This is a genomic window from Enterococcus sp. DIV2385 (assembly GCF_051711925.1).
GTDB lineage: Bacteria > Bacillota > Bacilli > Lactobacillales > Enterococcaceae > Enterococcus > Enterococcus faecalis.
In genome coordinates, this window is the sequence record NZ_JBIONV010000001.1 from 2430344 (window position 1) to 2488014 (window position 57671).

General features: G+C 38.0%; 50 protein-coding genes and 1 pseudogene (2 of these 51 running past the window's edge). 7 read left to right on the forward strand and 44 right to left on the reverse strand.

Annotation, left to right across the window (positions count from 1 at the left end; all coding sequences use genetic code 11):
* From rbsD to rbsR, 3 genes are all read right to left on the reverse strand, one after another.
* Positions 1–62, reverse strand: partial view of a D-ribose pyranase gene (rbsD, locus tag IGM04_RS11805; RefSeq protein ID WP_002410040.1) — the 5' portion only. Its footprint begins 334 nt before the window's first position; 62 of the gene's 396 nt are visible here — the first part of the coding sequence; the start codon lies at positions 60–62; its stop codon lies off the left edge, out of view.
* 15 nt (positions 63–77) lie between these two features.
* On the reverse strand, positions 78–995 hold the full coding sequence (rbsK, locus tag IGM04_RS11810; RefSeq protein ID WP_002381157.1) for a ribokinase: 918 nt from the start codon (positions 993–995) through the stop codon (positions 78–80).
* 91 nt (positions 996–1086) lie between these two features.
* Positions 1087–2082 carry a ribose utilization transcriptional repressor RbsR gene (gene rbsR, locus IGM04_RS11815; RefSeq protein ID WP_002370032.1) on the reverse strand — a complete coding sequence of 332 codons (996 nt, stop codon included), beginning with the start codon at positions 2080–2082 and terminating at the stop codon, positions 1087–1089.
* 211 nt (positions 2083–2293) lie between these two features.
* Here rbsR and IGM04_RS11820 point away from each other — a divergent pair, with 211 nt between their 5' ends.
* On the forward strand, positions 2294–3268 hold the full coding sequence (locus IGM04_RS11820) for an alpha/beta hydrolase (protein ID WP_002410038.1): 975 nt from the start codon (positions 2294–2296) through the stop codon (positions 3266–3268).
* Positions 3269–3330: 62 nt separating this feature from the next.
* Here IGM04_RS11820 and IGM04_RS11825 read toward each other — a convergent pair whose 3' ends face one another.
* From IGM04_RS11825 to IGM04_RS11950, 26 genes are all read right to left on the reverse strand, one after another.
* The gene (locus tag IGM04_RS11825; RefSeq protein ID WP_002355097.1) at positions 3331–4698 is read right to left on the reverse strand and encodes a PTS ascorbate transporter subunit IIC; all 1368 of its coding nucleotides are present in this window, start codon (positions 4696–4698) and stop codon (positions 3331–3333) included.
* A 14-nt stretch (positions 4699–4712) separates the two neighbouring features.
* On the reverse strand, positions 4713–5012 hold the full coding sequence (locus IGM04_RS11830) for a PTS sugar transporter subunit IIB (RefSeq protein ID WP_002355095.1): 300 nt from the start codon (positions 5010–5012) through the stop codon (positions 4713–4715).
* Between the two features lies 1 nt (position 5013).
* Positions 5014–7023: a BglG family transcription antiterminator gene (locus IGM04_RS11835; RefSeq protein WP_086318189.1), complete on the reverse strand. Its 2010-nt coding sequence runs from the start codon at positions 7021–7023 to the stop codon at positions 5014–5016.
* A 165-nt stretch (positions 7024–7188) separates the two neighbouring features.
* A complete protein-coding gene (locus IGM04_RS11840) occupies positions 7189–7413 on the reverse strand; it encodes a hypothetical protein (RefSeq protein WP_002355093.1) in 225 nt (74 codons plus the stop codon).
* Between the two features lie 46 nt (positions 7414–7459).
* Entirely contained in the window at positions 7460–7861 is a 402-nt protein-coding gene (locus tag IGM04_RS11845) for an LPXTG cell wall anchor domain-containing protein (protein WP_174123248.1), read from the reverse strand.
* Positions 7842–8975, reverse strand: a complete 1134-nt coding sequence (locus tag IGM04_RS11850) for a DUF916 and DUF3324 domain-containing protein (RefSeq protein WP_086318187.1) — start codon at positions 8973–8975, stop codon at positions 7842–7844. The genes IGM04_RS11845 and IGM04_RS11850 overlap by 20 nt, the downstream gene beginning before the upstream one ends.
* Before the next feature lie 87 nt (positions 8976–9062).
* On the reverse strand, positions 9063–9752 hold the full coding sequence (locus IGM04_RS11855) for a WxL domain-containing protein (protein WP_086318186.1): 690 nt from the start codon (positions 9750–9752) through the stop codon (positions 9063–9065).
* Between the two features lie 425 nt (positions 9753–10177).
* Positions 10178–11149, reverse strand: a complete 972-nt coding sequence (locus IGM04_RS11860; RefSeq protein ID WP_002359145.1) for a dimethylarginine dimethylaminohydrolase family protein — start codon at positions 11147–11149, stop codon at positions 10178–10180.
* A 111-nt stretch (positions 11150–11260) separates the two neighbouring features.
* Positions 11261–12706: an alkaline phosphatase gene (locus tag IGM04_RS11865; protein WP_002381148.1), complete on the reverse strand. Its 1446-nt coding sequence runs from the start codon at positions 12704–12706 to the stop codon at positions 11261–11263.
* 87 nt (positions 12707–12793) lie between these two features.
* Complete coding sequence (locus tag IGM04_RS11870) at positions 12794–14707, reverse strand: endonuclease MutS2 (RefSeq protein ID WP_002361095.1); 1914 nt, start codon at positions 14705–14707, stop codon at positions 12794–12796.
* Positions 14708–15053: 346 nt separating this feature from the next.
* Complete coding sequence (gene dagF, locus IGM04_RS11875; protein ID WP_002378063.1) at positions 15054–15797, reverse strand: 2-dehydro-3-deoxy-phosphogluconate aldolase; 744 nt, start codon at positions 15795–15797, stop codon at positions 15054–15056.
* Between the two features lie 3 nt (positions 15798–15800).
* Positions 15801–16904, reverse strand: a complete 1104-nt coding sequence (locus IGM04_RS11880) for a DgaE family pyridoxal phosphate-dependent ammonia lyase (protein ID WP_086318184.1) — start codon at positions 16902–16904, stop codon at positions 15801–15803.
* Positions 16905–16915: 11 nt separating this feature from the next.
* Positions 16916–17767 carry a PTS system mannose/fructose/sorbose family transporter subunit IID gene (locus tag IGM04_RS11885; RefSeq protein ID WP_002359140.1) on the reverse strand — a complete coding sequence of 284 codons (852 nt, stop codon included), beginning with the start codon at positions 17765–17767 and terminating at the stop codon, positions 16916–16918.
* Positions 17767–18516 carry a PTS mannose/fructose/sorbose/N-acetylgalactosamine transporter subunit IIC gene (locus IGM04_RS11890; RefSeq protein ID WP_002355079.1) on the reverse strand — a complete coding sequence of 250 codons (750 nt, stop codon included), beginning with the start codon at positions 18514–18516 and terminating at the stop codon, positions 17767–17769. The genes IGM04_RS11885 and IGM04_RS11890 overlap by 1 nt, the downstream gene beginning before the upstream one ends.
* A 23-nt stretch (positions 18517–18539) precedes the next feature.
* A complete protein-coding gene (locus tag IGM04_RS11895; protein ID WP_002355078.1) occupies positions 18540–19034 on the reverse strand; it encodes a PTS system mannose/fructose/N-acetylgalactosamine-transporter subunit IIB in 495 nt (164 codons plus the stop codon).
* A gap of 19 nt (positions 19035–19053) precedes the next feature.
* Positions 19054–19455 carry a PTS sugar transporter subunit IIA gene (locus IGM04_RS11900; protein WP_002365282.1) on the reverse strand — a complete coding sequence of 134 codons (402 nt, stop codon included), beginning with the start codon at positions 19453–19455 and terminating at the stop codon, positions 19054–19056.
* Positions 19456–19526: 71 nt separating this feature from the next.
* Positions 19527–22340, reverse strand: coding sequence for a sigma 54-interacting transcriptional regulator (locus tag IGM04_RS11905; protein ID WP_086318183.1), 2814 nt, complete (start codon positions 22338–22340; stop codon positions 19527–19529).
* A gap of 121 nt (positions 22341–22461) precedes the next feature.
* On the reverse strand, positions 22462–22989 hold the full coding sequence (locus tag IGM04_RS11910) for a histidine phosphatase family protein (protein WP_002359138.1): 528 nt from the start codon (positions 22987–22989) through the stop codon (positions 22462–22464).
* Positions 22990–23054: 65 nt separating this feature from the next.
* Positions 23055–24503, reverse strand: a complete 1449-nt coding sequence (locus IGM04_RS11915; RefSeq protein WP_086318182.1) for an amidase — start codon at positions 24501–24503, stop codon at positions 23055–23057.
* A gap of 96 nt (positions 24504–24599) precedes the next feature.
* Positions 24600–25265 carry a helix-turn-helix domain-containing protein gene (locus IGM04_RS11920; RefSeq protein ID WP_002359135.1) on the reverse strand — a complete coding sequence of 222 codons (666 nt, stop codon included), beginning with the start codon at positions 25263–25265 and terminating at the stop codon, positions 24600–24602.
* Between the two features lie 380 nt (positions 25266–25645).
* Positions 25646–26854 carry an ABC transporter permease gene (locus IGM04_RS11925; RefSeq protein WP_086318181.1) on the reverse strand — a complete coding sequence of 403 codons (1209 nt, stop codon included), beginning with the start codon at positions 26852–26854 and terminating at the stop codon, positions 25646–25648.
* Complete coding sequence (locus tag IGM04_RS11930) at positions 26851–27525, reverse strand: ABC transporter ATP-binding protein (protein ID WP_002367351.1); 675 nt, start codon at positions 27523–27525, stop codon at positions 26851–26853. Before IGM04_RS11930 ends, IGM04_RS11925 begins: the two co-directional genes overlap by 4 nt.
* Complete coding sequence (locus tag IGM04_RS11935; RefSeq protein ID WP_002359132.1) at positions 27518–28684, reverse strand: efflux RND transporter periplasmic adaptor subunit; 1167 nt, start codon at positions 28682–28684, stop codon at positions 27518–27520. The genes IGM04_RS11930 and IGM04_RS11935 overlap by 8 nt, the downstream gene beginning before the upstream one ends.
* Before the next feature lie 171 nt (positions 28685–28855).
* Positions 28856–29155 (reverse strand): rhodanese-like domain-containing protein, encoded by a 300-nt coding sequence (locus IGM04_RS11940; RefSeq protein ID WP_002355066.1) that lies wholly within the window; start codon positions 29153–29155, stop codon positions 28856–28858.
* On the reverse strand, positions 29148–30797 hold the full coding sequence (locus IGM04_RS11945) for an FAD-dependent oxidoreductase (RefSeq protein WP_086318180.1): 1650 nt from the start codon (positions 30795–30797) through the stop codon (positions 29148–29150). Before IGM04_RS11945 ends, IGM04_RS11940 begins: the two co-directional genes overlap by 8 nt.
* A complete protein-coding gene (locus tag IGM04_RS11950; protein WP_010776140.1) occupies positions 30798–31112 on the reverse strand; it encodes a rhodanese-like domain-containing protein in 315 nt (104 codons plus the stop codon).
* Positions 31113–31280: 168 nt separating this feature from the next.
* On the opposite strand from IGM04_RS11950, the gene IGM04_RS11955 reads away from it, so the two are divergent.
* Complete coding sequence (locus tag IGM04_RS11955; RefSeq protein ID WP_002355063.1) at positions 31281–31541, forward strand: metal-sensitive transcriptional regulator; 261 nt, start codon at positions 31281–31283, stop codon at positions 31539–31541.
* A gap of 45 nt (positions 31542–31586) precedes the next feature.
* Here IGM04_RS11955 and IGM04_RS11960 read toward each other — a convergent pair whose 3' ends face one another.
* On the reverse strand, positions 31587–32846 hold the full coding sequence (locus tag IGM04_RS11960) for an MFS transporter (RefSeq protein WP_002378762.1): 1260 nt from the start codon (positions 32844–32846) through the stop codon (positions 31587–31589).
* A gap of 97 nt (positions 32847–32943) precedes the next feature.
* Positions 32944–34152 carry a pyridoxal-phosphate-dependent aminotransferase family protein gene (locus IGM04_RS11965; RefSeq protein ID WP_002355061.1) on the reverse strand — a complete coding sequence of 403 codons (1209 nt, stop codon included), beginning with the start codon at positions 34150–34152 and terminating at the stop codon, positions 32944–32946.
* A 171-nt stretch (positions 34153–34323) separates the two neighbouring features.
* Between IGM04_RS11965 and IGM04_RS11970 the strand changes: the two genes are divergently transcribed.
* A complete protein-coding gene (locus tag IGM04_RS11970; RefSeq protein ID WP_086318179.1) occupies positions 34324–35949 on the forward strand; it encodes a PucR family transcriptional regulator in 1626 nt (541 codons plus the stop codon).
* A gap of 117 nt (positions 35950–36066) precedes the next feature.
* On the opposite strand, the gene allE is transcribed toward IGM04_RS11970, so the two are convergent.
* The 6 genes from allE to sylA all read right to left on the reverse strand — a co-directional run bounded on the left by allE (position 36067) and on the right by sylA (position 42718).
* Positions 36067–36852 carry a (S)-ureidoglycine aminohydrolase gene (gene allE, locus IGM04_RS11975; RefSeq protein ID WP_086318178.1) on the reverse strand — a complete coding sequence of 262 codons (786 nt, stop codon included), beginning with the start codon at positions 36850–36852 and terminating at the stop codon, positions 36067–36069.
* Positions 36853–36873: 21 nt separating this feature from the next.
* The gene (allC, locus tag IGM04_RS11980; protein ID WP_002383320.1) at positions 36874–38097 is read right to left on the reverse strand and encodes an allantoate deiminase; all 1224 of its coding nucleotides are present in this window, start codon (positions 38095–38097) and stop codon (positions 36874–36876) included.
* A 181-nt stretch (positions 38098–38278) separates the two neighbouring features.
* Complete coding sequence (gene allB / locus IGM04_RS11985; protein WP_086318177.1) at positions 38279–39643, reverse strand: allantoinase AllB; 1365 nt, start codon at positions 39641–39643, stop codon at positions 38279–38281.
* Complete coding sequence (gene allW, locus IGM04_RS11990) at positions 39644–41140, reverse strand: allantoin permease (RefSeq protein ID WP_016614926.1); 1497 nt, start codon at positions 41138–41140, stop codon at positions 39644–39646. It abuts the gene before it with no gap.
* Positions 41141–41734: 594 nt separating this feature from the next.
* Complete coding sequence (locus IGM04_RS11995; protein WP_010712859.1) at positions 41735–42247, reverse strand: GNAT family N-acetyltransferase; 513 nt, start codon at positions 42245–42247, stop codon at positions 41735–41737.
* An 18-nt stretch (positions 42248–42265) separates the two neighbouring features.
* The gene (gene sylA / locus IGM04_RS12000; protein ID WP_002383314.1) at positions 42266–42718 is read right to left on the reverse strand and encodes a transcriptional regulator SylA; all 453 of its coding nucleotides are present in this window, start codon (positions 42716–42718) and stop codon (positions 42266–42268) included.
* 192 nt (positions 42719–42910) lie between these two features.
* On the opposite strand from sylA, the gene IGM04_RS12005 reads away from it, so the two are divergent.
* Complete coding sequence (locus IGM04_RS12005) at positions 42911–43603, forward strand: hypothetical protein (protein ID WP_033594878.1); 693 nt, start codon at positions 42911–42913, stop codon at positions 43601–43603.
* A gap of 165 nt (positions 43604–43768) precedes the next feature.
* Here IGM04_RS12005 and IGM04_RS12010 read toward each other — a convergent pair whose 3' ends face one another.
* Positions 43769–45430, reverse strand: a complete 1662-nt coding sequence (locus tag IGM04_RS12010; protein ID WP_033594880.1) for a SulP family inorganic anion transporter — start codon at positions 45428–45430, stop codon at positions 43769–43771.
* Positions 45431–45606: 176 nt separating this feature from the next.
* Between IGM04_RS12010 and IGM04_RS12015 the strand changes: the two genes are divergently transcribed.
* Positions 45607–46674, forward strand: coding sequence for a choloylglycine hydrolase family protein (locus IGM04_RS12015; protein ID WP_086318176.1), 1068 nt, complete (start codon positions 45607–45609; stop codon positions 46672–46674).
* Between the two features lie 51 nt (positions 46675–46725).
* On the opposite strand, the gene IGM04_RS12020 is transcribed toward IGM04_RS12015, so the two are convergent.
* The 5 genes and pseudogenes from IGM04_RS12020 to IGM04_RS12040 form a co-directional block, all read right to left on the reverse strand.
* Entirely contained in the window at positions 46726–47382 is a 657-nt protein-coding gene (locus tag IGM04_RS12020) for a glucose-6-phosphate 1-dehydrogenase family protein (protein WP_002355050.1), read from the reverse strand.
* Between the two features lie 24 nt (positions 47383–47406).
* A pseudogene (locus IGM04_RS12025) lies at positions 47407–48062 on the reverse strand (hypothetical protein).
* Positions 48063–48378: 316 nt separating this feature from the next.
* On the reverse strand, positions 48379–50412 hold the full coding sequence (brxL, locus tag IGM04_RS12030; protein WP_086318175.1) for a protease Lon-related BREX system protein BrxL: 2034 nt from the start codon (positions 50410–50412) through the stop codon (positions 48379–48381).
* 11 nt (positions 50413–50423) lie between these two features.
* Positions 50424–52961: a BREX-1 system phosphatase PglZ type A gene (gene pglZ, locus IGM04_RS12035; protein ID WP_086318174.1), complete on the reverse strand. Its 2538-nt coding sequence runs from the start codon at positions 52959–52961 to the stop codon at positions 50424–50426.
* Between the two features lie 12 nt (positions 52962–52973).
* The gene (locus IGM04_RS12040; protein WP_086318173.1) at positions 52974–53909 is read right to left on the reverse strand and encodes a hypothetical protein; all 936 of its coding nucleotides are present in this window, start codon (positions 53907–53909) and stop codon (positions 52974–52976) included.
* 140 nt (positions 53910–54049) lie between these two features.
* On the opposite strand from IGM04_RS12040, the gene IGM04_RS12045 reads away from it, so the two are divergent.
* Complete coding sequence (locus tag IGM04_RS12045) at positions 54050–54985, forward strand: tyrosine-type recombinase/integrase (RefSeq protein WP_086318172.1); 936 nt, start codon at positions 54050–54052, stop codon at positions 54983–54985.
* A gap of 37 nt (positions 54986–55022) precedes the next feature.
* On the forward strand, positions 55023–56672 hold the full coding sequence (gene pglX / locus IGM04_RS12050) for a BREX-1 system adenine-specific DNA-methyltransferase PglX (protein WP_086318171.1): 1650 nt from the start codon (positions 55023–55025) through the stop codon (positions 56670–56672).
* Positions 56673–57056: 384 nt separating this feature from the next.
* On the opposite strand, the gene pglX (IGM04_RS12055) is transcribed toward pglX (IGM04_RS12050), so the two are convergent.
* Positions 57057–57671 carry the final stretch of a BREX-1 system adenine-specific DNA-methyltransferase PglX gene (gene pglX / locus IGM04_RS12055; RefSeq protein WP_086318170.1) on the reverse strand. The gene runs 2100 nt beyond the window's last position, so the window shows 615 of its 2715 coding nt (coding positions 2101–2715); its start codon lies off the right edge, out of view — the gene reads right to left on this strand; it ends in the stop codon at positions 57057–57059.

The following is a 57671-nucleotide window of genomic DNA, read 5'->3' on the forward strand; positions in this document are numbered from 1 at the left end:
AAATGACCCATTTGTGCGATGACGCGGGAAATATCTGAATTAATAACTTTTGTTTTTTTCATGTCGCTCGCTCCTTTTTATTTGTCTGCCAATTCGTGTTGATAAGGAATCGAAGGTTGGGCTCCAAAACGTTGAACAGTCAACGAAGACGCCTTGTTTCCATAACGAATAGCTTCTTCCAAATTGCTAAAATCTTTTTCTAATATACTACTTAATGCGCCAATAAAAGTATCGCCAGCAGCCGTTGTATCAACCGCTTTCACTTTAAAAGCAGGCACAATACCACTTCGTCCATTGACGTCATAAAAGGCTCCTTTACTACCTACTGTAATAATTACTGCTTCAATCCCTAATTGATGAAGTGCTTCTGCGGCTTTACGCATACTCGCTTCATCTGTGATTTTAATGCCTGTTAAAATTTCGGTTTCTGTTTCATTTGGTACAATCATATCTGTCACGTTTAGTAATTCTTCAGGAACTTGTTCTAACGCAGGTGCGGGATTTAAAATCGTTTTGACGCCTGCTTTTTTAGCAATTTTAAACGCTGCAATCGTACTATCAATCGCACTTTCAAATTGGGCAATCACAAAATCACTTTTTTCAATAATTTCTTGATGTTCCTGGACTTGTTTTGGCGTAAAGGCGTTATTGGCTCCTGCGTAAATCATAATGCTATTTTCACCAGCGTTATCTACCATAATAAAGGCTTGGCCAGTAGCTGTTTTCTCTAAAGTGGTGACCCCAGTTAAATTAATTTCATCTTGACTCATTAAATCAGTCATCATAGCTCCAGCGCCATCATTTCCCACAGCACCAATAAAATATGTTTCTGCGCCTGAACGTTTCGCTGCAACTGCTTGGTTTGCTCCTTTACCACCACCTGCTGTAAAATGTTCAATGGCGTGAATTGTTTCGCCTGGTTTTGGCATTTCTTTGACTCTTAATGTTGTGTCTAAATTGATACTTCCGATAATTGTAACCGCGTTCATTTTCATCCACCTCAATAAAATTTATTTTTTCATTCTAATTAAAACGTTTTAGTAAAACGTTTTAATTCCACAACAAAAATATAGCACACCTTGAAAGCTATTTCAAGGGTGCTGTCGAAAATCGTTCAATCAGTTGGACAGGCAAGGTTTGCTCCTCCCAATCTTTTGCAGGCTGATGGATTCTTTCCAATAATAAAGTCGCCGTAGTTTGCCCCAATTGAAAAACAGGTTGAGCAATTGTTGTTAGCGGCGGCGAAACATACTCGCACATATCAACATTGTCATAACCAATAATACTATAATCCTCAGGAATTTTTTTGCCCGCTTCTGCTAATCCTCGATATAAACCAAAAGCAATTTCATCATTGATAGCAAAAATTCCGGTGCTCTCTGTTTTTAAAATTTCGGGGACAGCTTGGTAGCCGCCGGTTTTTGATAATTCTGTTTCGATCAACTGGACCTTTTCCGTATAAACAGAACAAAAACCTTTTAACCGTTGCTGAATATTGACTGGCGCATGTGGTGGCATTACCACGACGACCTGTTTATGTCGTTGCTCTTGTAAATGTTTTGCTGCTAGTTGTCCACCTCTATAATCGTCTGTCAAAACAGCATCGCTAAAGCCTTCTGCTTTTTTTTGGTCAAGTACAATAAACGGAATCTTTTTCGCACGTAGCGTTTCATTAATCGTTTGATTGGAAATTTCAGAACTTGCAATCACAAAGCCATCGACACTACGACGAATCAACTCTGTTAAATATTCATGTTCTCTTGTAACGTCTTGGTCCGCATTGCATAACATCAGTATAAAATTTTCTTTGTATAAAACACTTTCAATTCCTCGAATCAATTGCGCGAAAAATGGATTAGTAATATCAGGTACGATTACGCCAATCGTCTTACTTTTTTTCATCACCATACGTTGCGCAAAATAGTCGGGCTGATAGTTTAATCGCTCTTTTGCAGCCAATACTTTTTCGACCGTTTTCCCACTAAACCGTGCCCCATTCCCGTTTAAAATTTGTGAAACGGTAGTAATGGAGACACCTGAGTCATTGGCAACATCTTTAATTGTAACCTTTTTATTTGTCATCCTACTTCTCTCCTTGCCGTGAACGCGCCCATTCACCGGACCTCTTAATCTCATTTAATTTACTACAATCATTTACTTTACGCAACCACAAATAAATACGTACATTCGTTTAAACCGTCCTTTCATCCCTTCAACAAATTTCGTTGTTCTACTTTTAAAATGTTATACTGTAGAAAAAATGATTTACTTTTTGCTGAATGGAGGGCCTTAATTGAAAAAGAAATCGATTGGTTTGTTGTTAGCTAGCGCATATTTATTTCACGCACGTTCTCGTCAAAAATCCTTAAAAGCCTGTCTTTTTGAAGATTCTTTACGTCTTTCCCAAATTGCTCGACTTGAACGAAATCCGAAAGTCACCAAGGCTTTTTATCATTGGCAACGATCATTAAATGAACAAGTGACTTTGCCAAAACATTTACGTCATCTTTTTCCTCTTCAAGAAATGACTCAATTTCCTACGATGTATCGCATGTCAAACTCCGTTATTGCACCTACCAAGAAAGCTGTACTGTACCTGCATGGTGGGGGCTTTACATTGAATCTCGCCTATAGCCAATTAGACTTTAGTTATAAACTAATTGAAGATCTCCCTTTTGCAACAGATTATTTTATCCCTGTATATCCATTAGCACCAAATAAGTCTTTTGCTGATATTTATAATCATTGCTATGCTGCTTATCAAGAAATTTTACAGCATTATGATCCCGAAGATGTTATTTTATTAGGTGATTCTGCTGGTGGTACATTGGTTTTAAACGTATTGCAGAATTTAGCCACCGATTTCCCTGAACGCTTACCCAAAGCTGCTGTTTTAATTTCTCCTTGGTTAGATGGACATTTAGACATTCCCGTTGCCAAAAGTTATCAAAAAAAGGACAAAATGATTGGCATGAACTATTTACAATTAATTGCCCAAGAGATTGACGACACAGCCAATCACTCCACGCTTTCTTTAAATTGCTTGTCCTTTGATTATCAAAAATTTCCGCCACTTTTTTTCGTGGGCGGCACACATGAAGTTTTTTGCCCTTCCTATCACCAATTTTTAAAACAATTAGGGCCACGACCACAAGATACTTGCCGATTGGTGCCTGGCATGCAACACGTTTTCGCAATGAAACAATACTTGCCAGAAGGACGACAAGCGCGGAAACAAATTGCACAGTTTATCCAAGAACAATGGTAAAAGGCAAATGAGACAGAAGTCAAAACGACTTCTGTCTCATTTGCCTTTTTAGAACAAAACACTTAGTTTTCTTCGGCGACTTTTTTCTCCCGCATAGTCAAAACAGCGCTAGCCAAAAGAACAACCACTACAAAAGCAATGATTCCTCCTACTAAAAGACTCGGACCTGCCTCACCTAATTTACCTAAAAATAGGCCTGGGATTAAATAATCTGTATCCGCAAACGTTGAGGATGCTAACTGTAGATCACCCAAGACTGGTAAAATGAATAACGGTAACCAACTAATTAATAAGCCATTAAACGCAGCCCCTAAAATCGCTCCCCGACGTCCCCCTGTGGAATTTCCAAAAACACCTGCCGCGGCACCACAGAAAAAGTGCCCAACAACGCCTGGTATAATCACAGTGGTATTCAGACCAACCATCGCTAACATTGAAATAGTTCCCACAATAAAGCTCACAAAGAACCCAATCAAGACAGCATTTGGCGCATAAGGAAAGATAATGGGAACATCAAGTGCTGGTTTAGAATTAGGCACTAATTTTTTAGCAATTCCTTGGAAAGCTGGCACAATTTCTCCTAAAACCATCCGCACACCCTGTAAAACCACTACGAAACCAGCCGTAAAGGTTCCTGCTTGAATTAATGAAAAGATAATCGCATTTTCGCCATTGCTTAACTCATGCTCGACATAGCCTGTCCCAGCCAGCAAAGCCAAAATCACATAGACAATCGACATCAAAATCATAATTGAGATGGTTGAGTCTCTTAAAAAACCAAAACTTTTAGGAATTTTAATATCTTCCGTTGACTTTTCTTTATTCCCAAAGACTTTTCCAATAAAGCCACTTGCCGCATAACCAATATTCCCTGTATGCCCCATTGCTACTTTATCATTTCCAGTAATTTGTTTCATAAAGGGCTGACAAAGAGCAGGTGTCACTGTTAATAAAGTTCCTTCAAATAAACCACCTAAAAGAATCATTGGCAAACTAACGCTAAAACCGGCCCCCACTAAAATAACGGCTGTCAAACACGAAACGTACATCATCGCTTGACCTGTCAAAAAGATATATTTAAAACGTGTAAAACGCGCCAACAGAATATTAACAACCATGCCCACCAACATAATCAGAGCAGTTGGTGTCCCATATTGTTGCAAGGCAATCGCTACAACCGCTTCATTACTAGGTACCACGCCTTGTGTATTTAATGCGGTTTGGAACATCTCCGCAAAGGGCGTTAATGAGTTCGCCAATAGCCCTGCGCCACCAATTAAAACTAAGAAGCCGACGAATGTTTTCAACGTTCCTTGAACAACATCAGAAAATTTCTTTTTCTGTAAAACTAATCCCAACAAAGCAATTAATGAAACCAGAATCGCTGGCTGGCTAACAATTGAAACAAATAAATTCAATAAAGTTTCCATGTTTTTCCTCCTTCTTATTGATGTGCAATGCCATTGTCATCTAAAACTTTCAAGACTTTCTCCTTCGTTTCATCGTAATCAATAATCGCATTTAAAGGAATGATTTTTTCATCAGGAATTGACCCTAAAGCATCTTGCAATGTTTTTTCGACAAAGAAGTAATCAGCCATATCACCACTGGCACTCCCGACATCTGTGTGATCAATTTGAAAATTATCTGTATCAACACCGACTTCCTCTAAAATTTGTTGGATATTCATTTGCACCATAAAACTTGTTCCTAAACCACTTTGACAAACTGTAAAAATCTTCATCTTATTTCTCTCCTTCTTGGATAATTGATAGTATTTCTGGGACGGTTTCAGCCGCCACTAAGCGATGTAATGATTCTTTTTTTGATAGAATTTTTGTCAGACTAGATAAGGCCCGTAAATGTGTTTCGTTATCTGAAGCAGCTAAACAAATAAAAAGGTGAATTTCATGCTTAGGATCTTCTAATAAATCGACACTTTTTTGTATTTTTAGTAATGACATGCCTAACTGATTAACGCCATCTTCTGGCCGCGCATGAGGCAATGCTACGTCTGGACAGATATGGATAAATGGCCCAAACGATTCGACTTTTTGAATCATCGCATCAATGTACTTTTCCGTAATACTGCCATTTTTTAATAACGGCTTGGCAGCTTCTGTAATTCCCGCTCGCCAGTCTGCAACTTCAGGCAGGACTTGGACTGTTTCTGTTGTTAATAATTCCGATAACATTGGACGCAGATCCTCCTCTTTTTCTAAAATTTTGTTCATTTTACGATGCAAGACACGATATAACTGCGCTTCTGTGACTCCTTTTTTTAAGGAAATGTAAGGTTTTAAGGCATCTAAAATATCTTTAACATCTGGCATGGAAATACCTGGCAATAGCCAATCTGATTGAACTTGGTGCATCAATTGATTTTTCTCCAAAGAGCTCATAATGGGCTTGGTAAGATAAACCTTTTTGGCTGTTTCAATAGGGACCGTTGAGAAAATGATGTCATAGCTTTTTTCAGATACATTCTCTATTTCCCTCACCGCATTCGTTTCTTTAAATTCAATCATTGGAAATAGCCGACGCAATTCCGATTGCAAAATCAACGAAGAACTGATACCACTGGGACAAACAATTAGCGCTTTTAGCTTTTCTTGCCGCTGCTCATTTTTTTGGCCGAAAATTTCTCCACCAAATAATATGGTAAAAAAACCGATTTCCTCTGACGGGATTGACCGTTTCGTTAATTTTTCTAAAGGAGCTAACGCTTGTTCGCAAAGATGATAAAGCGACCGATACGATTGTCGAATATCCTTGATTAAAACATTCGGCAAGTAAAAGCCATAGCTAATCCGAAAATAGGCAGGAACCAGATGATAATACACATTCATGAGCAATTCACGAGGCTGTTCAAATTGAACGACGGCCAACAATTCCATTTTCCGAATAATTTCACCAGAAATATCTAATAAAAACTCTAACTTCGTATCTCGCAATTCTCCTTGCAAGGCTGTCATTAAACAAATCGTGAAAAAAAGACTCTCAGTTTCTACATTCGCCACTGGCCCAACTAAATCACTTAAAATACGACGACTGACGGGATAAGCGCGTAAGGACTGAATTAACTGGTTCTCAGGCCAGACGACTGTTTCATATTTGCCTAATCTTTTTTGAGAAAACGCAAGAAAGTAACTAATTTCATCCAATCTGCTGGGTACCAGTTGAAGCTGTGCTTCCTGGACGGCTAATTGAATGCCGTCACGCATTTTTGCGTATTGGCTCATTTGATGCTGACTGAGCCAGCAAAATAAAGCAAAGGTGCCCGACTTTTGTTGTAAGAGGCGGGCAAGCCAATTTTTCCCGAAACGACGAATCCGAAATTCATCTCCTTCTAGGTAAAACCCTCGTTTTCGTTCGTAGGATAAAGCAATGTTTTCAGTTGCTAGTTGGTGTCGTACTTTTTTGATGTCCGCTAAAATAGTGCCTTTCGAAACGTCTAAAAAATTTTGGTAATGATACACCGATAGTTCTTCGATTTCTGAATAAGTGAGCAAAAAAATAAGTGCTTGTCTTTCTGTTTCGCTATAAATCACTTGACGTTGTTGAAAAAGTTGTTTTCCCCATTCATTTGCGGAAAGGTTTGGAATACTGACGGTATTCTGTTGAACTTCTCCGCCTATTGTCGAAAGTTGTGTCACTAATTCTCGTTGCGAAAGATCGGTTATTTGTTGAGCCAAAGAGAGCGCAATTTTTTGCCCTGCATACTCGTCAAGGAGATAACTTATTTTATAATTCACAGCTGTGTCCTCCTCCTGTAATCATCATATAATGATAGCGCTTTATTTTCTATCTAAGTTGGGTACAAATGTCTACTGTACTTTTTTGATAAATTGTACCGTTCTTTATTTTAAAGTTAACAAAAACCTGTTGCAAGTTTCTTAAAAACTTACAACGGGTTTTCTTTATGTTAATTGTGTTTGTAATGCGATATTCAGCAAAATAGCCACCGCTACCCAGCCGCCACACATCACCAGAAGCAGCCAACTAAACATTGATTGTTTTACTAAAGACTGCTTAGGCTTTGCCAGATGTACAAAATTCATGCTATTTACTAAGAACAGTAAAAATAAAGCAAAACAAAGGACGGCCAAGCCAGCACAAATCCAAATCCACATCGTAATCTCCATCTATATTCCTCCTTCTACAATTGACTCTGTTTATAAAAACAGCACATTATTTTTCCTTTTTCCTTTTTTTATTCAAATAATAGAAACTTGTTAGTACTACGAGTAAACATGCAATACCAAGGCTGTAAAGCCACGTGCTATTTCGTTCACCTGTCCTTGGTAATGACGTCTGTGCATTAGTCGGATTCGTTTTAGCAGTGGTTTTTCTGCTCACTTTTTCTTGTTGTTGTGACGTTTTTTTATCTTTATTAGTGACTGGTTGTTCTGTTGACTTAGTGCCACCTTTCGTTTTTAGGGGTGCCTTCCCTCCATAAAACGTCACACCGATATTCGTTTGTCCCGCTTCTTCTGCAAAGCTCTCAGAAGAAGCGGTCAGAATCGCAATGCTGACGGTTAAAAGTATTCCCAATGTCACCAGAAGTGATCCTTTACTTTTCGCTGTCATCATCGCGCACTCCTTGTCTATTTTTCAAGGCTGCCTGTTTTTCTTGTTGTAAATAGGCTTGTTGTTTCAGTGTTGCTTTCTGTTGTGTAAAACGCCAAATAGCTAGAATTAGACTCACAATTGTTGCAGCTAACAAGCCATAAAAAGCTTGATTCCACCAAATCGGTAGGACCAATTTCACTACTGCTTCTTTGTTTAATTTCTTGGCTTCTTGACTACTGATGGTAAATTCTTGCTTAAACGGCCACACTTGTTGTTCATCTTCTTTCAAGACCGCTTTTCCTTCAAAAATATAGGTTCCTGGACGAACATTTTCTTTCCCAAAATCTAAATGGAAGTTCATCGTCGAATTCGGTGCGAAACGAACACTTGGTAAAATCCGTTTGGCATATTCTTTCGTTTCGCCTTTTTTCGTTACTTTTCCTTCTAAACGTACTTCAGGAAAAATAGCGGATGTCGGATTCTGAATAACCGCTTGGACCGATTTATTTCCTAAAGCAATGGTCGGAACTAATTTAACTAATTGAAGAGTCTCTGCTAGATACATTGGTGTATCTTCTGACGTTCGTAAAGCAATCGCTACGTTAAACCCATATCGACTGGTTAACCCCGTTGATTTTCCTTTTTCTTCCTTTTCATCTTCTGCAAGCGAAGCGTAGACACCACCTAAGACTAATCCCTGAAAACCATTTTCTGGAATTTCGACAGTCATTTTAGCTGCTACGGTTTTCTTAGCGGGAACTTTCACATGTTCCTCAGGCAATTTGATCAATGTTGTCAAGGGTACTTTCAAACTTGCATCTGGTTTTTTCTCGAAATCATTGTACACAATTAAACCATTGTCATTCGTCGTAGCATTTGCCAAATTTAAATCAATCGTTAATTCTTCATTTGTTTTATTAATTAATGACAGTTCTACTTCTTGTTTCTGTCCTGGTTTCACAATGAGATCGTAGTAGGATTGCGTATTTTTCGCTTGATTCTCTGGAATATTGGGTTTAACTGTAAATTTTGTATTCATGTTGTCATCCGCTTCTTCTGCTTGTACAGCAGAAGGGATCCTTAATGCCATCACACAAATAAAAACTGTGACGATTAGCCAGCGCATTGTCTTCATTATTTGTTCCTCCTATGTATCGAAAAGGAGCCGTGCACCACTGCGCAGCTCCTTTTCTAGTAATGCAGTATTCTCGTTAGTAACTGTTTATGGCGCAGCCACTAATGTCCAAGTTACGTTACCTGTATACGCACCATTTATAATTTGTGAACTAGGTGTTGTAATGTTTAATTTTACATTTGATAATTCAGAATCCCATGTACCTTGACCTTTACCAACTGCTGCTGTAGCAATTGATACAGCTGCTCCACCTACTGGAATAGTTGTTCCAGCAAATTCAGGACTTCCTGGATCTGCTGCAAAGGCAGCTACATCACGTGAGTATGTTTTTGCTGTTTCATCGTATTTCGCTACTGCTCCTGTTTGTGCAAAGGTAATTGAGCCTTCTAAAGTAGCAGTGCCATTTTTCATTTCAGCAACGCCGGCAGTAACTGACCAACCCGCTTGTGTTCCACGAACATCCCCAACGGCATAACGTTTTGTTTGGGTACCTGTCGCATCTAACGAAATCGCTGATAAATCAGAACTAACTTCTGTCGAAGCAAATTTGAATTCTGTTGGAACATATAACAAATCAAAATTTGTATTCGAGCCTGGTTCTGGTTCTTGGGTGCTTCCATCATCTCCATCACCCGTACCGCCTGGTAATGAACCACTTGTCATCTCTACGTTTGCTGGTGTTGTACCAGTTGTTGTTGCATGTGCTGCTGCAGGAGCAATGCTTGCCCCTAAAATTGCCGTTCCTGCAAATAAAGTTACCAATGTTTTTTTCTTCATTTTACTCTCTCCTTTATATCTTGGTTAATTAATGAATAAAAAAGTGAAAAACTTTTCTATCTCAGTAGAACGTAAACTAAGTATAGCGAAAAAAAGACTGCTTGTGATTTCAAATTTTAAACACCTCATGCAAAAAAAATGAATTTACTATAACAGCAAGGTTCCAACGACTTTTTGTGTCTTTGAAAACGTAATTTTCAAAAAAGATATTGTTTTTTTTCACATATAAAGTAGTAATTTTATAAAAAAACAGCGAGAAAACGTCAAAACATTAGTAACAAACACTAACATTTTGACGTTTTCTCGCATTTATTAAATCGAAATTTCCTCAATATTTTTAAAAAAAATAGTGAAAACTAAAATTATATCGTTTTCATAGACAAAACGTACATTTTTTCTTACGAAAATTGATAATCACTCGCTGACTATTCTCTAATCAAAGCTTGCGTTGTACAGCGGAAGGAACCACCTAACATTCTAGAAACATGGTAATCAATTGCCTCAACTTTGATACCTTTTGCTTCTATTTGAGGAATTAAAGTTGTAAACGATTGGTCCGTTATATACGTTTCTTCGTTAAGCGGTAGACCATTTGTCACTAAATACGCTGCTTCTTGCAAAGTAACGTGAATTTTTTCCCAGTTTGCTAATTGCGCAGGAAGTCCATCCAAAAAGGCCTCTTCACAAACAATCATCAAGCCTTCTCTCAACAAGCTTAACGCACAATCTAAGTGGAGAATATGCGGATGTAACCGAACCGGCACCACTTCATAACCAAAATGACCAATCATATTGGCTAACCACTGAATTCCTGCTAGGTTACTTGCCAAGCCAGAGTAGCCCACAAAAATTGTTTTTCCTAGAACTAAAACATCGCCGCCTTCAATAAAGGGACCTGCTTCACTTAAAGCCCCTTCAGAAATGTCAGGTTGTGGCGCAGCAAAATAATAGCCTTCTGCTTCTTGTGTCCACTGCTGAATAATCGGACGAATTGGTAAAATTTCTTGTCGACGGTGTTGAAATCTTAAGTTTCCTTCTATTAAGAGATTGCCAATTGTAAAAAAAGGGTCTCGTGAAAAGAAGTTACTATATCCTACGCCCAATTCCTTGCCATGTTCTTTTTCATAGGTTGTCAATAAACGTGGACGAAATACTTCTACGCCATAAGATTCTAATACTCCTTGCATGACTTCTTTTTCTTTTTCCCAACGAACTTGTTGTTCTGGTGCAAAGTCTGCTAAATCACGCCCTTCATTATTCTGTGTTAAACGGGCATTTTCCTCTGTTAAAAAAGTCGTATCCGCTTCATCAAATTTATCTGGTAAACAAAATTGCGATTGTGCTAAAACAACTGAACGCAACGGTGCAAATTCACTTTCAACATGCATTTTTTTCATTATTTGACCTCACTTTTATCTGGTTACCTTCATTATAACAGAGATAAAATTTTTATGCCTTCAATGAAGAAAAAGCAGAACTTCTATACGTTCTGCTTTTTCTTCATTTTGTTATTTGCCAATACCTTTATCTTTAATCTCAGCTTTTTGCCCGGTGCCATCTACTAAGCCAAAAATAATCTTCGCTTGGTCTGTATTATCAATTTGTCCTGAAAAAGCTTCTGCTTGTGGGCCATAAGCATAGACATTTACATCTTCTCCTGTGTGTCCGCCAGTAGTCCAACCAGTATTCGAACGTTCATCAAAAATCTTTCTTAATGCCTGAGCGATTTTTTCAACATCTTTTGACTCCGCCGCTGTTTTCACTGCTTTCAATTCAGCCTCACTTAATTGAAAATCAATATACTCAGTCACTGTTTTTTCCACATTACCATTTTTAATAATTTCTTCTGCCATAAAATCAGGCGTGCGTTTTGCCGCATGTAAAGGCTCCGTCAACCAGTTGTATTGATCTCCTTTGCCTAAAGACAAGCCCCCTGTTGAATGATCTGCAGTTGTAACCACCAATGTTTCACCATCTTTTTTGGCAAAATCGATGGCCTTTTCAAACGCCGCTTCGAAGTCTTGCATTTCGCTCATCGCGCCAACAATATCATTGCTATGCCCGGCCCAATCAATTTGACTACCTTCAACCATTAAAAAGAAACCTTTTTCATTTTTATCTAACCGTTGAAGAGCCGCTTCTGTCATATCAGCTAATGAAGGGACCTCTTCCGTTCGGTCAATCATTTTAGGTAGCCCGCCTGGTGCAAACAAGCCTAAAATTTTGTCGTCTTGGTTTTCATTTAACGACTTTTTGTCTGTGACATGACCATAACCCGCTTGGGAAAATTCTTTGACTAAATCACGATCTTTCCGGGCAAATAATTCGGAGCCGCCGCCAAGTAACACATCGACTTTGTGTTGTCCGTCGATTTGATCATCAAAATAGTCATCGGCGATTTCTGCCATATTTTTGCGTGAAACATTATGTGCGCCATATGCAGCAGGGGTTGCATGTGTTATTTCAGATGTTGCTACAAGCCCCGTTGATTTCCCCACTTTTTTCGCACGTTCCAGCACTGTTTCTGTTTTGGACTTGTCATTATCGAGCGCAATAGCATTATTGTAGGTTTTCACTCCAGCAGCCATCGCTGTCGCTGCGGACGCTGAATCGGTGACATTCTCTTCTTCATCTTCTGGATAAGTGGCTTGTTGCCCAACTAAATAGGTATCAAAAGCTGTTTGGGGAACACGCTTGTCTGAGTGATTGGCTTTGAAATAGCGATAGCCCGTTGTATACGGATTCCCCATGCCATCTCCAATCATAAAAATAACATTTTTTACTGGTGCTTTTTCGGATTCAGTTGCCTTCGCTTCAGCAACCTCTGTTTGTTTTTCGCCGCTTTTTTGTTCAGATAAATTTGTACAACCCGCTAATGTTGTGAATGTTAATAAGGTAACCCCTAGCAAAGCTCTTTTCTTCATTTCCTTGTTTCCTCCTTCATATCTACCCATACATTGACTATAACAAGTCTTAGTTGATTTCTGATAAATAACAAGTAAACAAAGTGTTAAGTTGTTGTATTGCTTCTGTTAAGTTCCTTATTTGTCGCGTCTTGCTGCTCTTTTTTCGGCCTCTTTGCGTAATTGTTTCTGCGCTTTTTTTGAGCCGCGTTCAATATCTTTGAGTTTCTTTCGTTCATGGAAATCTGTAAATAAACTTTCTAAATCATAGTCTTGCGGATATAGATCTTGTGCTTTCGCTTGTAATTTTAACCGTCTTCGTGGTACATTTTCAATTTTATCATTCACAAATACTTGGATTTCTTGTTCACCCTCATCTGTAAAAACCAACCCAATTTGTTGTGTTTCTGTCAATAGGACACGATCACCTTTTTGATAACGGTCTGTTTCTTCTACAAACGTGGCAAAGGTCGTTTCTTTTGCTTTCAGGGGTTTAAATAGACTTCGATTAGTAGGGTATTCTTTCCGCTGAATATAATGAGCCGCCTTTTCAATGAGCTGTGGCTCCATCTTCATTTTACGTGCAATCCAAAGCGCCTGACTATCGCCAACTTCACCAATTTTCAATTGATATTTGGGCGTTAATGTTTCACGATCGAAGGCCATTGCGGCGGGCACAAAATCGTCATGCTCTTGGGCAAAACGTTTAATTTCACCATAATGGGTCGTTGCAACTACCAAGGCTCCCTTTTGATACATCGTTTCCATGATAGCAATCGCTAAGCCAGCTCCTTCGTTCGGCTCGGTGCCACTGCCAATTTCATCTAATAAAACAAGCGTGTGTCGCTTAACATTACGCAACATTTCCGCAATATTTTTCATGTGCCCAGAAAAAGTGCTTAACGCATTTTCCAGATTTTGCTGATCACCAATATCGACAAAAATTTCATCTAATACTGGAATCTCTGTGCCCGCTTGTGCTGGAATTTGCAACCCAAATTGTGTCATGACAGTCAATAAGCCAACTGTTTTCAAGACAACCGTTTTACCACCAGCATTGGCACCTGTAATGACAAGTCCTCGATACTCTGCTCCTAAAGAAAACGTCAATGGTACTGCGTGTTCTAATAAAAGAGGGTGTTTTCCTTGAACAATGCGCAAGCGTTCTTCTTTGTTTACTTTTGGCGTAATCCCACCAATTTCGCGACTATACTTTCCTCGTGCAAAAATAATATCTAAGGTGGTCATTGTATCGACGGCTTGATCGACTAGTCGTTCTTGCTCATTGATTAACCCTGTTAGTTCTGCCAAAATTTGATATTCTTCCGCTGTTTCTTCCGCTTTTAAGAGTGTCAATTGTTCATTTAATTTACTAATTGCTACAGGTTCAATAAAGACCGTTTGTCCTTTATTGGATTGCTCAATGATTGTGCCTGAAACCTTATTTTTATAGCTAGCTTTGATTGGTACCGTGTAATGTTCCCCTTTTTTCACCATCATATTTTCTTGAATATACAGTTGATTATTTTTATTGCGTAAAAATTTGGTGACTTTTGTTTCAATTTCTTGTTGGCATTCATTGATTTGACGCCGGATTTTCCGAAGTTGTCGAGAAGCATCGGTGGCAACTTTTTGATTATGGATTTTCGTATAAATTTGTTCTTCAATTGCTCTGAAATCAGCTAAGTGCTGACTGTAACTAAATAGGCGTGGTGTTTGGTATTGATTTTTTTCAAAAAACTTCTGGATTCGCTGACTACTTCTTAAAAAGTCAGCGACCTCAATCAATTCGTTTGGTGTAAGGATTAAGCCTTTTTTCACTTGTTGAAGCAAGCGGGTAATTTGGCTCAAGCCCATGAAAGGGACGTGTTGTCCGCTATCAATAATTAAGCGGGCCTCGGTTGTTTCCGTTAAGCGGGACTGCACTGTTTCTAAACGTGTTGCAGGGACCATTTTCGCCAACCGTTCTTTACTATACTCGCCAATCGCACGTGTTTGAACTTCTTTAAGAATTGTTGTAAATTGTAATTTTTGAATGGTTTCATGATTCATTTGTTTTTTCTTCCTTTCTATCACGAAAAGAATACCTGGCGCCTTTAAATAAAAACCAGTTTCTACAGAAAAAAGAGGACAGCGTTCTACCGCTGTCCTCTTTATCATTGGATAAAGGTTACTAAAGAAACCTCTTCTAAAGGAGGTATTTAGTAAATGAGATGACTGACAGGTATCACTTTCTAAGCACACCAAATAAACCTTGCTTGGTTCACTGGTTATTCAACTTATCAATTAGATACCTACGACACTCACCAAAATACCCCACATTCATTTGTTGGTTTTTATTTATTCTCCACTTGAGAGTAGCAAATCTGGCGAAGAAAGTCAAATAAAGATTGGCCCTTTACTTATTCAATGTCTTTTTCATCATGGTTAGTAACGTTTTCACGTCTTCTGTTCTAGTGTCCCCTGTTTCTTGATCGATAATTGAGCTGTAGACATGAGGAATGATTTTTTTAACGCCGGCATCCACCGCAATTTGAACAATTTCTTCAAAGTTTTCTAAATCAATGCCCCCTGTTGGCTCTAAGTAAAAGTCATACTTGGCACAAGCTGCTGCTACTGCTTGGTATTCTTCTTTGTGAGCCAAGCCTTTCATCGGGAAATATTTAATGGAACTGCCCCCCATGTCTTTCAACAATTTGATGGCGGTTTCGATAGGCACTTCCGCCGCTGGCGCACCAGAGCTTAACGGACCTGTCGCAATGTTGACATAGCCAACTTTGCCTGTGGGTGAAACCAAGCCATTAATCACTGTTTCGTCTTGACGAAGTAAGGCCCGCGAAGCGCCGACACCTGTGAAGACTTGGTTCACGTGTTGCGGTTGTAAAACTTCTGATAAGCGAGCCACCATTTGACTTTGATTAGGATCGCCAGCCCCTAAGCCGACAGATAAAGCGTTGTTGGTTGCTGCTTGGTATTTTTTCATATCGTCAATGGCTGCTTCATCGGTTTCATAGTTTTTTGAAAGGACGCCTAACACAACATGCCCTTCTGCTGCTTCATAACAGGCTTGGGCATTTTCTACTGAATTGGCTAAGACGTTTAAACAAATGCGTTCTTCTAAATAATTAGGTTTTAATGACATGGCTTATTTCTCCTTTGTCTCCATAATTTCTTGTAATCGTTGCACGATTTTGTTCATTTCTTCTTGATTGACAGAACGAATGTCAAACTCAATGATGCCATTGTTGGCTTGATATTCTCGCGTATAAATGGCTGGACTTTCTGCTTTTAACGCTTGGATGACTTCCTTAGCGGTTTTTCTGCCGTCCACTTTGACACTGGCGCGATAAATGTCTCGGCCAGCGCCATCTTGGACGATTTTAGCGGTTAAATCTGACAAGTTGTTGATGGCTTCAACAAACGGTTTTAAGCGCTCTTGCATCGAAGCCCCTGATTCACTGCCATGCGCCAAATATTCTTCCACTGCTTGCGTAAAGCCTAGGATATTGTCTTTGCCAATTTTCATTGCTCGACCAATGCCTTTGCCTTGTAGGCGCACCCAGTCAATGTATTCTTTTTTCCCGACCACTAAACCGGCACTTGGCCCTTCAATGGCTTTGGCGCCGCTGTAAATCACCAAATCAGCGCCTGCTTCGGTGTATTTGAAAAGATCTTCTTCTGCTGCCGCGTCAACAATTAGCGGCACCTTGTGGCGTTGCGCCACTTTGGCCGCTTCGGCCACCGTCAGCATACTTTTTTGCACGGTATGATGGCTTTTGATATATAGAATGGCCGCTGTTTTTTCAGAAATCATCATTTCCACGTGTTCTGGACTGCACATGTTGGCGTAGCCAGCTTCCACCACTTGGCCGCCGCCTTGCGCTACCATAACTTCTACAGGCGTGCCATAGTCCACGTTGTGCCCTTTAGGTAAAACAATCTCTCGCTGTTCGATTTTTTCTGTATAGGGATGATACGCGTGGTACAAGCTGCCTTTTCCAATCAGGGCAGCCACCGCTTGGGCAATCCCCGCCGAAGCCGAGGAAACGATTTGGGCATCTTCTACCTTCAACAAGTTGGCTAAAAAGGCCCCTGTTTGCACACTAAGTTCACTCATTTCAAAGAAATGTTCGCCGCCGAATCGTTGAGCCGCGAGGACTGCCTCCGAAACTTTGGAGACACCTAGAATGGTCATTTTCCCAGAAGCATTAATGACTTCTTTTAAATGGAATTTTTCGTAACTATTCATTATTTTCTCCTTTATAACAAACCAAAGAATGAAGTGACCAAACTAACTAAGACAATCGTGCCGATAATGATACCGTAACGTGGGCCTTTTTTTACCATGAAGAAATAAATAGCCATGACTGCTGCTAAAGGAAGTAACCCTTTCATAATTTGATCTAGGATATCTTGTAAAACAATCGTGGCACCGCCAGTAACTTTAAACGTCATCGGGCTAGCAATTTTAACATAACTCGCACTTAAAGCGCCCATCATCATCATTCCTAAAACATTTGCTGAATAAATGACTTGCTTAATTTTGCCGTCTTTTAACAAACTTAAGATTGAATTACGCCCTAATGTATAGGACTTATTCACTAATGTCCAACTGATGTATAACGTAATGGCTGTGTACAGAACCAACGGACCGATACTTCCAATCACGTTACCTCCTTTAGCCATTGGAATAAAAATGGAAATGATTAACGGCATTAATGCTGCCCAAATAATCGAATCGCCAATCCCAGCCAGCGGACCCATCAGCCCAGTTTTAATCGATGTGATCGCCGTATCAGAGATCGCTGCGCCATTGGATTTTTCTTCCTCCATAGCAATTGCAATCCCTTGAATTGAAGCCCCTACTGTTCCTTCAGTATTAAAAAAATTCAAATGACGTTTCAGAGCTTCTCTTTGTTGTTCTTCATCGTCTGCGTAAAGTTTTTTAATTGCAGGAATCATCGATGCACAAAAAACTAAACTTTGAAGACGTTCATAAGAATTTGATAATTCACAGCCTAGTTGATAAATCCAAAAGGCTTTGGATAATTCTTTTTTAGTAATTTTTTTCTGTTCCAATTGTTGTTCATTTGCTTGTGTCATTTGTTCCATTATGCTGCCTCCTCACTCAATGCCTTATTTCTAACTAAAAAGGCAATACAGATTCCTAAAATAGCGACGGCCATAACTTCTGCGCCAAAATATACTACTGCAACAAAACCAATTAAAAAATAAGGAATCAAATTTTTCTTGCCAATTACCATAATTGTTAAGGCGAAGCCTAACGCTGGTAAAATACCACCCATTACTTCAAAGCCGTGCATCAACCATGCTGGGATAACTTCTAAGACTTTATTCACCACAGATTGACCAAAAAAGTTCGCCGCAAAAACCAACGGAAAGCGAATTAAAAATCCCGCTAAAGCTGGATAAACAAACGCAGCTCGGTAAATCCCCCCATAATTTAACTCTTCTGCATATTTATCAGCCATATGCACCCAAGTCGCATTGATGGTCCGCCGTAATTGATCCATAAAGACGCCTAACACACCAAAAGGAACAGCTAGTGCAACGGCAGCTTCGGCATTCATTCCCACACCTAAAGCAATTGGAATCGCAATTGCTGAAGCTAAAGCCGGATCACTAGGTACATTGCCGCCCGGTGTGGAGGTGACTCCTAGATAAACAAGTTGAATCCCCGCCCCCACAACCATTGCTTCACTAAGTTTTCCTGTTGCTAAACCAGCCACCAACGCTGCACCTAATGGCTGAGACAGCATGCCTGAAAATGTGTACCCAAAACGCAAACGTGCAAACCAATAATAAAGTCCCATAATAATTGAAACACCTAAAACGCCCATATGATTCTCTCCTTTTTCTCTGATTATAGTGATTGATATTTTTCAATTAATTTTTGAATTGGTAGGGGATTTTCTTCGGGAATCGCTTGGAAGAAAACATGGATGCCCTTCGTTAAAAGTTCAGTCAAAATTGCAACATCTTCTTCAGATAAATTGATATTTTTTAAAACATTTTTCCGATTTGGTCCGCCACCTAAGCCACCAACTTGAATCTCCTCTTTAATAATTTCTTGGTCCACCATCGCTTTTAAGGTCGTTAAATCTGGCACTAAAAATAACACCTTTTTCTCTTCCTTTTCTTGCGATTCCCAATATTCTTTGGCACTTTCAATCCCTTTAATTACTACAGAAACCCCTGGAGGCGCCGCCATTAAATAAATACTTTGTAAAAATTCATCTTGCTCTAGTTCATCACTCACTACCAAAATTTCATTTGCACCTGATTGTTGTAACCATTTAGTCACTACTTGTCCATGGATTAAACGGCTATCGACTCTTGTTAATACGATTTTTGACATTCTGTTCACCTGTACTTTCTTATTTTGGAATTTCTAAAATTTGACAACTGTCTACTGCTGCTTGTTGAATCATCTCTGCATCTTGTAAACGAAATCCAGGACCACTTTGTTTCATGACAGATTCTAATAATAACGATGTGCATAATCCTGACACAATCAGGAGGTCATAATCTTTTGATAAACGTAATGCAACGTTACTAGGTGTGCCGCCTTTAACATCTGTTAAAATTAGCAACTGGTTGTGCCACGTTAATTGGTCAATTTTTTCTGTGACTCGTTCTAAATAATCCCCCAGTGAATCCTCTGCTTGTAATGCTACTTCATGTACATTTGTGACTTCTCCTACAATCATCTGGACGCTTTTGACTAATTCCAAGCCCCAACCATTGTGTGTTAAAAGTAAAATTGGTTCATTTTCCATAAACAAACTCCTTTGCTAATTAATCATTTTATTAAGAGCAATAAGTGTGCCAACTTTCATTTCCGTTTGAATTAAGCCTTTTCAAAGAGCAATTCATAAATATAGCGCACTTCCAAAGGTGGAATCAACAAATTATAGGACACTTCAAGCGGTCGAAACGCCATTTTTATGACAGATACAGCTTCTGGCAACTCTCGATATGACACTTCATAAGCTGTCGGGTCATATTCTGGATTCAACAATTGCCGTTCTAACATACAAGCACAATGAATGATAAAACGAAGTAAAACCTTTTCGTCACTTTTTATTTTAGTTTGCAAGCAAATGTCTGAATAAATCTTAGCTAATTCGATTGAAATGGTTGTAGGATTCAAAACCGTTAGTAAGTCTGTAATAGCTTCGATTGATAATCCTTGAATATATTTAGCTGAAACTTTTTTTAGTAACTCTTGGTTTTGTTTTTCTTCTAAATGATGGCCTAATAATTCGAAAACTAGCTGAATGCCCCGCTTCGATAGTAAATCTTGTAAAGAAATAAACGGAATATCTGGCACTTCTGTCTTTACGGTGCCAATGATACCAACGATTTTCTCTTCTTTCCGAACAAAAGAATGCAAGCGATCAATGTCTTCCACTTCTCTTTTCTCTAAAGTAATGATGCGTACATTCGTTAGTAATTCATTGGGAAAAGTTTTTAGTAACAACTGTTCAATTTTAATAGCAGTCCCCATGCCAGTTAGACAGGAAATAATGAGAACTTTTGCCTCGTTGAAGCGACCTTTACTGCAAATCAAGGCGCGATGATTTTTTTCTTTTAAGACTGGTAATAGATACTCAAACGCCGTCGATTCATAAATGACTTCTCGGGCCACTTCTAGCAATGTTAATAGATTGATATTGCTAATTAGCAGCACTTCCATTTGAAACGTTTGACTGATAGCATTACCAAAGTAAACCAGGGAACCGATGTCCACCATTAAAATAATTTTTTTATACTGATTTTGCTTTACAATTGTACGGACTTTTTCTAATGTTTCTTCCACTGATTGATTAATCGGCATATCAACTGCACGCATGACCGTTGTTGAAAACAGAAGGTTGGTGTACTCAACCATGCTGCTGGCCGTCGCGGTACCATGAGCAACGACGATAACGCCACAGTTTTCTTCAACTGAGTGCGCTCTTTTTTTAGCTGTGACTTTACGAATAAATAGATCGAAAAAGAGGATTTCCGTATCAGCAAAAGAAATCCCAAACAACGTTTGTAAAAAGTCCACCATGGTCTTAGCGGCTTGATACTGGGTTACTTTGCCAGAATAGATATTTTTGGTATCTGAATAAAATGTTTCATTCATTTGTGCAGAATAAAAAACAGCAGAATAAAGGTGGACAATTAAAATATTCTGGAAATCCTCTGTCAATTTTTCTTGGATTAATTGTTCAAAAAAGACAATGGCTTCTTGAATTTTTGGCTGCAATGTTTCGTCAATGGCCTCTATGGCTAGCGGTTCTTGAGCAAAAATATCCATATCATAAAGTTGCTCGACTTTGTTTTGCATGATTGCTAGCGCATCCTCTGTCGAAAGAGTTAATTTTTTCAAATCCGCATATTCTTTCAATAGAAAATTATAAAAACGATCATTTTTCAGACTTTCTGATTTAAGTAACTCTTGACTGCTTAAATAAAAATGGTTGTATTGAATCGTGAGGCCATCGTTAGGTATCCACTCATTAAAAGCCAGCAGACTTTCTACATCAGGTTGCTCTTTGACTGTCCCCTCGTTTGCTTCAATGCAAATAGTTTCCGTTAATTGGTCGAACACTTCTAAATAGGCTTGTGCGCTCATAAATTGAATCGCCGCTTTCAATTCACCAACGTTGGCTTCAAAATGAGTAAACGTTAATTGTTTCAACGCCTCATAACGAATATGGATATTCTTTTGAATCCGTTGACTTTCTTCTAAGAAAAAGGACAAAATCAATTGAATTTTTTCTTTCAAAGAGCGCTCGGCTAAAGCTGGAATGGCTAATGTCACAGGGATCCTTCTTAAAAACGTTTTCAAAAAATGTTGATTGACTGCTTCGGTTGTTGCAAAAATAAATTTTATCGATACATTTCTTTGTTTTTCGGCTTCGCCCATCCGTGTAAAATACCCTTTATCCAAAACTGTAAACAATTTTTCTTGGCCTTCGCTCGTTAATCGATGGACTTCATCTAAAAATAAAAAACCGCCATCTGCCAACTCCACTAAGCCTTTTTGGTCATTGACGGCACCAGTAAAACTGCCTTTTTTATAGCCAAACAGATGCGAAGTTAATAATTCTGGATTGTTGAAATATTCTGCACAATTAAAATAAATAAACGGAACTTCTTGGTTCATTTTAACTTGATAAAATTGGTGTAATTGTTCTGCAATTAAGGTTTTCCCAACCCCAGATTCTCCAGTAAGTAAAATATTCAAGCCATTAGGCGGATATAAAATAGCGGCTTTCAACTTCTTGATGGCGTCTGCTAAGCTCCCATCAAAACCAATTACGTTCGCAAATGGATTCATTTTCAGTAGCTGCTTTTTCTTATGTATCTGTTCTGTCTGTTGATAAATGTCCTCTTGCAGCGAAGCGAGGGAATCGTAGCACGTGCTACTTTTAAAAAAAGGAAACTGTTCCTCTAAGTAGTCTTTATCAAAAAATAACACTGGTCTAGATTTAACTTTAACGACTTGGTCTTTTCTCACTAATTCTGAAAGCTCTTCACTAACAGCGGTTCGGGTATAGCCAGAGGCCTGACTTAATTGCGAAGCCGTTGCGGGCAACAAGGTTGCTTTGCTACTTGGATTTTGTACGTGAAACTGTTTTAACGCTTGATGAATATTATCAATTCTCATAGTCTTTTCCCCATTTCTTTTTTGATCCAAAAGTTAATTTATTATACATTAAAACGGAAGCGGTTTCTTATTTACCATGAAAAAAATCAAGTCTTTAACCAAAAGATTAAAGACTTGATTTTTATTCTCCGTATTGTACAAGTTGTGTATTTTCACAATGAAAGTCCAAGAAATCTTGGATTTTTTTACCATTGAAGTAGTTATCAATGACTCGCATGACCGCATTGTGGCAAACAAATAGGTAAGTTTCCTCTGAAGCCAAGGCTTCCTCAATCAGGGGATAAATTCGACCCGCGACATCTAGGACTGATTCCCCTTCTGGAAACGGCAAGGAAATCTCAGAACGATTTTCTTGGAAAGCCGTTGTTTCAATCGGTTCACCATCATAAATACCAAAATTCATCTCAATTAAACGAGGTTCTGTTTCAATCGTCAATTGATTTCGTTCCGCAATTTTACGTGCTGTTTCTTGCGCCCGTTTTAAAGGCGACGCCAGTAAACGGTCGATTTGAATTCCTTGTTTGGCAATTTTTTCAGCTACCAATTCCGCTTGTTGATAGCCTTTTTCGGTCAATTGCGCTTCCGCATGACCACAAATTCTACGGGCCACATTATAATCTGTTTCACCATGTCTCACTACGTACAGCATTTTTCCACCTCAGTTTTTTGTCTTGTGTCTATTTTATCTGAAATTTGGTCACAATAACACCCTATTTAGCGGTAACTTTCTGGTAATTTAAATTTGCCTTCTTGCTCAAACTGTTCGCCTACTTGGAATAAGAGATCTTCACGTCCACGTGCAGCCAACAATTGAATGCCTAAGGGTAACCCCGTTGCCGTAACATGTGTGGGCAAGCTGATAGCTGGTTGTCCTGTCAAGTTCGCTAGTTGAGTATACGGTGTTAGCTGTAAACTTTTATCAAAATAATCATAGATTAATTCAGCTAATTCTGCTTCTGTTAATTCTGCTGCTTGCGCCATTCGTTGACGAATGTGCTCACTTTGCAAATCTTCGTTAATTTTTGGTGCTGAAAAAGCCGTTGTTGGTGATAAAAACAGATCAAATTTTTGGAAAAGTTCTTCCATCGTTACTGCTGCTTGATCCCACAACTGTAATGAATGAACATAGGTGGCTGCTGGAATCTTTTGGCCAAATTGATGCATGGTCCATGAAAAAGGTTCGATTTCTTCTTTACGAATTGGGCGCCCGAGCCCCTGTTGAATGCTATTCATCATCGCTGTAGTTTCTGCGCCGTTCATTTGATAATAGGAGCGAATCAGCGCTGCACCATCGACTGGATAAGGAATCTCAATGATTTCATGGCCAGCGGCTGCCAGAAAATCAGCCGCTTGTTTCGCCGCTTGTGTTGCTTCTGGCGAAATCATTGAGCCGATAGGCGAAGCGGTGCACAGAGCAATTTTTAGCCGTTGTTTTCTAGGGTGTGTTTGCCATTCTGCCAAGGGCGCTTGGTAGGGGGCGCCACTGTGGCTACCACGTAGGCCATAAAATAACGCTTTGGTGTCTCTCATAGAAATAGTCAACGCAAAGTCAATCGAGGCACCTTGCCAGCCTCGCCAGCCTTCTGGGCCGACAGGCATGGAGCCACGGCTAGGTTTTAAGCCAATTAAGCCACTAAAAGAGGCGGGAATTCGGATAGAGCCACCGCCATCGCTAGCGCCGGCGATAGGAACAATCCCGCTAGCGACAACTGCGGCAGCGCCGCCACTGGAACCGCCTGGCGAATGTTCCAGGTTCCAAGGATTGCGGGCTGGCCCGTAAAGCGCAGGATCCGTAATATTTTTAAAGCCAAACTCTGGGGCGTTGGTTTGTCCTAATGGCATCAAACCAATCGTTTCTGCTTGTTTGACAAAGTTAGAGGTAGTTGTTGCAGTACTATTTTTAAAAAGTTGCGAACCGGCCGTTGCTGACCACCCCGCTTTTTCTTGGCCTAACATTTTCAATGGAAATGGCAAACCAGCAAATAGTGTGTCCTGCTGTTTATTTTTTTGATAAGTTGCTTCTGCTTCTTGGCTATCAAAGGTTACAAAGCCATTGATCTTTGGATTTAACTTTTGGACTTTTTTCTCAATATCCTTTAAGAGTTCTGTGCGACTTACTTTCTGTTCTTTTAATTGTTGTACCCAATATAGTCCGTCTTTCATACAGACCCACCTCCTATACTATTCCGTATTAGTATAGCATGGTTTTTAGGGGTCATCCTGTGATGGTGATTTTCATTCGTCAAGTGCTTCTCTATTTTAAGTAAATAATTCGCCAATGTAAGGAAGCAACTGCGGATGCAGTTTGTAGCCTTTATACCGTGTATTTTGGATACCTTGTTTTTTAAAGCCCCCTACTTGAATTTTTTTATTTAATTTTGTCAGCTGTTTGGTCATTTTTTTTCGATTATTGGCTGTTTCTTCTGTGTCATATATTAATTTACAAAGGCGCTCCATTGGTAAGTGTTCTTTTGGCGTACTATACAAGACAGCCAGTAGTGCACGTTCTGCGGCTGTTAGCTTTATCCCCTCTACATCTAACTTTTCATCTTCTCGTTGGATGGGTTTATTTAATTCTGCCAAAAGGAGATTTTCTCTTAACGTATCCAAAGTCGCATCCAATCGTAACCAATTGAGAATGCCATATTGATAGCTAATGCTCAATTCTTCCGAGGTAGGAATGTCTTCCGAGCGAAGAAACAACGGCGTTTTAACTCTGGCTAATTCCTTTAGATATAAATATTGTTCTTTGCGAGGAATCGTTTCGCTGAGAATGATGGCATCAAATTTTCGATAAAACAAATGACTTTCCTTAATTTCACCAATCAGACACGTCGTACAAAAAACTTGGTGATCTAAATGCTGTAAGCGGTTTTGAAAAGCAGTTTCTGATAAAATATTTTTTGTGATGACCATTATTTTCATTCTTGATTCCTCCTTAATTCTTTTTTAGTTCAAAATTTTCTCAATTTTCGTGTTTTGTTTTGATATATTTAGTATACTGGAAATTTTTCGAATTAAAATTTAGAAATTTACAAGCAAATCAGTCATTAACAGTCATTCCCGTAATCCCCTATTTATAAAGGATTTTCAATAGTCTTATTTAAAAAATGTTTGTTATTTAATCCTCAACGTGCTATTTTTTTAATTTTTTTCTTTTTTATTTAACTGACAAACGTCAAAAGGTTGGTAGCTAATATCAACCTTTTGACGTTTGTTAGCTACTTTCTCTTGAAATCTTTGGATTTTTTTCTACTTTCACTAAAAAAAACAGCCAAAAGTGGCTGTTTTTTTGCTGTTTATATTTATTTCATAATATCGATTAAGTCTTTTTTTGAAGCTGCCGAGGCAGGGAAATAGCTAAATACAACCCCGATAAAGACAGAAATCCCGATGGCTAATGAAACGGTCATTAAATCTGGTCGAACAGAAAACGGTAGTGCCATTGAGGCTAAGTAGGCAATAATCATTCCTAAAAGATAACCAGTAATTCCGCCGATTAAGGTCAAGGCAATCCCTTCTGTTAAGAATTGCTTTTTAATATCACTGGCTGTCCCGCCCAATGCACGTCGGATACCAATTTCCTTAATCCGTTCTGAGACCGAAATGTACATCATATTCATAACGCCGACCCCAGCAATTACCAGTGAAATAGCCGCAATTGCGGAAATAAACAAGGTTAAATTATTTAGTAAAGAGCCCATTTCTTTGATGGTATCTTTAACATTATATTCTTGATACGTCCCGCTGTTTTTCATGGTTCCTTGTTGAGAGAGAGTTTTTATTGTTTCTTTCAATACTTGATCTGGTTGATAGCCAGGTGCTACTGTTAGCTTCAACGTAGATGTATCTTTTAGCTTGCCGAAATAATGTTCATAGGTCTTTTTGGGAAAATAAAGCAATGAGTCATCATTACCTGGACCAATGGCACCGCTGGTATTGGTTGTCACGCCAACAATGGTAAAAAGTTGCTCTTTATATGGAAAAGTTCGATTAACTGCTGCAGTCGGGTCTTGGTAGAGTTCTTTGGCAACCAGTTCATCCACCACCACTGTTTTATCCAGTTTTGCATTGTCTCCATCATTCAGTTGGCGTCCCGCCAACAATTCTTTGGTGGTTTTGTTGGCAAGTTCATAGGTTACGGAAAGATTTTTCGGTCCTGCTTGAAAATTCAGTGTACCTTTTTGGGCGCCATCAACTTCTCTTTGATCAAAATCAATTTTTTCTACGCCAGGAACCATGCGCACGCCCCCTAAATCATTGTCGGTAAACATCGCTTGGTCACTAAACATATCCGAAGTGTTGTAGGCCGAAAAAGAAATCTTTTTCACATTTTCTTTTTGTTTTTCAGCGGATAATTTATCGACCATGTCTTCTTTAAAGCCGTTACCGATAGCCACGATGGTAATCACCGAAGCGATCCCGATGACAATCCCTAGCATCGTTAACAAGCTGCGTCGCTTATTTTTCAAAATGGAACGGAAGGCGGTTTTCCAAATAATTGAACGTTTCATGTCAGCACCTCCTCTAAAATCTTTCCATCACGAACTTTAATCAAACGATTGCAGTATTCAATTGTTTCTTCATCATGTGTCACTAAAATAATGGTGACACCTTCATTGTTTAATTGCTGAAAGAGCGTTAAAATTTCTTCCGATGTTTTACTATCTAAAGCCCCAGTTGGTTCATCTGCAATAATAAAACTTGGCCGATTGACAATCGCACGCGCAATGGCCACACGTTGTTGTTGTCCGCCCGAAAGTTGTTTTGGATGCTTCTTGCCTTTATCTGGCAAGCCGACTTTTGTCAGAACTTCGTGGACACGATCTTTGGCTTCTTTTGGGGTTAACCCACTATATAAAAGAGGCAATTCAATGTTTTCTTCAACTGTTAGTGTTTCAATTAAACTAAAATTCTGAAAGACAAAGCCGACTGCTTCATTTCTAATTCGGGATAGTTCCTTATCAGAAAAGTCGCCAATTTCACGGTCTTCAAATAAATACGTTCCTTCAAACTTTTTATCAATAAAGCCTAGCAAATTAATCAAAGTCGATTTCCCAGAACCAGAAGGACCCATAATCGCTAAAAATTCTCCAGCGTCTACTTGGAGGTTAATATCATCTAACACATGCAGTGTTTCTTCTTCGGAATAATAATATTTATGAATATGGGATAGCTTAATCATTGGCAGCTACCTGAACATCTTGATTATCTTTTAATTCTTTATTGGGATTGGCAATCACTTGGTCTTTCCAGTTCAAGCCACTTTTGACAACTTTACGACCTAAATTTGTTTCTGTTTCAATCGGTGTTTTTTTCGCTTTGCCCGCTTTGTAAACATAGACAAATTCTTTTTGGCCTTCTTTTTGGATTGCTGCTGTCGGTATAATCATTTGCTTTTGTGGCACAGCGATACTAGTAGACAAGCCTTCTGCCCAAGGAAAATCACCTTCTACTGTAAATTGATAACTCACTACTGGATTGCCTTCATTTTTAGCTATTGGGGTTTGCGCAATGGAAACAATTTTGCCTGGCGCTGATTTGCCTGAACCAACGGTCGTCACTGTTACTTCTTCCCCTGTCTGTAATTTATCGTAATCATATTCGGTTACTTTTCCTTGAATATTTTTCTTTTGTGTTGCAATTTTAATGACTGGTTTGTCGGTACTACTCATGGCACTAGCATCAACAGTGACTTGGCCATCAATTGGTGCTGTAACGACTGTGTTGACTTTGCCACGTGTTTGTTCAAGCGTGTTTGCTGCTCCGACGGCATCACTGTTGGCTAATTGAAGGGCTTGGTTAGCTTGGGCGACTTCACTATTCGCAGCACTAACGGCTTCATTCAATTGCTGAATTTCCGCATTTAGTGTTTCTTTCTCTTCAGCCTCTTTTGCGGTGTTTAATTTTTGCTTGGCTGCAGCAACTTTGTTTAACGCTTCATTGTATTTTTGAGTGGCTAAGTTAACGTTCTCTTGTGCTTGTTGAACTTGAAGATTGTTCCGATTAACGGCATTCGCTTGTTCTGTTTCTGTGGCTTGGATGTCTGAGTTATTGTACGTTAACAATGGACTATCTTTCTTGACTTCTTTACCATTTTCAACATTTATTTCGGCAATTTTTCCTAAAGAAGGATCAAAGAAAATATCCCGAGTATCTAGAAAACTCACTTGACCATCTAATTTTAATGAGGCCATTTCTGTAATGGTATATGTTGTGTATTCAGGTTCAACTTCTTTTGAAGAAAAAACTGTTTTTGCTCCGATAAATCCGACGACGACCACTGCGGCACCAATACCGAACCACACTTTTTTATTTCGCTTCTTCTGGCCTGACTTTTTCATTTATTTGTTCCTCCTTGATTTCTGTTGACGAGTTTGTCATTTTATTTAGTATATAATGAATAAAAAAATCGGTCCCTTCATCTTCCTATCATTTCTCTTACAGTTTTGACACATCTTTATCTAACAAAAAAACGTTTATCCTGTGTAAAAGGATAAACGTTTTTTGTTATTTTATTGTTCTAATTGACCCAACCAGCCAGATGTACCACCTAGAACATTGGTTACTTGATACCCTTGTTGACTGAGAAACGCACACGCTTGTGCGGAGCGCGAGCCCATTTGACAAATCAGATAATAGGGTTGGTTTTTATCTAATTGCTGATAATTTTCGGTTAAAGTACTTAAAGGTAAGTTGATGGCCTGAGGGACATGCCCCAGTTGGTATTCCATTTCTTCTCGTACATCAATAATCGGTAATTTTTTTCGTTTTGCTTCCTGATAAAATTCAGGCATGCCAATCGTGTTATACATTTTCTAGTTCCTCCGGTTTTACCATTCGATATAGCGCAAAAGCACCATCTAAATTTTTGGCTGAGATGCCTGCTTGTTTTAGCATCCGTTCTGCAATATAACTACGCAAACCGCTGTGACAACTAACAATGTACTCCGTTGACTTGTCTAATTCCTCCAAACGCTCTCTTAACTCATTTAAAGGAATAGACACAGCATTTTTAAATTGACCATTGGCTCGTTCGGCGGGATTACGGACATCTAATAAAACAGCCCCCTTAGCTAATTCGTTGGATAACTCATACCATTGAACGTTTTCACTCAATCCTTCTACAAGGTTCATCGCTGCATATCCTAACATGTTCACAGAATCTTTCGCTGAACCAAACGGCGGCGCATAGGTAAACTCTAATTCAGGCAAATCAAAAATAGTTAACTGTCCTTTAATAGCGGTCGCAAGAATATCAATCCGCTTATCTACGCCCTTGGCCCCAATTCCTTGTGCGCCATAAATTTCCCCTGTCGTAGGATGGAAAACTAATTTTAACTGAAGATCTGTTGCGCCAGGATAATACCCCGCATGGTCTTTTCCACTGATATGCACAACAGCTGTTGTTAGTCCAGCAGCTTTAGCAGCCCGTTCGCTTAAACCAGTTGAAGCAGCGGTTAAATCAAAGACTCGCACAATGGCGGTCCCAATGCTTCCTTGATTTTTTCTCTCTAACCCAGCAATCACATCCGCTACTTGACGTCCTTGGCGATTGGCAGGAGAAGCTAAAGAAATCAGCGCATCTTCTTGAGTGATTTGTTGTTTCACTACAATAGCATCCCCAACCGCATAAATATCGGGTTGATTCGTTTGATAGCGTTCATCAACAACAATACCGCCACGTAAACCAGTTGCTACACCTGCTTCAACTGCTAAGGTATTTTCTGGTTGGACCCCCACCGACAAAATGGTTAAATCAGAAGCTAATGTTTGACCGTCTTCTAAGCGAATCACTTGCCCTTCTTCTTCAAAAGCAACCGCAGATTGTCCCGTAATTACTTGAACATTGTTTTTGCTTAATTCAGCTTTGACAAAAGCGGCCATTTCTTCGTCTAATGGCGGTAAAACATGGGGTGCCTTTTCCACGAGAGTGACTTCTAATCCGCGTTTTTGTAAGTTTTCTGCCATTTCCAAGCCAATGAAGCCTGCGCCAATCACGACGGCTCGTTTTGTTTCTGGTGTCAAGGCTGTCATAATTTGATCTAAATCAGGAACATTTCTTAATGAAAAAACATTTTCGGCTTCTGCCAATCCTGTAATTGGTGGCACAAAAGGTTTCGCCCCTGGTGATAAAATTAATTTGTCATAGTGTTCTGTTAAAATTTCTGTTTCATGTTTCACTGTGATCACTTTTTCTATTGGATCAATCGCCACGACTTCATGGTGAGGACGAACATCTAAATTAAACCGTGCCTTTAACGCTTCGGGTGTTTGAACAAGCAGTTGCTCTCTTTCTGCGATTTCGCCAGAAACGTAGTAAGGCAAACCACAGTTTGCAAATGAAACAAAAGGGCCTTTTTCCATGACAACAATTTCAGCATCTTCCATTAAACGACGTAAACGTGTCGCTGCTGACATACCACCAGCCACGCCTCCGATAATTACAATTTTCATTTATTTTCCTCCTTTAATTTGACCAGACCATTGGGACATCCCGCCACGAACGTTAATCACGTGATAGTTTTTTCTCGCTAAAATTTTGGCCGCATTTTTACTGCGCATGCCGGACTGGCAAATCACATAGACCTCGTTAGCAGGTTTGTTGTAGGCGGGAATTTTGTTAAGTGGGACATTAATCGCTTGTGGAATATGCCCTGCGCGGTATTCGCTAGGTGTTCGGACATCTAATAACGTTATCTCTTTAGATAAACGTGACTGCAGTTCTTTTGTTGAAATACTTGGCGTTTTTTTAAACAATTGAAATAACATTTTTTTCTCCTTCTCTTATATACCTTATGGGGTATATTTAACATGAAAAAGTTAGACTTGTCAACTGAAGAGATTTCTGCCATTTTTAGATTCAAAGAAAAGATAGTTGACAAAAATACCTCGTGTAGGTATATTTTAAACCAATCACTACTCTTAAGGAGGGGCAAAATGACTGAAGAAAAAAAGAAAGTGCTGAATCGTTTACGCCGCACAGAAGGTCAAATTCGCGGGATTCAAAAAATGATTGATGAAGAAAAAGAATGTATCGATGTTATCACTCAGTTGAGTGCGGTCCGTTCTAGTATTGATCGCGTAATGGGGATGATTGTTGCGGAAAATTTAAAGCATTGCTTTGAAAATCCTGAAAAAGATCCTAAAGAACAAGAAGAGCGATTAGCACAAGCGATTAATATGATTGTCAAAAAGTAAAACAACGCAAACTTATTCAGCGAAAGATAAGTTTGCGTTGTTTTTTTATTTATTAGAGGAATCTGCCCTGCGTTTTTTTAAATTGACAAGCATAAAAAGAATCGTGCCAATTAGTAAAATCACGACGGCGATATAAAAGCCCATGACTTTCGAACCCGTTGTGTCAGAAATTTTCCCAGTTAAAGCTGGGGCAATCACAGATGACATCATGCCGAAAAAGTTAAACACGCCCAAAGTAGTGCCAATTCCAATTTTTGGTGCATTTTCACCTAGCCAAGAAATAATAATTGGTTCTACAGCTAATTTTCCTAAGAACCCATACATAATTAAAGCAATTAATAACAACGTCGCATTACTTACTTGTACAGTTAACAAGAGCATAGCTGTTGCTAAAAATTCTAAAACAACGATGAATTGAACTTTTTTATGCATGTACTTATCCGCCAACCGACTAAAAAATAACGCTCCTGGAATAGAGGCAAATGCGACCAGCGAAGAGGACAATCCAATTGCCGCTCCTTGGAAACCACGTTCGGTACTTAAAAAATTAGGTAACCAAGTCACAATCATATAATATGCATAACAAGTGCCAAAATATAAAATATACGCAAATAGCATATGTGGCGCAAACAGTTTTTTAAAGGGCACTTTTTCTTTTACCGCTCCGTTATCTTTTTCATCAACAACGGTTGGCTGAATCAAGGCCATGTCTTCTTTATGATTGCGAATAATCACTTGAAAAGCCACTAACATACAAATAATCATAAAGGCGGAAATGTACATCATCACTTGCCAAGGCAATCCTTTTTGGGCAACTAAATAACTAGATAAAATCATTCCTAAACCTGAACCAACGGCTGAACCACTGTTGACAATAGCTGTTGCAAAACTTTTTTTGGCTTGAGGAATGTTTTGCGACGTCAACGAGTAAGCCGAGCCATAGAAAGAACCACATCCTAAGCCTGCCAATAAGCTACCTAAGTAAATTGTTCCAATCGTTTGGGCTTGGGCAATCAGTAATGCTGCCAGCGCAAACAAGATAAAGCCTGGAATTAATACACGTTTTTTCCCAATCTTGTCTACCAAGAAGCCTGCAGGAATCTGCATGACTACGTAACCGAGAAAATAAAAGCTAGAAATGGACCCTAGGGCCGTATCGGAAGCGTTACCATTTAGAGACGCGCGAATTTGTGGATAAACAGGAGAAAGCGCGGAACGATAAATCCAGATTGTTACCCAGCCCATACATAGTAAAATAACGATTTTTTTCCAATAAGCCAACGAACTTTTTGTCTTGTCTGTCATTTTCTTTTCCTCCACCAATCATTTTTTTGGTTAACGTTTCACAAGGAACAAAAGCACTACGCTTTTTTACGTAGTGACCTTTGTCCTACCTTCTTTTTTAGTTTAAATACTCAGCCAATGCATGAGTACTACCGCTACCGCCTTCAAATTGATAACCTTGGTGTTTCAATACAGTCTCAAAGGCACTTAAGAAATGCAACACATTGTCTTCGCGACTGCTGTAACCCATATTACCGACCCGCCAAATTTTTCCTTTTAAATCACCGAAGGAAGAGGCAATTTCAACTTTAAAATGATCCAGTAATAAGCTCCGCACTTTTTCACCATCAATTCCTTCTGGAATGACCACAGGAATGACTGTTGGTGTTTTTGTGTCTAACTTCCCGAAAATTTCTAAGCCCATTTTTTGCAGACTTTCAACTAAAATACGATCGTTTTTCCGATGGCGTGCGTAGACATTTTCCATGCCTTCTTGAAGTAACAAGCGCAGCCCTTCATGTAGCCCATAAATCATTGTAGTCGCTTCTGTATGGTGATTTAAGCGCTCTGGTCCCCAATATTTTTCTAATTGCGATAAATCCAAGTAGTTACTTTGAATGAACCGTTCATTCCGCGCATCCGCGCCAAGCCCTAACTCTTTTTGGTAACGGCCCGCCAGATAGTCGGCCACACGTTGGTTGTAAGTAATCAAAGAAAGGCCTGAAGGTACACTGACACATTTTTGAGTGCCTGCTACCGCAATATCAATCTTCCAATCATCGACCTTTGTTTCGACACCGCCGTAAGTCGCCACCATATCTACTACGAAGAAAATTTCATTTTCCCGACAAAAGGCGCCAATTTGATCCAGCGGTTGCATTTGTGCATTCGCCGTTTCGCCGTGGACCATCGCAACAATTTTTGGTTGATGTTCTTTAATCGCTTCAATCACCGTTGTTTGCTCAAACGGTGCGAGCCAGTCCTTTTCTAAATAAATGACTTCGGCCCGGGCGCGTTCGCAAATTTCACCTAATAAATAAGCAAACCGGCCATACGCAGGCACAAGCACTTTGTCGCCTGGCTCAATCAACGCAAATAACCCCGCTTCCAAGCCTGAACGTGACGTGCCATCAATGGCAAAGGCTTGTTGATTCTTTGTGGCAAAAGGTACTTTAATCATTTCCCGAACTTCGTCCATAATCTGTAGAAATTCTGGATCAAATTGCCCTAAAATTGGTTGACCCATTTGACGAAGTACCGATGGATGGGCTTCGACTGGTCCCGGCGTCATGATTGTTCGCCGTACAAAATTTGGTTGTTGATACATAGTAATCCCTCACTTCATTTTTAATTCTTCTCTTTTATTATCTTTGGAAAAACCCAGAAATTCATTGTTCAATTTGCACTATTTTGACTTTGTTTTTTAGACATATTCAATAACTATCTTTTGTACTCCTTTTTATTCTTCGCTATACTATAAAAAAAGGAGGTTGTTGTGATGAAAATATTAGCTGAGGTCTTGGCTTTACCAAGATTTTCTGACTTACAATTATTATCGTCTCACTCAAACTTAACACAGCCCTTGGAAAGTGTAGAAATCACGGAAACACCTGATGTGGCTGATTTTATCCCTAAAAATGTCATGATTTTAACAACGGCAATGATTTATAAAGATGATCAAGAAAAATTGAAACCTTTTATTGACTCGCTAAAACAAGCAGAGTGTACGGCTTTAGGAATCAAAGTTGGGCGGTTCCTTGACGAAATTTCACCAGAAATTGTTGCCTATGCCAGTGCCGTTGATTTGCCCCTGATTAAAATTCCTAGCACACAGCCACTAGGCGGGTTGTTGCATGAAATTGTAGGCTATCTTCGTGATAGCAAAACCGAACAGATGTCTGTAGCATTTGACATACAAAAGCGTTTTTCAACATTATTAATGCAAGATGTTGATGCTACGCGCTTCATCGCTGAATTTGCGAAAATTTTAAATGCGCCAATTATTTTATTAAGTCCTTGGCAACAGGTGATTGCCCACTCGAATTATTTTTATGGCAATCAAAAATCGGCGGAGTTTTTCATCGAACAATTATCAAAAGACCACTTTCAACAATTGGCACAAGAAAAGAAAATCTTTCGTTTACAGGATGAGCGACAAGAAAACATTCAAGTAGCTGGCTTTCCAATTCGTGTGAACGATTATTTTCCCTATTATTTATTGGTCTTATCTCCTGAACAGATTCCTTACCCTATTTCTGAATTTGCCATTGATCAGGCCATTTTAGTTTTGACTTTTATGTTATTTAAAAACCAGAAAATTGCTGAATCTTTTGAACATCTCAAAACAGACTTTTTGGACCGCTTGCTTGATACACATCAAGAAGCGCTGAGTAAACATCAAAATTGGTTGGAACTTTGGAAAAATTATCGTTTAATCAACAGTGATTATTATCAATTAGCGATTGTCTACGGCGTGACTAAACCAGAAAATGAAACCCATATTCGTTATCAGCAAGCGGAAGGGCAACTAATTTTCCAATGGCTCAAAGAACAATTGCCGGAAATCCTGCCAGATGTCGCCTTGTTTAAATTAAAAAATCAAAATAAAAGTATCTTGATTTTTCAATCTAAGAAAAATGACCATTTGATGATTTTGCAAAACCTCGCTGAACGTTTGCAACAGGCTTTGCCTATTACCATTCGCTTTGCTTTAGGCAATGCTTATGAAAACCTAGAAGATTTACCTAATTCTTATATTGAAGCTTCCTCGACATTAGAGGCTTCTTTACACGCTCAAAAACCAGCGACTGTGCAATTGTTCCATCCCAAAGGCCTAGCTGGACTTTTTGAAAAGATTGGCACTAAAGATGTTGAATACTTTTGCCAGCAACAATTGAAAGAGTTGGCCTATCCGACGGAACCGACGTTACAAGAATTACGAAAAACCTTGAAAGTTTTTTTAGATTTCAATTGCGAAATTACTAAAACGGCCAACGCTCTTTACCTTCATAGAAACACCATTAAATATCGCATGAATCAATGTGAAAAATTATTAGACATCTCTATTCAAGAGCCTGAGACGAGTTTACTCTTACGGGTAGCGCTAGAACTTTCAGAAAAATAATTAACAGGAAAATAGCCGAATAAAAGTAACGTCTACCAAGAAAAAGGACTCTACCGTTCACCACTGCGTGTTCAAATCCTATTGTTCCGAGGTCATTACTTTACATTCGGCTTTTCGTTATAATTCTGGTTCACGATTGGCATCTTTGGAATAAACGTACATTAGCGGTTCTTCACGACCAACCGCATAGGCTGCTTGTGGCACATAGGCACTCATGAAAATATAGTCCCCTTTTTCCACTGGATACCATTCATTGTCCAAATTGTACATCCCTTGGCCACTAATTAAATACGCACCATGCTCTTGGACATGCGTTTCAATATAGGCATGACTAGCGCCTGGTTCAAAAGATAAGATATGCATATTCATATCAAAGTCAAACTCTTTCGGCAATAAACTCCAAAGTAAAACGTCTGTCATTCCTTCATATTCTTCGGGTTGTCGGTCATGAATTGACCCAACCACTTTATAAGGTTGATGGCCCGCCAACGGCTGATAGCGTTTTTTATATAAGAAAACTTCTGTATCCGCTTCCTGTGCATTCGCTAAATACATTTTCATTTCAGGCGTAAAGTAGGCGTAGCCCCCTGCTTCAAGTTCATGAGTTTCTTGACCATCTGAAACGCGCAAACGACCGTCAATGACATAAACCAACGTTTGGATCCCGTCGCCACCAAAACCAGTTGTTTGTTGACCATTTTTATGAAACGTAGCAATGTAATCCACAAATGTCGCACCTAATTTAGGCGATCCCAAAATGGAAATATCGACATTTTCAAAACCAGGTACTGCATTTTGCACCAAACCATCATGGGGAATAATGGCGTAATTGTCTTTTTTTATCACAGCTCTTGATGTTAACAATTCTTTTTGGTAACCAACTCGATTATTTTTATAACCCATCACAATTCTTCCTTTTCTATCTTATTTATACGCTAATTCATATAAGGTATCTGCTAAAAGCTTGACACCTTCAACCAAATCTGGAAATGCCGTTGCTTCTGCTGGATTATGACTAATCCCACCAATACTTGGCACAAATATCATCGCTGTCGGGTAATGGGGCGCAATAATTTGCGAATCATGCCCAGCGCCACTATGCATCATACGATACTGATACTTGCCTTCTTTGGCTTTTTGTTCAATAACTTCTACAATTGCTTGATTCATCGGTACAGGGGCTTCATCCATCCAGCGGTCAATTGCAATCGTCAAGCCTAATTCTTGAGCAATTGTCTTCATCCGTTCTTCTAATTCACCTGTAAAATGTCGTAAAAAAGCAGCGTCGGTATGACGGCAGTCAATTGTAAATTCCACTTCTCCAGGCACCACATTGACTGTATTGGGTTTCGGAATGACTTTACCGAATGTTAAAACTAACGGATCCCCAATTTCGTTCGCACGATCAATGGCTTCTGCACAAATTTTAGCAAAGCCATATACCGCATCATGACGGTAACTCATTGGCGTAGTACCTGCATGATTGGCTTGCCCTTTTAAGTTAACCGTGTAGCGACGTTGCCCTACAATACTATGAACAACACCGACTTGGAGCTTTTCGTTCTCTAAAATATTGCCTTGTTCAATATGAATTTCGACAAATGCTTCAATGTCCTCACGTCTAGTTTGCTCTTGCCGAAAATCAAAGCCTTGGCGATGCATCTCATCAACAAACTTTTTGCCTTCGTTGTCAGAGATATCGACTACTTCTTCACGTTTGGCTTCACCAACGACATTTTTGCTTCCCCAGAAAACCGTTGGAAAACGACTCCCTTCTTCTTCAGCCATGGAAAGCACTTCTAGAGAACGCCGTGGTTTCCCATATTTGTCTAATAAATATTGAACAGCCGTCATGGAAGCAATAACACCATATTGACCATCTAAGGTCCCACCATTAACTACTGTGTCGATATGTGACCCAGTTAAAATCGTTTCCTGAGGAAATTCCGTTCCTGCCACTCGACAAAACAGATTCCCGACTTCGTCAAATTGCGTTTCCAGTCCAAACGCCTCAGTTTGGCTTTGCACATACTTTTGTGCTGCCAACCACGAATCTGTATAAAGTAAGCGTGTCATCCCTCCTGCAGGATCACTCCCAATTGCTGACAACTCTTCGATTCTTTGTTTTAAAACTTTTTCCAAGTCCATCACAAAACCTCCTGACTGATTACACTCTGATTGTAAACGTTTCCCTAGTTATCTTCATTGTACTTATTAAACAAAATTAAGCCTTTTTTTGTGCAAAACAACCAATGAACATCCTCTAACTCGTGGACAGAGGCGCTAATTCAATCACGCTTCTGTCCCTTTTCATTTCTAAAATAGGTGTTTAATTTTTGATAAATACGCCGTTAAACGCCTCGGTTACCCCAGTTTCTTGTGCGTAAATTGTTTCGCCTCTTAAAATTGTTTGAATCACTTGGGCCCCAATTTCACGACCAATGTAAGGACTAATTTTATTTCGATATTCTAAATCTTCTGCTTTTAAGATATACGGCGCATTAGGTTTAATTAGTACAAAATCGGCATCCTTACCAATACTGATGCGGCCCTTTTGTGCTAAGTGATAACGGTCAGCTGGGTTTGCTGCAATCATATCCGCGAATTGTTTCAAGGATAAACCACGTTTTTGGACGGCTTCATCGAATAACACATCGACGTTATTTTGAACACCAGAAATGCCGCCCCAAGCTTCAAAAGCATTGGTTGTATCTTTTAAGTCTAGCGTACAAGGAGAATGGTCAGAGGTTACAAACGCGATTCCGCCTGTTTGCACGTGGTTCCATAAGGCGGCTTGTTGGTCCGCGTCACGAATCGGCGGCGAACATTTGACAACTGGACCAATGGCATCAAGTTCATCCGTGGTAAAATATAAATAATGCGTACATGTTTCACAAGTCACATCTACCCCTTCTGCTTGGGCTTTCAAAACTTCTTTCACGCCTTCTTGACAAGCCACATGGCAAATATGAATCCGACAACCTGTTTCTTTGGCAAATAAAATGGCTTTTTGAATCGCTTCAACTTCGGTAAACACAGGACGTGTAGCTACATATGCTGCTAAAGTCGTTTCGCCATTTTGATAAGCTAACGCGCCTAATTTATCCGTAATTGGCGCATTTTCTGCATGGATTGCTAGCACTTTGCCAGTCTTGGCGACTTGTTTCATTCCTTCATATAGCGAATAATCGTCGACATTTTGAAAATCTCCTTCAATTGAACGATCGCCGCACGTTCCTAAAAAGCATTTATAGCCGGAAACGCCTCCTTCATCAAGTTCCTGAATCCCGCCAGCCAAGTTGGTCGGGACCACGCCGCCAAATGACCCTACATCTACTTTTAGTTTATTTTCTCCTGCCTTGTATTTGATCTCAAGAGAGGTCTTATCCACAGTTGCTGGAATCTGATTTAAAGGCATTTCCATAAAGGTCGTCACGCCCCCTTTGGCACAAGCGGCCGTTCCTGTGACATACCCTTCCCATTCATCGCGGTAACCACCACCAGGATCGGTAATATGAACATGAGCATCCACCATCCCAGGACTAACGACTAAACCCGTCGCATCAATCACACGTTCTCCTGACAAGTCTTGCCCAATCGCTACGATTTTTCCTCCTTGAACGGCGACATCCGTAATGACTTCTCCAGTTTCTAAAATAACTAACCCGTTTTTAATCACTAACTCTGCTTGCATTTATTTTCCCTCCTGATAAGCTGTTTCTTTCACTTTTTTTGAATCCCAAGTCCATTTTTTTAACACTAAGTACAGCACAAAACCTGTGGCAAAGCCCACAAACCACGAAATATCAGCAATGATTTTAACCTGTGGAATAAATTGACCACTTAAGGAAAGAACCAACGCCAGAATAGTAGCGACATACGCCGGCTTGTTTAATCCGTAAAAAGGATTGGCTTCCTCTTTTTTGTGTTTATCTACGTATAAAGCATTTAAATCAATTTGTTGCTTTTGAACAAAATAATAATTCGCAATCATCACACCAGCGACTGGTCCTAAAACAGCCCCAATTGCGTTCAGAAAAATAAAAATACTATCGGCGTTTTCCATCAGTTTCCAAGGCATAATAAGAAAGCTAATAACACTGGCAATCATGACGCCTTTTTTATATGTCATTTTTTTAGGAAATAGCGCCGCCAATTGATAACCTGCCGGAATGATGTTCCCCGTTGCATTCGTTGAAATAGTCGTTAATAAGAAAACCGACATGGCTAAGACCACCACTGCCACATTATCTAAACGATCAATAATGTTTAAAATATTCCATTCTTGAATCCCAAAATACAGCGAACCACCTAACAGAATAACCACACTGGAAAAAGCGAAAATCCCATAACCAACAACTAAACCTGCTGTTTGCCCCACAACCTGAGCACGTGTCGAGCGCGCATTCTTAGTAAAATCCGCCACACTCGCACCAGGCGCTGACCAAACGGCCACAACCGAGTTAAAAATAATCAGATACGCCACCAGTGGATTGACTGAACGAATCGCACCAGAAACTTGATAGGACAAAATTGGTGTTAAACCGCCCCCAGCTCGAATGGCCCAAATCGTTAATCCAATAATAACGACATAAATCAACGGACTTAAAATGGCGGTAAAACGGTTCAAAATTTTGCTACCACCGAAACCTATTGCCACATTTAAGAGCCAAAAAAGAGTAAACGCCATTAATTCAGGTAGCCTAAGACCAAAAAACTGGAATGATCCACCAATTTGTAAAAAGTTCGGCCAAAATTTCCCGAGAATAATTAATAAAGCCAGCGATCCTGTAAATGTTTGCAGACCAAACCAAGCAATCGCGGCCACACAACCTCTTAAGAACCCTGGCAGTTTTGCTCCGAGACTGCCGTAAGTAGACTGTAAGTGCATCGCAAAAGGAATCCCATATTTAGAGCCAGCCACGCCATTCAAATTCATGAAAGTTGCTACAATGAATGAGCTTAACACAACTGCCAGCATAACTTGCAGCGGCGATAAACCTAAGAAAATAAAGCCGCCCACTGCTGCATAATTCGGGATATTATGAATCGAACCCATCCATAATGTAAAAAAATTGCGCGCGCCCATCGTCCGTTGTTTCGGGCTACTTGGCAACAAATCCTCATTGTAGCCACGTGCTTTCATCGCTGTTTCTTCTTGAGCTGTTACTTGAGACACATTTTTCTCCACGACAAACTCTCCTTTTTATTAAAAATTTTTTTCTATTAAAACACCCTGCCTTCTCTTTTTTGTCACTTTTGCACAAACATGCGTACTACTCTCATCACACGAATTGTAAGCGCTTTTTATAACAAGAATCATTAGTTACCCCAACTAAATAACAAACGATTCTTTGTTCACTTTGAACGAAAAAATAGCAACCTTTTTTATATCGCCCTCTCACTCTAGAAAATAAGAAACAAATCTTTTTATTCACATATTATGTACAACTTCTCTTTTTCAATGCTAAAATACGCTTATTATTAAAAATGACATAAATAAATTATACAGTTAAATGAAATCCAACACAACATTTTTTAATCAAAAACACACAAAACGGATAAACTGAAGTGGATTTTCAGGAAGAGACCCAGCCTAAAAAAAGACGCTGACAAAAGAGTTTTCTCACAAGATCGACAACTTTTCACAGATTTAAAATCTTCTTTTTCAATTTTTACGTTTTAAAAAATAACATTTTGAAAATAAAAAAATGCTTAATTTTAGTCAAAAAAATAAACAAAGATTTCTGATTTTATCAGAAATCTTTGTTTCTAAATTTTCTTGCTATAATTCCTTTAACAAAATAAAATCCGTCTGTTCATCGTCTCCCATAAAAAATGAATGTTGACTATAATAGCGGTAGCCAATCGTTTTATAAAATGCCCGCGCCGCATCATTGTGTTCCCAGACACCTAGCCACAGTGCGTTTTTACTAAATTCACGAGCTTTCTCTTCCGCCAGTTCTAACAACTGTGTTCCCAGCTTCTTTCCTTTAAACGCAGGTAAAATATACAATCGCTCAACCTCGAGCTTTTCTGACCCCATCGGTTCCGTTTGTGCCGTCTCACGATTTAATTTCATGTAGCCAGCCAATTGATTATCGACCAAGATAAAATAAAAGTCAGAGTAGGGATTAGCCAATTCCTTTTGTAATTTTTCTAAATTGTAGGCTTCTACTAAATAGGCTTGCATATTTTCTGGCGTATTGTACGGTCCAAAAGTATCTGTATAAGTTTCAATGCTGATTTCTTGTAACGCTGGTGCATCTTCTATTGTTAATTGTTTTATTTCTCCCATCAATCAGTCGTCCTTTCCTTAATAATTTCGAGTGTTCCCTTTTTTGACAAATTCCCAATCTTCGCTGACATTTTTACGCATCCGGACTAAGTACTCTGCCAATTGTGAAATTTCCACTTCTGACAAGCCTTGCAAAGCAACTTGATTCGAGTGTTGATTTTCGCGCACAATGATTGGATAAACGTTTTTCCCTTTTTCTGTGGCATAAATCCGCTTAATTTTTTTGTTGCTTGCATCTTCTTGACGATAAATAAAGCCTTGTTCTTCCAAACGCTTAATCGCCCGCGCCGCTGTGGTTCGATCAACTTTAATCAGTTCGGCGATCTTTTCTTGGATAATTCCAGGATTTTCACAGACCCTGACCAAATAAAGATATTGTCCTCGTGTTAAAGATAATTCCTTAAATTCAATATTACTGATTGAATCTAAGGCCCGCGCAATCATGCCAATTTCTCTTAAAATATCTGTCACTAGGACACTTCCTTTCGCTAATATTTTATGATTGTCATTACTTTAACTTATTTTTGTTGCAAATGCAACAAAAATAAGTATAAAAACTACAGATTTAAACAATTTGAGCATTCGTGAAAATAAAATAATTATTTCTTTTGTTATATTAACAAGTAAGATAAAATTAGTTATAGCGTCTATAGGAGGAATAGTATGAAAAAATTATTTTGTGTTATTTTAGTTATTTTTTTAACAGGTTGTAGTTCTCAAAAAGCGAATGAACCTAAAAAACAAGAAAATTCTACCAATCATACAACATCAATGAAAAGCAGTGCTAATCATTACAGTTCTAGCACAGAAACAAGCTCTAATAATAAACTAAAAGAAACTTCAGAAAGTGCCAGTACCACTCAAGCTTCGGCAAAGTCTAAAAATGAAGTATCCACAAATGTCGAAGAAGCAAATTCTTTAGAAGCAACACCTTATGCTGTCGATCTTAGTAGCTTAAACAATCCACTAGTATTTAATTTTAAAGGAATGAATGTGCCAACTTCAATTACGTTAGAGAACTTAAATTCAACACCAACTGCTACCTTCCGAACTAAATTGTTTGGGGCTGGAAATGATCAAGTGAAAGAAGCCATTAATAAATATGAGCTATCTATAAATACAATTCCTACAAAAGAGATTAGAATATTTTCAGCGGCCGATAACAGTATTCGCACCGTTAAAGTAAATACAGAGTTAATTTTAGGAACTAATATTTCTTCAAACGATGAACAAAATAGATCGGGTACTTTATACTTATTCAACAATAAAAATGGTTCGATATCTTTAATCACTCCTAACTACGCAGGCAATGTTACGGATGATCAAAAAGACGTTATGCTAGAAGTAATTCAATAAATAACCTAAAAAAAATAATAAAGAGAAAACTTCATACTTAGAAGTTTTCTCTTCATTATTTTTTAGGAACTCATCTAGAAACTCGTTTTATTCCCCACTTATTTTTCTTATTTCTTCACCCATTAAGCCCGCGATAGAAAATAGAACATTTCATTTGAAAATGAATTATTGTTCTGCAACATGCACCGTTTGTAAAAATTCTGCGACTGAGAAATGGTATTCTTTCTCTTGATTTCCTTGAATGGTTCGAATCATTTTTTCAACTTCTGGTTGCAGAGCGGCAAATTGAACTTGTTGTCCACGACCTTCTGCTGCGAGACAAAATTCTTCTAAAATATCTAGCGCCGTACTATCAATGCTAGGAACTCCTCGCATTGAAAATACTACACCACTTTTTGTTTCCAATTGCAGTAACGTTTGTTTCAATCGTTCAGAAGACATGAAAAATAACGGGCCACTCAAATAAACCACCACCCAATTTTCTGTACACTCGGTCGGTACTAGCCCCATTCTTGACCAATCAACTTCCTCGACATTAATCGTAATCACGGCACTTTTCGCAATGAAAAACAGGCAACCCGCTAAGACCCCTAAAACAATCGCTAAACTCAAGTCAAAAATAACGGTCGCTACCATCGTTAAAAAGAATAAACATAAGGCTGTGTGGAAACGTTTCTGGAAGAATTCTTTAATCACCGACCATTCATTCATTCGCCACGCTGTCACCACTAAAACACCAGCTAACGCAGGCATGGGAATTTTAGACATGACTGGCGATAAAAGCAACATCGATAACAATAAAAAGACCGCATGAAAAATACCCGCTAAACGTGTTTGCGCACCAGATTTAATCACTACGCTCGTCCGGGCAATCGCTGCCGTCGCAGGCACGCCACCGAAAAATGGCAAAATTAAGTTGCCAATTCCTTGTGCCACTAGTTCCTGATTACTGTCTAATGGTTTCCCTGTCATGCGACCAGCCGAAGCGCCACAAAGCAAACTTTCAATCATACCTAACATAGCAATGCTAATCGAAGGCACCAAAATATCCTGAAACGCACTTAATTGAAGCGAACCAAGTTCCAAACGTGTATCACTAAAAATACTTGTCGGAATTTTCCCTACAGTGGCCACTGGCAGTTGAAAAACCACTGTTGCTAAAGTAGCTAAAATAATCATCACCAATGAAGCTGGTATCATCGCATTCCACTTTTTCGGAAAGAACACTAATCCAAGCACCACTAAAATCGACATAACCGTCGTTGGTATACTTAAATCAAAGCCCAATGAACGATAACTGCTGATTTTCTCAATTAAATTGTGGCCTTCTGAACGAACCCCAAAGAAATTATCAAGCTGCCCCAACGCAATAATAATAGCAATTCCTGAAGTAAACCCGGTAATGACCGGTGACGGAATAAAAGAAGTCAAGCTCCCTAAGCGCAAAATCCCTGCCAAAAGCAAGAAAATTCCCGCCAAAAAGGTGGCCAACAAAATCCCTTGCATGCCATGCACTGCCGCAATTGACATTAAAATAGCTGCCATCGCACCTGTTGGTCCTGAAATTTGATAAAACCCACCTGAAAGGCTCCCAATCACAATTCCAGCGATAATCGCCGTGATCATGCCAGCTGCTGCAGTGGCGCCGCTAGAGACCCCAAACGCTAACGCTAACGGCAACGCGACGGCTGCGACAGTCAAACCTGCCAAGAAATCTTTTTTCAATTTTTTTTGATTATACCCTTTAAATTCATCCCTTATCATTTGTGTGTACTTTTTAAACATTCGCATCCTCTTTTCATGAAATTTCCATTCTAAAGATATCATATTTTCGGAAAGATAATAAGGTGTTTTGTGAAGGAAATCGCTAAAAAATTTTTTTCACCTCATTTAGACAAAATTGTCTAATATTTTAGGAATTTAGCCACCGCTGTTTCCTAGAGTATGATATGCTTAACTAGTAAACAGGCTTCACAAACTTACATTAATTGGGGGAAACTATTATGTGTACAGGCATCAAGATTATTTCCAAAACAAATGATATTTTTTATGGACGTACGATGGATTTTACGTTTGACTTTTTTGGCAACGAAGATCCAATTGCACCAAAAATCCCTACTCTAATTGCTCAATTTCCAAAAGGTACAGTTCTAAACAGCCAACTAAATCCTTGGACGGCAAAATATGCCTTTATGGGACTAGCAATGTCAGGCACAGATCAACCAGCGAACAATGGTAAAACCGTCAGCCTTGCTATCACAGATGGTATCAACGAAGCCGGCTTATCTGGTGATATTCAATATTTAATGGAATCTTCAACAGCACCAGCTGAAAGTTTAGCAGATCGTGGTTTAACACCTCATATTGCAGAAGAAGTACTCGCTTATATTTTGAGTAATTTTGAAAGCGTTGACGAAGTAAAAGTAGCTTTTGAAAAAATCGGCCTGTTAGATCAAAAATTCCAACTTGATTCATTGGGGGAAGTTCATTTTACCTTACACTGGACCATTAATGATAAAAATAATAATAGTATCGTTTTGCAACCAACAGATAACGGAGCGTTCGTCATTTATGATTCGCTTGGCGTAGTCACAAACAGCCCAGAATACAATTATCATTTAACCAATGCACGAAACTATATCGGGATGCGCAACTATGCTATTAAGGAACCTTACACTTTAAAATCAGGCGCAACACTTGACCCAATTGAAGGTGGGACTTCTTACGGACTATTAGGAATCCCAGGAGACTTCACTTCGCCGTCACGCTTCATTCGTGCGTTATACTATTCTGACAATCTCCAAGAATTTGATAGCTCTGAAGGGATTATGCAACTCTATCGCGCCTTCCAAACAGTGATGATTCCTCGGGGGATTGGCCATTTAGGTCAAAGTAATTCTCTGTCTGATTTCACACATTATTGGTCAGGATATGATGTGACTAATCTAACCATGTATGTCCAACCAGAAAGTACTACCTCATTTACAAAATACACTTTGGATCCAGCTGTAACAGAAGTTACTACTTTTGCTGTTTCTAACGAGCTACTACTAACAGATTTAAATCAATAAAAACACAAACAACGTCTCTGACCAGGTACTTGGTCAAAGACGTTGTTTCGTTCATTTTTCAGATAATGCGTTATACAACGGCGCTAATTCTTGAAGTGCCTGACAACTTTTTTCTTCAATCGTTTCAAGCTTTTCCGTCGCAAACCACAACTTACCGATCTGAAATGAGCGATTGCCTATCCGCTCTTCTAAAATTTTCCGTTGTTTTTCATCTGCTAAATAATCTTTTAAAGGCAAATGGTCCACTAGTTCATGCTCTTCCTGCGGCCAAATATAATAGCCTTCGCAGTCGATGGTTTGACTCCAAGCTTCTAAACGATTAAGCAATTGATTGTAAGCGACGACTGAGCCTGCCCGCTCCTCACTTTTGTAATGTTGAAACATCAAATATACTTGAAATTGCTTTTTATTTAATAACAACGCCAGACAAGCATTTTCCGCTTGGCGTTGCTCACTGCGATACGCAGCCCAGAAATGACTGCGTAAATTCCAGCCGTTGGTCCAGCTTTCGATTTTCGGCTTAGTGATGCCGAGTTCAGCTGGTAAACCTTGAGCGATTGCGAGGTTTAAGGCTTTCCACTTTTCCCAATGTTGCTTGTAGGTTTGCTTTAAGTCATCGATTTCTGCTGATGTTTGTTGCTCTTTGAGTTGTTTAAATGTGAAGATTTCTCGGTTGAATAGATTGAAGTCTTGATGGGTTAGGTTCATTTTATTCCCTCTTTTTAGTATCTTCTAGTTATTCTTAATAATTTTATTTTTCAATAGCCATTGTAAAAATAACACAAGGACTACAATTGGCCAAAGCGTGATTGGGAAAAAGAGCCCCACAAAAATACCCGGTACAAGAATCGTCCCTAAGATCTGGGTTGTTAAACTCGTAGCAAAAATTGCGACAACAAAAAGTGAGTCAATTGTTGGAAAAAATTGCGCGACCGCAAACCCGATTAAAATAGCTGAAAAAACGACGGGAAAAATATCGCCACCTATCCAACCTGTCTGTAAACAAACTTGTAGAAATACTAGTTTCATTATCGCAGCGATCACCAAGATATACCAAGCTTGTTGACTACCAAAACTAGGAACTAAATGCATAAAAGATTGTCCTGAAAATAGTAATCTTGGCATTAAAATAACAAAGAGAAAAATACAGGCTGCACCAAAGCTTACCAGTATGCTTTGCTTTTATTCAGATAACTCAATACCAACGCTCCTAGCACACACAAGATAAAATAATAGAGGATTGGCCATTTCATTTGCGCTGGCAACACCTCCCAGAGCAGAGTCGTTAGCTCTCCTTCAATGATTAAAAACGCTCCTGAAATTCCCGCGATGATACTACTTAAAAATAACCCACTGACGATAATTGTCCACATTTTTCTGTTACGCATACTTCCTCCAAATGATAGTTGTTTCTTTTATAGTAGCAGATAGTTAGTGGTTTGTGTTTGAAGATTTTGGGAAGGATTATTTGAGATATTAATTTTCTAAATAATCAACAGGTCGCATATACTACTTTCAAACATATTTATGATTTAATTGGAATCCTATCCAATATTATATATCCAAACGGAGAGAAGAACTTCTCTCCGCTAAAACTTAAACTTCTCTAATATTTCTTATTTCCTTTGATTTTTGATTATTATTTTACATATTAATTGTAGAAAGCACCTCAATAAAAAATTTCTTTAACTACTATTAAGTAAATTATTCAACTCCAAGTGCTTTAAAGACAGCATCTTCTGGTGAATTATAGAAAACAATATTAAAAGTCGACATTAGCTCTGGAGGGACTGTAGCTAAGTCAGCTGCATTAGCCATCGGAACCAGCGCTTTCTTAGCACCCGCATCACGAGCCACTTGCATCATATCTGCTAAGTTGGTAACTCTAACTAAAGTGCCACCAATCGTTATATCACCAAATACGGCTATACTGGAGATTACTGGCTTGTTCAACGCCACTGAACAAAGTGCAATCATTGTTGGTAAAGTCAGAGACTCTGGATTTCCGACACCATTCAGATCTTGGGTATTGAATACAAAGTCATGACTGGCAATGGATATGGATGCACTAATCGAAGCAGCATTAGCACTAAGATATTTATAAGCTGAATAAGTTTTTTCTTTGGCTGCAGAATCACTACCTAATCCAGTCGCTTTAAATTTACCATTTCCAGAAATCATTTGAGTTTCAAATTTAAATACGCCCACTCGTCCACTAGCCCCACCTGAAACAGCATGTACATGTCCTGGTTTCCCAATACCTTCAGGAATTAGTGTGCCACTTCCTTGTTCTGGGACAGAAACATATTCTTCTCTATTTTCTTCTAAATCAATATAAGATAAGTTAACATCAAAGAATTCCATTCCACCAATTTTTTTAAGCTGTTCTTTCACTCTTCGTCTCATTTCAATAGAAAATTTAAGTACTTTTTCTACTTCTTCTTTTCCAAATTCCCCATGAGGATATACTAGTTTGATAAGTCCAGAAAACATCTTTTTAACAGCAATAGTATCACGTTGATTTAGTTGTGAACCTAGCTTAAAATAGTTATCAATTGCATCACTATAAGTTGTCTTACGTAATTCTCGCATCACTTCTGAATAGTAATCTGTTATAAAACCATAATCATTCGTAAAAAAATCTGGCCGGTATTTAGGAATTTCCCATCCTGGTAAGTAACAATGCATACGATCTAAAAATGCTGAATCAGATCGCATTTTTTCTGGGAAAGGTTCAAATAAATTTGAAGTTTTTAAGATAACATCTACACTTTGATTGATATTTCCTACAAATACCATCGATGCAGATGCATTTTTTTCTTCTTTACCACGAGCAAATGAGCCCGAAGCCATGTAATCCTTCATTATTTGAACTAAATCTCCATCTTTCACGTTAATACCTGCTACCTCGTCAAAAGCCACCGTATCCCACATACCAACTAATCCCATAGATCTTTGAGCCATATTATAAAATAAATTCGCAACAGTAGTTTGTCCACCAGAAACTAAAATAGAGTTAGGCGAGATTTCTTTATAAACATGTGATTTTCCTGTACCGCGTGGCCCTAATTCACATAAGTTAAAATTATTTTCTATCAACGGGACAAGGCGAGCCAAATGTAACCATTTTACACGTTCAGTAAATTGTGTAGGCTCCATTCCAACCGATCGAAGAACAACATCAATCCATTCCTTCTCTGTAAATGCAGCACGACCACGCCTAACTTCTTCAATATCCAAACCAGGCATTTGAATAGGATCAACTTTTTTTGCAATAAATGGTGAATTTCTTTGATCCGTTTCATCATACCAATATTCCATCTGAACGATGCACCAAATCCCACCACCAAGAAGTCGATCATATTTTTTGGGATATTCATCACCAATACGTACGCCAGAAAGTCCTAAATTAGAAAATTCAGCTTCATACTGATCTCGCCGTTCATTTAATGATACCGATACTTTATCAATGACTGTATAGCCACCATTCTCTCGAATTTTTGCTTTTACTTTTTCGGCTTCATCTGGACGAACATAATTTCGAACCAAAATATTTTTTACATTTTCAACACCTTTTATAACTAAATTTTCATCTAAAGAAGATGCATACATACCAAGCAAATATTCAAGCACATATACTGGAACATTTGCTCCTTCTTTTATTTTTTTAGTTAAATCTTTACGGACAATCTTTCCAGGAAAGTTTGCCACCAATTTATTTAATATAACTTGATCCACTAACTTTCCTCCTAAATATCAAAACCAAAACCGCCAGCAAATGGATTATCAATTACAAAGTCAATTCTTTCCACTTGAATTTTCGTCTCTGTATTTTTCACTACTAAATAAATTTTTTCATTTGTATCATAATTACGATTTATAAAGTCAAAAGTGAAATTTGTAAATCTTTCACTAGCTTGCTCTGAGGTAGAATCGGCATAATAGGTATGTTGATTCGTAATTAAGTTTCCCTTACTATCTTCAAAATATAACGTATATTTTGCTTTAGTGATTGAGTCACTTAACGCTTCCGTTTGATAAAACTCTAAAGATATAGAAAGTCCTATAACTTTTCTTTTTGCTGTCATTAACTGAACGCTCACTGGTTCTTTTTGAGACGATCCTCGAGAAACGCTTACTTCTAAAACAGGGACAAGCATTTCTTGTGGAGAAGAACCACCATGTACATAACTTTGACCCCCGCCTACTTTTTTAAAAATAGCAGATGTTTCAGGATAATGTACATAGCGTTTGTCATCATTGCGCAATATTTCTCCTAATTTCATTGAAGTAATTCCAATTTCATCATAATGATTTTCACTAATTATAAACCGACGTTCTACTCTATCTTCAGAAAATTCAGATGGATTTTCAATCTTTTCATGTTCTTCAACTTTGGATCTCGTATAGATAAAGCCATGGTCACTGGTGATCAAAAATCGATAAACATTCGCTCCGTTTGAAATAAATGGTATTAAAGCTTTGATTTCATCAACTGTTTTTTGTGCAGCATCAAAAACTTGTGATTCCTGACCATGATCCCCTGTCCTATCAATTTGATCATGATAAAGATAAATCACTTCTTTGCCATTAAATATCTCACGAAGTTCTTTTGCATTCGTTTTAGTCATCACTTCTTCATACGTAATAGCCAAAGAGTTGGAATTTTTTGCTTTTAATATTTTATCTCGTGCAGGAGTCCCCTGTGTTTTCATTCCATTTACCCGAATATCGGTTCCTTCAACATATTCATACGTTTCGTGTCCACTTCTTAACAAAGCCGCTTTTCCAAATTCCGTTACTGATGGAAGAACAGAAAAAAGTGTATTCATCTTTGTTGTAAATTTCTTTTCATACTGCAGTACTTCTTGAATTTCTTTCCCAATTTCATAACGAAGTGCATCAGAAATAATCACAACTGTTTTTGTTTTATTATTTGCAAAGTCGTCATAAAAATCAAGGAGTGACGAACGTTCTTCTAAAGACAATAGATCATTCCACAAACGAGCACTCTCATTTAAAAATATTTTGTATTGTTTTTCTATGCGTAATTTAAGTTCTGTAAATAAATCTGGAGATAAAACTTTATCAAAATGCCAAATAAATTTACGATAAGATTGATCAATATTAAACGAGATATTTTCATAATTTTTAACAACTTCTGAAAATTGGTTAATATTAGAAGAAAAAGTATTATTCAACAATTTTTGTGCATTCAATATTACTTCATATTCATGAATATACTTTGCACCAAAGTGCGCTCGCTGCTTCAATGTAATAACTTCAGAAAGTGTCATCCCATTAATTATCGGTGTTAAATCCCCACTCAATAGCTGGCCAATATAATACTTGATTATGTTATTATGAACAGATTCAAAAATATCAGCTGCAATAAGTTCCTCAATGGGCACCAGTGAAATCAACTTCTCTCCGCTAATTAACCGATATGTATTTCCACTCAATTTATCGAAAGCTTGCGTATAGCGAGAGTCATTCATTACCCCATCCATAAAGGAAATAATTGCTGTAGTTTGTTCTAAAACTTCGTACTCTTTTAACTGTATAGGTAATTCTTGATGTCCTAATTGCCCATAAAAAGCATTAACAAAAAAAGAAACTGTCAACTTTTGGATAGTTGGTGTCTCTGAAATAAAGCCATAATAAAGAGATACATATTTCCAAAAAGCATTCTGTAAATCAAAAGTCACTAATTGTTCATACAGGCTACTTGATTCATACGCATATTCGACCAGTAAAGATTGAATGATACTATAAAATTGGGCAGTGTTAGCTTTGGTTAGGACGGCCATCATTGCTATTTCAAGTTCTTGCTTTGATTTAATTTCAGTAGTTATTAGTTTGTTAAAAGCAGTAATTCGTGATCTTGCACCAAAGAATTTAGCATAATGTACCATAGCATCATGTAACTCATTTGGAATATTTAATTGTGTCATCACCAATGAAATACGATCTGCACTAAACTCGCTAGAATATTTCAAAATACTTAGTAAATGATTATCCTGGTCGTCATCACTTATCTTTTCAAATGGTGCATAGATTAAATAGTTATTATCAGTATCTTCAATTTCAAAGAAACGTTTTGTCATAAATTGAGTATTTGGTTCAAGGATAAAAACTTTCGCATCTTTTAATTCAATTTTCCCATTAATAATATCCTCTTCAAATTCTTTTTTTGGATCGAACCAAAAAATAAGCTTACGCTCTCCATATGTTACAAAAAGTTCATTTAGTCTGTTCTGAATCTGATTTAAATTCAAATCTGACATAATCACATCTCCTTAAGGTTCTTTAACACCTTTGGTTAAAATCAAGAATTTTTCACCTGTATCTGGATCACGTTGTAACTTATCATAATTTACAATCACTCCATCATCTAGATCAAGAGAAACTTTCTTTAGCGCTAAATGCCCTAATTTTTCATCAAACTCTTGAAGTTCTTTTAACTGTTTCTTGATTTTTTGAATTTCTTTTTCATAACGAGTGACTTCTCCAGCATTCGTAGTCGACATCTTTTGACTTTCACGTAGTTCAATACGAGAATTATAAGCTTGACTTAATTTTGTAACATATTCTGTGCGAAGCTGTCCTAATAAATTTTCATCAAACCGATGTAAATACATTAGCGCTTTAAAACCATTCGCTTTTCCTGAATCAAATTGCCAATAAATCGGGCGCTTTTTATAAGTTGCCATATGATCTGTAAAAAATTTTGACATAAAGTATTTACGTATCTTATCTCGACTTTTTCCACTTCCTGGCAACACATCGGCAATATAATCAAGATTTTCTTCAAGTGTTTCTTTTCCATAAACAACCGTAATAAACTCTACAAATCTTGTCATAATGTCGCTTTCATCAGATTGGAAATATTCATTATCTGTAATCAGTAGAATATTATCTTCATCAGGTTTAAATTTTTGATAACGTGACATATCAAATTCTCCACCTGCAAATATCAATCCTTCTTCATCCAATGAATAGCGTCCGAACATACAGCCAACTGCATAGCTAATAAGTGACTTGATATCGCGTTCTCTATCTGCTAAGGATACTGAAACTTCTTTATCATCAACGTGGTAATCTAGTTCATCTTGTAATCCATAAAGTTCAATAAAAATTTTATTTAATTCTTCTTCATTTGCTTTCAACTGATCAAAACGATCCTGGGCTTCCTTTTGCCAAGCTTCAAATTTATCTTTAATTAATATAGCCAAGTTGCAACCCTCCAGTGTACTTTTAAGCTATATTATACCGTTTTTTCTCAATATTTGCATTACTAATCAAAATTCTTTCCTTTAATAAAGTAATATAAGTAGTAAGTACAAAAAATAGAAAATATGAAAGGAAAGAATTTATGACTACAACTTTAACACTGGCTGATTACTTTCAACAATGGATGGAAACCTTTAAAAAACCTGCTGTTACTTCAGTCACTTATGTGAAATATAGAAATTCACATAAACATATCTACACATATTTTGGAAATATTAAACTTAAAGAGATAACTCGCCATCGGTATCAAAAAGGGTTAAATGATTTTGCTAAAAATCATGCCAAAAGAACAACTTCAGGATTCCATAAACAAATTCGAGCAGCTATTTTAGATGCTGTGGAAGAAGGAATTATTGACACTGATTTCACAAGAAAAGCGATTATAACAGGACGTGAAAAAAAGAAAGCGAAAGTTATGTATCACTCCTACTCTGAATGGCAAAAATTAATTCACTACACCAGAAGTCAACCACTGAATCCAAATAACTTTATTATTTATTTATCAGCGATGACTGGATTGCGTTTTGCTAAAGTTTTGGGGATCACTGTTGCAGATATTGATTTCAAACATAAGTTGATCTCTGTTAACAAAACTTGGGACTACAAATATCGTACAGGATTTAAAGAAACAAAGAATGCTAGTTCCGTACGAACTGTGGATGTTGATACAAAAACTTTAAAGGTGATTAAAGAAGTTATCCGCTTTAGAAGGTTTAGAGGAGATGACAAAATTTGTGCAGATGATAATGAGAAGTTACCTGTCAGTGCTACTATCAATAGACACCTTGAAAAAGCATGTCAAAAACTTAAACTTTCTTCTATTTCTTTTCATGGATTAAGACATACCCATGCATCGATTCTCCTTTTTAAAGGTGTTAATATCCTAAGTGTAAGTCGACGACTTGGACACAAAGATGTGACAACCACACAAAGTGTATACTTACATGTCATTAAAGAAATGGAAGAAAGAGAAACAAGGTTAATCATGAAAATTATGAATCAGGCACTTAGTATCTAGTTTCGCTCTACAAGAGATAAAACTTATTGATCCATCAATGGGAAGCGGACATATACTTGTTTATGCCTTTGATGTGCTGATTCAGCTTTATGTAGCAGAAGGGTTTCGAGAACGAGATGCGGCTGTGTCAATTTTAACGAATAACTTGTATGGGTTAGATATAGATAAGAGAGCCTTTCAATTAACCTACTTTGCTTTAATTATGAAGGGTCGTCAATATTCTCGGCGTATTTTGTCTAAAGGTATTAAGCCTAATGTTTATGCAATCCCAAACAACTTAGAAATTAGCGAAGCAGAATTACAACTTTTACACATAGATTTTCCAAACCAACAAAAAGCCCAAGAAGATTTATTACAGTTAATTAATAGCTTCAAAAACGGTGCAGATTTAGGTTCATTGATAGAATTTAAGGATATCGATTTCGAAAACTTGAAAGTGGGATTTGGTAACGGTTCTATAACGTTCTTTGACCAAATGATTAGTGAAATGATACATGTCGGAGAATTATTGCAACAGAAATATGACGTTGGAATTACAAACCCACCTTATATGGGTAGTTCTGGAATGAACAAAAATTTGTCTAATTTTATAAAAAAAGCTTACCCTGATAGCAAGAGTGACCTTTTTGGTGTATTTATTGAGCGACTTAAAAAAATGATAAAATCCTCTGGGTACTATTCTATGATTACGCAACATGCTTGGATGTTTTTATCAAGCTTTGAAAAATTACGTCATAAAATTAATCAACAAACCATTATCAACATGATTCATTTGGGAACGCGTGCATTTGAAGAAATTGGTGGCGAAGTTGTTCAGACTACTGCATTTATAATGTCCCCTCTTGAACATAAAGGACATGTTGGAAGCTATTTAAGACTTGTCGATTTTGTTAATCATGAACTAAAAGAAACAAAGTCGCTCGAAGCAATCGAAAAGAGAAACGTTGATTATCTTTACCAAACCGTTCAAGATAATTTTGCTAAAATCCCGGGTCAACCAATTTCGTATTGGGTAAGCGAAAATGTATTTAATACATTTTCAGAAAATAATAAATTTGAAGATAAGTACAGTACACGAGCAGGGATGATCACTGGGAATAATAACCTTTTCATGAAACTGTGGCATGAAATTGATTTGGAAAAATTGGGCCTATATATACCTAATAGAACAGATTCAATTATATCTAAAAAGAAATGGTTTCCTTATAGTAAAGGCGGTGAATTTAGGCGGTGGTACGGTAATAACGAATACGTAATAAATTGGGAAAACGATGGGCAGGCTTTACGAAATCTAAAAGATGAGAATGGAAAAACTCCAGCACATGCGTTTAATTTAGAATATATCTTCCATTCCCAAATTACTTGGTCATCTTTATCAAGTGGCAAATTTGCAGCAAGGTATTGTCCAAAAGGATTTTTGTTTGATGCAAGTGGGTCGTTCGCAGTTGTGTCTGAATCAGAGCAGCTCAAGGTATTGGCCTATTTAAATAGTATAGTCGTTGGATACTACTTAAGCCTTTTGAATCCAACACTGAATTTTCAAAAAGGAAATATAAGTGCCCTCCCTATTTTAAAAATATTGGATTCCACAGTAGAACAGTTGTCTAAAAGAAATACTAGAATTTCGAAACTAGATTGGGATGTATTTGAACAATCTTGGGACTTCAAAAGAAGTCCATTAATTTGATAAACAAAGACGAAATCATATCCTATAATTTATCAGCATCATTTTTGATTTTAGAAAAAACATATCGTTCTCTTTATTATAATTAAATTACTATGAAATAATAAAGTAAGAGAACGATATGTTATGTGAACGATTTTAGTAGAAAACATTCTAATTAACAGATGGAAATTTGGTAATTGCTGATTTTTTTAGAAAAGAATTCAAAATAAAAATTGATATGCTATTGATCTAATACTTATCACCTGTATAAATTGTCATAGATATTAAATTATACAAAGTTACTTTATTAGAAATCAAGACAGCCTATATCAAATTTTTGTCAGTTTTGAGTGAAAACTGCTATTCAAATAGTATTTTTGATACCAAGCCTAGTTGACAAAGAGATTAGGTCAGCGGATGTTTTCGAAAATCCCAAGACTTCTCGGATGAATCCCATTCTGTTCTTGATAGGTCTATACATCTTTCAACTAATAGAGAGATTTTGGGATAATCAATATTACTTGGCATAGGTATTCTCATGATGTCTCCAGCAGTATAATTCATACTTTCATTTAGTGTTGAAACAATCTTCTGACTTACTTTTGAATTTGTTATTCCCAATATAGAGTTTAGAAGAAATATATCTGTCGTATAAATTCCCATACTAGCATCATTATTGATAAAACCTTTTTTAGAGTATCTTACAGATAAATTTCCACTCGTAATCTTTGTCCACTCCAAGCAATGTTTAAAATATAGATTTGATGATCTATGACCTTTATTTTTTTCAATTAGACTATAATTATATGGGTCGAACTTCATTATATAAGAATTATTGCCGTACCATCTTCTAAATTCGCCGCCTTTATTGACAGGGATATAATTTCCAACATGAATCTCACTTCTGTCTTCCACTTCAAATTGAATTGATTGAATCGAAGTTTCAGTCCAAATTCTTAAAAATGTGTCATTCTGGCCAGTAAACATACCTTTTTTTACTTTAGCTAGCTCTCCAATTTG

Excerpts from the sequence above, each read along its gene's own strand:
- rbsK (WP_002381157.1), bottom strand. The coding sequence starts at position 995 with ATGAAAATGAACGCGGTTACAATTATCGGAAGTATCAATTTAGACACA.
- rbsR (WP_002370032.1), bottom strand. The coding sequence starts at position 2,082 with ATGACAAATAAAAAGGTTACAATTAAAGATGTTGCCAATGACTCAGGT.
- IGM04_RS11825 (WP_002355097.1), bottom strand. The coding sequence starts at position 4,698 with ATGGAAACTTTATTGAATTTATTTGTTTCAATTGTTAGCCAGCCAGCG.
- IGM04_RS11830 (WP_002355095.1), bottom strand. The coding sequence starts at position 5,012 with ATGAAGATTTTTACAGTTTGTCAAAGTGGTTTAGGAACAAGTTTTATG.
- IGM04_RS11840 (WP_002355093.1), bottom strand. The coding sequence starts at position 7,413 with ATGGAGATTACGATGTGGATTTGGATTTGTGCTGGCTTGGCCGTCCTT.
- IGM04_RS11845 (WP_174123248.1), bottom strand. The coding sequence starts at position 7,861 with ATGATGACAGCGAAAAGTAAAGGATCACTTCTGGTGACATTGGGAATA.
- IGM04_RS11850 (WP_086318187.1), bottom strand. The coding sequence starts at position 8,975 with ATGAAGACAATGCGCTGGCTAATCGTCACAGTTTTTATTTGTGTGATG.
- IGM04_RS11855 (WP_086318186.1), bottom strand. The coding sequence starts at position 9,752 with ATGAAGAAAAAAACATTGGTAACTTTATTTGCAGGAACGGCAATTTTA.
- IGM04_RS11860 (WP_002359145.1), bottom strand. The coding sequence starts at position 11,149 with ATGAAAAAAATGCATGTTGAAAGTGAATTTGCACCGTTGCGTTCAGTT.
- IGM04_RS11865 (WP_002381148.1), bottom strand. The coding sequence starts at position 12,706 with ATGGGTAGATATGAAGGAGGAAACAAGGAAATGAAGAAAAGAGCTTTG.
- IGM04_RS11870 (WP_002361095.1), bottom strand. The coding sequence starts at position 14,707 with ATGAATCATGAAACCATTCAAAAATTACAATTTACAACAATTCTTAAA.
- dagF (WP_002378063.1), bottom strand. The coding sequence starts at position 15,797 with ATGTCATTAAAACCTAATTATTTAGAAGAACGCATTTGTTTAAACGTC.
- IGM04_RS11880 (WP_086318184.1), bottom strand. The coding sequence starts at position 16,904 with ATGAATAGTTACGAAAAATTCCATTTAAAAGAAGTCATTAATGCTTCT.
- IGM04_RS11885 (WP_002359140.1), bottom strand. The coding sequence starts at position 17,767 with ATGGAACAAATGACACAAGCAAATGAACAACAATTGGAACAGAAAAAA.
- IGM04_RS11890 (WP_002355079.1), bottom strand. The coding sequence starts at position 18,516 with ATGGGCGTTTTAGGTGTTTCAATTATTATGGGACTTTATTATTGGTTT.
- IGM04_RS11895 (WP_002355078.1), bottom strand. The coding sequence starts at position 19,034 with ATGTCAAAAATCGTATTAACAAGAGTCGATAGCCGTTTAATCCATGGA.
- IGM04_RS11900 (WP_002365282.1), bottom strand. The coding sequence starts at position 19,455 with ATGGAAAATGAACCAATTTTACTTTTAACACACAATGGTTGGGGCTTG.
- IGM04_RS11905 (WP_086318183.1), bottom strand. The coding sequence starts at position 22,340 with ATGAGAATTGATAATATTCATCAAGCGTTAAAACAGTTTCACGTACAA.
- IGM04_RS11910 (WP_002359138.1), bottom strand. The coding sequence starts at position 22,989 with ATGCTGTACGTAGTGAGACATGGTGAAACAGATTATAATGTGGCCCGT.
- IGM04_RS11915 (WP_086318182.1), bottom strand. The coding sequence starts at position 24,503 with ATGAAAGACGGACTATATTGGGTACAACAATTAAAAGAACAGAAAGTA.
- IGM04_RS11920 (WP_002359135.1), bottom strand. The coding sequence starts at position 25,265 with ATGAAAATAATGGTCATCACAAAAAATATTTTATCAGAAACTGCTTTT.
- IGM04_RS11925 (WP_086318181.1), bottom strand. The coding sequence starts at position 26,854 with ATGAAACGTTCAATTATTTGGAAAACCGCCTTCCGTTCCATTTTGAAA.
- IGM04_RS11930 (WP_002367351.1), bottom strand. The coding sequence starts at position 27,525 with ATGATTAAGCTATCCCATATTCATAAATATTATTATTCCGAAGAAGAA.
- IGM04_RS11935 (WP_002359132.1), bottom strand. The coding sequence starts at position 28,684 with ATGAAAAAGTCAGGCCAGAAGAAGCGAAATAAAAAAGTGTGGTTCGGT.
- IGM04_RS11940 (WP_002355066.1), bottom strand. The coding sequence starts at position 29,155 with ATGTATAACACGATTGGCATGCCTGAATTTTATCAGGAAGCAAAACGA.
- IGM04_RS11945 (WP_086318180.1), bottom strand. The coding sequence starts at position 30,797 with ATGAAAATTGTAATTATCGGAGGCGTGGCTGGTGGTATGTCAGCAGCG.
- IGM04_RS11950 (WP_010776140.1), bottom strand. The coding sequence starts at position 31,112 with ATGTTATTTCAATTGTTTAAAAAAACGCCAAGTATTTCAACAAAAGAA.
- IGM04_RS11955 (WP_002355063.1), top strand. The coding sequence starts at position 31,281 with ATGACTGAAGAAAAAAAGAAAGTGCTGAATCGTTTACGCCGCACAGAA.
- IGM04_RS11960 (WP_002378762.1), bottom strand. The coding sequence starts at position 32,846 with ATGACAGACAAGACAAAAAGTTCGTTGGCTTATTGGAAAAAAATCGTT.
- IGM04_RS11965 (WP_002355061.1), bottom strand. The coding sequence starts at position 34,152 with ATGTATCAACAACCAAATTTTGTACGGCGAACAATCATGACGCCGGGA.
- IGM04_RS11970 (WP_086318179.1), top strand. The coding sequence starts at position 34,324 with ATGAAAATATTAGCTGAGGTCTTGGCTTTACCAAGATTTTCTGACTTA.
- allE (WP_086318178.1), bottom strand. The coding sequence starts at position 36,852 with ATGGGTTATAAAAATAATCGAGTTGGTTACCAAAAAGAATTGTTAACA.
- allC (WP_002383320.1), bottom strand. The coding sequence starts at position 38,097 with ATGGACTTGGAAAAAGTTTTAAAACAAAGAATCGAAGAGTTGTCAGCA.
- allB (WP_086318177.1), bottom strand. The coding sequence starts at position 39,643 with ATGCAAGCAGAGTTAGTGATTAAAAACGGGTTAGTTATTTTAGAAACT.
- IGM04_RS11995 (WP_010712859.1), bottom strand. The coding sequence starts at position 42,247 with ATGGGAGAAATAAAACAATTAACAATAGAAGATGCACCAGCGTTACAA.
- IGM04_RS12005 (WP_033594878.1), top strand. The coding sequence starts at position 42,911 with ATGAAAAAATTATTTTGTGTTATTTTAGTTATTTTTTTAACAGGTTGT.
- IGM04_RS12010 (WP_033594880.1), bottom strand. The coding sequence starts at position 45,430 with ATGATATCTTTAGAATGGAAATTTCATGAAAAGAGGATGCGAATGTTT.
- IGM04_RS12015 (WP_086318176.1), top strand. The coding sequence starts at position 45,607 with ATGTGTACAGGCATCAAGATTATTTCCAAAACAAATGATATTTTTTAT.
- IGM04_RS12020 (WP_002355050.1), bottom strand. The coding sequence starts at position 47,382 with ATGAACCTAACCCATCAAGACTTCAATCTATTCAACCGAGAAATCTTC.
- pglZ (WP_086318174.1), bottom strand. The coding sequence starts at position 52,961 with ATGTCAGATTTGAATTTAAATCAGATTCAGAACAGACTAAATGAACTT.
- IGM04_RS12045 (WP_086318172.1), top strand. The coding sequence starts at position 54,050 with ATGACTACAACTTTAACACTGGCTGATTACTTTCAACAATGGATGGAA.
- pglX (WP_086318171.1), top strand. The coding sequence starts at position 55,023 with ATGGGAAGCGGACATATACTTGTTTATGCCTTTGATGTGCTGATTCAG.